Origin of the sequence: Kibdelosporangium aridum, assembly GCF_900176515.1 — a bacterium.
Taxonomy (GTDB): domain Bacteria; phylum Actinomycetota; class Actinomycetes; order Mycobacteriales; family Pseudonocardiaceae; genus Kibdelosporangium; species Kibdelosporangium aridum.
The window spans coordinates 1,491,907-1,549,577 of the sequence record NZ_FWXV01000001.1 but is presented as its reverse complement, the minus strand read 5'-3'; the positions used below and the strand labels follow the sequence as shown (position 1 = coordinate 1,549,577).

At 66.4% G+C, this 57,671-nt stretch carries 46 protein-coding genes (2 of these 46 only partly in view); 10 read left to right on the top strand and 36 right to left on the bottom strand.

Annotated features, from left to right (window positions below):
• Window positions 1-555 carry the 5' portion of a CGNR zinc finger domain-containing protein gene (locus B9C43_RS06460; RefSeq protein WP_084425068.1) on the bottom strand. Its footprint begins 21 nt before the window's first position, so only the first 555 of its 576 coding nucleotides appear in the window; the start codon lies at window positions 553-555; its stop codon lies off the left edge, out of view.
• A gap of 121 nt (window positions 556-676) precedes the next feature.
• Here B9C43_RS06460 and B9C43_RS06455 point away from each other — a divergent pair, with 121 nt between their 5' ends.
• Window positions 677-2,107 carry an MFS transporter gene (locus B9C43_RS06455; RefSeq protein ID WP_084425067.1) on the top strand — a complete coding sequence of 477 codons (1,431 nt, stop codon included), beginning with the start codon at window positions 677-679 and terminating at the stop codon, window positions 2,105-2,107.
• 108 nt (window positions 2,108-2,215) lie between these two features.
• Here the strand turns inward: B9C43_RS06455 and B9C43_RS06450 are convergent, their stop codons facing one another.
• The 8 genes from B9C43_RS06450 to B9C43_RS55440 form a co-directional block, all read right to left on the bottom strand.
• On the bottom strand, window positions 2,216-3,478 hold the full coding sequence (locus B9C43_RS06450) for an aspartate kinase (RefSeq protein ID WP_084425066.1): 1,263 nt from the start codon (window positions 3,476-3,478) through the stop codon (window positions 2,216-2,218).
• A gap of 30 nt (window positions 3,479-3,508) precedes the next feature.
• On the bottom strand, window positions 3,509-4,465 hold the full coding sequence (locus tag B9C43_RS06445; RefSeq protein WP_084425065.1) for an acyl-CoA dehydrogenase family protein: 957 nt from the start codon (window positions 4,463-4,465) through the stop codon (window positions 3,509-3,511).
• A complete protein-coding gene (locus tag B9C43_RS06440) occupies window positions 4,462-5,598 on the bottom strand; it encodes an acyl-CoA dehydrogenase family protein (RefSeq protein WP_084425064.1) in 1,137 nt (378 codons plus the stop codon). Before B9C43_RS06440 ends, B9C43_RS06445 begins: the two co-directional genes overlap by 4 nt.
• A complete protein-coding gene (locus tag B9C43_RS06435) occupies window positions 5,595-6,392 on the bottom strand; it encodes a thioesterase domain-containing protein (RefSeq protein WP_084425063.1) in 798 nt (265 codons plus the stop codon). The genes B9C43_RS06440 and B9C43_RS06435 overlap by 4 nt, the downstream gene beginning before the upstream one ends.
• Window positions 6,392-9,706: a non-ribosomal peptide synthetase gene (locus tag B9C43_RS06430; RefSeq protein ID WP_084425062.1), complete on the bottom strand. Its 3,315-nt coding sequence runs from the start codon at window positions 9,704-9,706 to the stop codon at window positions 6,392-6,394. Before B9C43_RS06430 ends, B9C43_RS06435 begins: the two co-directional genes overlap by 1 nt.
• The gene (locus B9C43_RS06425) at window positions 9,703-9,879 is read right to left on the bottom strand and encodes an MbtH family protein (RefSeq protein ID WP_033388201.1); all 177 of its coding nucleotides are present in this window, start codon (window positions 9,877-9,879) and stop codon (window positions 9,703-9,705) included. The genes B9C43_RS06430 and B9C43_RS06425 overlap by 4 nt, the downstream gene beginning before the upstream one ends.
• A gap of 5 nt (window positions 9,880-9,884) precedes the next feature.
• Window positions 9,885-12,968 carry a non-ribosomal peptide synthetase gene (locus tag B9C43_RS06420; protein WP_084425061.1) on the bottom strand — a complete coding sequence of 1,028 codons (3,084 nt, stop codon included), beginning with the start codon at window positions 12,966-12,968 and terminating at the stop codon, window positions 9,885-9,887.
• Between the two features lie 172 nt (window positions 12,969-13,140).
• On the bottom strand, window positions 13,141-13,347 hold the full coding sequence (locus tag B9C43_RS55440) for a hypothetical protein (protein ID WP_143446154.1): 207 nt from the start codon (window positions 13,345-13,347) through the stop codon (window positions 13,141-13,143).
• 195 nt (window positions 13,348-13,542) lie between these two features.
• Between B9C43_RS55440 and B9C43_RS06410 the strand changes: the two genes are divergently transcribed.
• The 3 genes from B9C43_RS06410 to B9C43_RS06400 are packed head-to-tail and all read left to right on the top strand — an operon-like array spanning window position 13,543 to window position 16,547.
• Window positions 13,543-14,823, top strand: a complete 1,281-nt coding sequence (locus B9C43_RS06410; protein ID WP_084425059.1) for an argininosuccinate synthase domain-containing protein — start codon at window positions 13,543-13,545, stop codon at window positions 14,821-14,823.
• 18 nt (window positions 14,824-14,841) lie between these two features.
• Entirely contained in the window at window positions 14,842-15,825 is a 984-nt protein-coding gene (locus B9C43_RS06405; RefSeq protein ID WP_084425058.1) for an aldo/keto reductase, read from the top strand.
• Entirely contained in the window at window positions 15,822-16,547 is a 726-nt protein-coding gene (locus B9C43_RS06400; protein ID WP_084425057.1) for a sulfotransferase-like domain-containing protein, read from the top strand. Before B9C43_RS06405 ends, B9C43_RS06400 begins: the two co-directional genes overlap by 4 nt.
• Here B9C43_RS06400 and B9C43_RS56630 read toward each other — a convergent pair.
• Window positions 16,544-16,708, bottom strand: coding sequence for a hypothetical protein (locus tag B9C43_RS56630; RefSeq protein ID WP_160096373.1), 165 nt, complete (start codon window positions 16,706-16,708; stop codon window positions 16,544-16,546). The genes B9C43_RS06400 and B9C43_RS56630 overlap by 4 nt on opposite strands.
• 438 nt (window positions 16,709-17,146) lie before the next feature.
• Here B9C43_RS56630 and B9C43_RS06395 point away from each other — a divergent pair, with 438 nt between their 5' ends.
• Entirely contained in the window at window positions 17,147-17,875 is a 729-nt protein-coding gene (locus tag B9C43_RS06395; RefSeq protein WP_235038455.1) for a carbonic anhydrase family protein, read from the top strand.
• A gap of 46 nt (window positions 17,876-17,921) precedes the next feature.
• On the opposite strand, the gene B9C43_RS06390 is transcribed toward B9C43_RS06395, so the two are convergent.
• Window positions 17,922-19,700, bottom strand: coding sequence for a rhamnogalacturonan lyase (locus B9C43_RS06390; RefSeq protein ID WP_084425055.1), 1,779 nt, complete (start codon window positions 19,698-19,700; stop codon window positions 17,922-17,924).
• 249 nt (window positions 19,701-19,949) lie between these two features.
• Here B9C43_RS06390 and B9C43_RS06385 point away from each other — a divergent pair, with 249 nt between their 5' ends.
• On the top strand, window positions 19,950-20,879 hold the full coding sequence (locus tag B9C43_RS06385) for a pectate lyase family protein (RefSeq protein ID WP_235038454.1): 930 nt from the start codon (window positions 19,950-19,952) through the stop codon (window positions 20,877-20,879).
• 48 nt (window positions 20,880-20,927) lie between these two features.
• Here the strand turns inward: B9C43_RS06385 and B9C43_RS06380 are convergent, their stop codons facing one another.
• The gene (locus B9C43_RS06380; RefSeq protein WP_084425053.1) at window positions 20,928-22,067 is read right to left on the bottom strand and encodes a hypothetical protein; all 1,140 of its coding nucleotides are present in this window, start codon (window positions 22,065-22,067) and stop codon (window positions 20,928-20,930) included.
• Window positions 22,068-22,233: 166 nt separating this feature from the next.
• The gene (locus tag B9C43_RS06375) at window positions 22,234-22,887 is read right to left on the bottom strand and encodes a lytic polysaccharide monooxygenase auxiliary activity family 9 protein (protein WP_051896702.1); all 654 of its coding nucleotides are present in this window, start codon (window positions 22,885-22,887) and stop codon (window positions 22,234-22,236) included.
• A gap of 243 nt (window positions 22,888-23,130) precedes the next feature.
• Between B9C43_RS06375 and B9C43_RS06370 the strand changes: the two genes are divergently transcribed.
• Window positions 23,131-24,858, top strand: a complete 1,728-nt coding sequence (locus B9C43_RS06370) for an IlvD/Edd family dehydratase (protein ID WP_084425052.1) — start codon at window positions 23,131-23,133, stop codon at window positions 24,856-24,858.
• 2 nt (window positions 24,859-24,860) lie between these two features.
• Here B9C43_RS06370 and B9C43_RS06365 read toward each other — a convergent pair whose 3' ends face one another.
• Together B9C43_RS06365 and B9C43_RS06360 are read right to left on the bottom strand one after the other, a co-directional pair.
• Entirely contained in the window at window positions 24,861-28,553 is a 3,693-nt protein-coding gene (locus B9C43_RS06365) for a glycoside hydrolase family 2 TIM barrel-domain containing protein (protein ID WP_084425051.1), read from the bottom strand.
• A 123-nt stretch (window positions 28,554-28,676) separates the two neighbouring features.
• Window positions 28,677-29,825 carry a hypothetical protein gene (locus B9C43_RS06360; protein WP_200825436.1) on the bottom strand — a complete coding sequence of 383 codons (1,149 nt, stop codon included), beginning with the start codon at window positions 29,823-29,825 and terminating at the stop codon, window positions 28,677-28,679.
• Window positions 29,826-30,019: 194 nt separating this feature from the next.
• Here B9C43_RS06360 and B9C43_RS06355 point away from each other — a divergent pair, with 194 nt between their 5' ends.
• On the top strand, window positions 30,020-31,141 hold the full coding sequence (locus B9C43_RS06355; protein ID WP_084425622.1) for a 5-methyltetrahydropteroyltriglutamate--homocysteine S-methyltransferase: 1,122 nt from the start codon (window positions 30,020-30,022) through the stop codon (window positions 31,139-31,141).
• Here the strand turns inward: B9C43_RS06355 and B9C43_RS06350 are convergent.
• From B9C43_RS06350 to B9C43_RS06320, 7 genes are read right to left on the bottom strand one after another with little or no spacing between them, the layout of a single operon-like run.
• A complete protein-coding gene (locus B9C43_RS06350) occupies window positions 31,138-32,394 on the bottom strand; it encodes a pectate lyase family protein (protein ID WP_084425049.1) in 1,257 nt (418 codons plus the stop codon). The two genes, B9C43_RS06355 and B9C43_RS06350, sit on opposite strands and share 4 nt — an antisense overlap.
• Window positions 32,394-33,323 (bottom strand): DUF6807 domain-containing protein, encoded by a 930-nt coding sequence (locus B9C43_RS06345; RefSeq protein ID WP_143446153.1) that lies wholly within the window; start codon window positions 33,321-33,323, stop codon window positions 32,394-32,396. The genes B9C43_RS06350 and B9C43_RS06345 overlap by 1 nt, the downstream gene beginning before the upstream one ends.
• Entirely contained in the window at window positions 33,311-34,426 is a 1,116-nt protein-coding gene (locus B9C43_RS06340; RefSeq protein WP_084425048.1) for a Gfo/Idh/MocA family protein, read from the bottom strand. Before B9C43_RS06340 ends, B9C43_RS06345 begins: the two co-directional genes overlap by 13 nt.
• Window positions 34,423-34,962, bottom strand: coding sequence for a YesL family protein (locus tag B9C43_RS06335; protein WP_084425047.1), 540 nt, complete (start codon window positions 34,960-34,962; stop codon window positions 34,423-34,425). The genes B9C43_RS06340 and B9C43_RS06335 overlap by 4 nt, the downstream gene beginning before the upstream one ends.
• A 5-nt stretch (window positions 34,963-34,967) precedes the next feature.
• On the bottom strand, window positions 34,968-35,798 hold the full coding sequence (locus B9C43_RS06330; protein ID WP_033388177.1) for a carbohydrate ABC transporter permease: 831 nt from the start codon (window positions 35,796-35,798) through the stop codon (window positions 34,968-34,970).
• Window positions 35,795-36,748, bottom strand: coding sequence for a carbohydrate ABC transporter permease (locus tag B9C43_RS06325; protein WP_235038527.1), 954 nt, complete (start codon window positions 36,746-36,748; stop codon window positions 35,795-35,797). The genes B9C43_RS06330 and B9C43_RS06325 overlap by 4 nt, the downstream gene beginning before the upstream one ends.
• A gap of 5 nt (window positions 36,749-36,753) precedes the next feature.
• Window positions 36,754-37,986 carry an ABC transporter substrate-binding protein gene (locus B9C43_RS06320; RefSeq protein WP_235038453.1) on the bottom strand — a complete coding sequence of 411 codons (1,233 nt, stop codon included), beginning with the start codon at window positions 37,984-37,986 and terminating at the stop codon, window positions 36,754-36,756.
• Between the two features lie 213 nt (window positions 37,987-38,199).
• Between B9C43_RS06320 and B9C43_RS06315 the strand changes: the two genes are divergently transcribed.
• Window positions 38,200-39,234: a LacI family DNA-binding transcriptional regulator gene (locus B9C43_RS06315; protein WP_084425044.1), complete on the top strand. Its 1,035-nt coding sequence runs from the start codon at window positions 38,200-38,202 to the stop codon at window positions 39,232-39,234.
• Here B9C43_RS06315 and B9C43_RS06310 read toward each other — a convergent pair.
• The gene (locus tag B9C43_RS06310; protein ID WP_084425043.1) at window positions 39,224-40,393 is read right to left on the bottom strand and encodes a Gfo/Idh/MocA family protein; all 1,170 of its coding nucleotides are present in this window, start codon (window positions 40,391-40,393) and stop codon (window positions 39,224-39,226) included. The two genes, B9C43_RS06315 and B9C43_RS06310, sit on opposite strands and share 11 nt — an antisense overlap.
• Window positions 40,394-40,591: 198 nt before the next feature.
• Here B9C43_RS06310 and B9C43_RS06305 point away from each other — a divergent pair, with 198 nt between their 5' ends.
• The gene (locus B9C43_RS06305; RefSeq protein WP_084425042.1) at window positions 40,592-41,572 is read left to right on the top strand and encodes a LacI family DNA-binding transcriptional regulator; all 981 of its coding nucleotides are present in this window, start codon (window positions 40,592-40,594) and stop codon (window positions 41,570-41,572) included.
• A gap of 1 nt (window position 41,573) precedes the next feature.
• On the opposite strand, the gene mmsB is transcribed toward B9C43_RS06305, so the two are convergent.
• The 13 genes from mmsB to B9C43_RS06240 all read right to left on the bottom strand — a co-directional run.
• The gene (gene mmsB / locus B9C43_RS06300) at window positions 41,574-42,791 is read right to left on the bottom strand and encodes a multiple monosaccharide ABC transporter permease (RefSeq protein WP_084425041.1); all 1,218 of its coding nucleotides are present in this window, start codon (window positions 42,789-42,791) and stop codon (window positions 41,574-41,576) included.
• Window positions 42,788-44,305: a multiple monosaccharide ABC transporter ATP-binding protein gene (gene mmsA, locus B9C43_RS06295; RefSeq protein ID WP_084425620.1), complete on the bottom strand. Its 1,518-nt coding sequence runs from the start codon at window positions 44,303-44,305 to the stop codon at window positions 42,788-42,790. Before mmsA ends, mmsB begins: the two co-directional genes overlap by 4 nt.
• Before the next feature lie 73 nt (window positions 44,306-44,378).
• Complete coding sequence (chvE, locus tag B9C43_RS06290; RefSeq protein ID WP_033392074.1) at window positions 44,379-45,479, bottom strand: multiple monosaccharide ABC transporter substrate-binding protein; 1,101 nt, start codon at window positions 45,477-45,479, stop codon at window positions 44,379-44,381.
• A 13-nt stretch (window positions 45,480-45,492) separates the two neighbouring features.
• The gene (araA, locus tag B9C43_RS06285; protein WP_084425040.1) at window positions 45,493-46,980 is read right to left on the bottom strand and encodes an L-arabinose isomerase; all 1,488 of its coding nucleotides are present in this window, start codon (window positions 46,978-46,980) and stop codon (window positions 45,493-45,495) included.
• On the bottom strand, window positions 46,977-47,663 hold the full coding sequence (locus B9C43_RS06280; RefSeq protein ID WP_033392076.1) for an L-ribulose-5-phosphate 4-epimerase: 687 nt from the start codon (window positions 47,661-47,663) through the stop codon (window positions 46,977-46,979). Before B9C43_RS06280 ends, araA begins: the two co-directional genes overlap by 4 nt.
• A gap of 6 nt (window positions 47,664-47,669) precedes the next feature.
• A complete protein-coding gene (gene araB / locus B9C43_RS06275) occupies window positions 47,670-49,322 on the bottom strand; it encodes a ribulokinase (protein WP_033392077.1) in 1,653 nt (550 codons plus the stop codon).
• 62 nt (window positions 49,323-49,384) lie between these two features.
• Window positions 49,385-50,350 carry a galactofuranose ABC transporter, permease protein YjfF gene (gene yjfF / locus B9C43_RS06270; protein ID WP_084425039.1) on the bottom strand — a complete coding sequence of 322 codons (966 nt, stop codon included), beginning with the start codon at window positions 50,348-50,350 and terminating at the stop codon, window positions 49,385-49,387.
• Window positions 50,347-51,387, bottom strand: coding sequence for an ABC transporter permease (locus B9C43_RS06265; RefSeq protein ID WP_033392078.1), 1,041 nt, complete (start codon window positions 51,385-51,387; stop codon window positions 50,347-50,349). The genes yjfF and B9C43_RS06265 overlap by 4 nt, the downstream gene beginning before the upstream one ends.
• Complete coding sequence (locus B9C43_RS06260; protein WP_143446151.1) at window positions 51,384-52,868, bottom strand: sugar ABC transporter ATP-binding protein; 1,485 nt, start codon at window positions 52,866-52,868, stop codon at window positions 51,384-51,386. Before B9C43_RS06260 ends, B9C43_RS06265 begins: the two co-directional genes overlap by 4 nt.
• Before the next feature lie 36 nt (window positions 52,869-52,904).
• The gene (locus B9C43_RS06255; protein WP_084425038.1) at window positions 52,905-53,909 is read right to left on the bottom strand and encodes an ABC transporter substrate-binding protein; all 1,005 of its coding nucleotides are present in this window, start codon (window positions 53,907-53,909) and stop codon (window positions 52,905-52,907) included.
• 72 nt (window positions 53,910-53,981) lie between these two features.
• On the bottom strand, window positions 53,982-54,983 hold the full coding sequence (locus tag B9C43_RS06250) for a LacI family DNA-binding transcriptional regulator (protein ID WP_033392083.1): 1,002 nt from the start codon (window positions 54,981-54,983) through the stop codon (window positions 53,982-53,984).
• Between the two features lie 157 nt (window positions 54,984-55,140).
• Complete coding sequence (locus B9C43_RS06245; protein ID WP_200825435.1) at window positions 55,141-56,781, bottom strand: ABC transporter permease subunit; 1,641 nt, start codon at window positions 56,779-56,781, stop codon at window positions 55,141-55,143.
• A 2-nt stretch (window positions 56,782-56,783) separates the two neighbouring features.
• A protein-coding gene (locus tag B9C43_RS06240; protein WP_235038452.1) for an ABC transporter substrate-binding protein crosses the window boundary here: on the bottom strand, window positions 56,784-57,671 show its 3' portion. It continues 513 nt past the right edge of the window; only the last 888 of its 1,401 coding nucleotides appear in the window; the start codon falls outside the window, past its right edge; the stop codon is at window positions 56,784-56,786.

The window sequence follows — 57,671 nt, the reverse complement described above, 5'->3', positions numbered from 1 at the left end:
CTGCCTCGCCCGGTAGCGGCGGGCCTTGGTGACGCTGCCGCAGGCCCGCATGCTGCACCAACGGGCCGTGCGGCTGCGTGACTCGTCGTAGAACAGCCAGCGGCACTCCGAGTTGGCGCAGGACTTCAGCCGCGTCCACGTCCCAGTGAGCACGGCCTGGTGCACGGCAGCGGCCAGCGCCGCGATAGCACCTCCGGCGCCGTCGTCGTCTGCCCGGAGGAATCCGACCAGGCTGCCGTGCGCCACGTCGAGACAGACCGAGGCAGCGTGCGGCGCCGACAGACGGTTGAACGCGTCAACAACCTCGCGCGGAGCCTGCTCGCCCGTGGCGTTGGCGGCGGCCAGTGCCCGCAGGGTGTCACGCAGGTCATGCAGAGCCGTGAGGTCGTCGTCGGTGATCGGCCGGTCGCCGTTCAGCACGCCCGACTTCGCCAGCCACGCGGTCGCTGAGCCCTCGTTCCCCAGCTCGTCACGGCCGTTGTAGATGTCGTCGGTGTTGACGAACTTGCGGACCAATTCCAGCGTGTCGGGTGCCTGGTTGGCGGGGTCGTGCACCGTCCTGCTCCTTCCTCGCGCCCCGAGTCACTGCCGTCTTCGAGTTGGTGGTGACGACTTAGGGCGCGTACCGTAACCAACATTACGCTTTTGGTAGTGACGACGAAGGGGGCACTCTTCGATGACTAGGGAAAGCGGCACCATCGACGGCACGCAGGCAGCCCCGGCCGCGTTGCCCACCACCCGCGCGCTGGGGCTGTTGGTGATCTGCGCCGCGCAGTTCCTGGTGGCGCTGGACCTGTCCATCGTCAACGTCGCCGTACCGGCCATGACCAGGGAGCTGGGCTTCGACCCCGGCTCGGCGGGCTGGGTGCTGTCGGCGTACGCGCTGGCCTTCGCGGCGATGCTCCTGCTGGGCGGGCGCATCGCGGATCTCTACGGACGCAAGCGGGTGTTCGTCACCAGCTTGCTGGTGCTGGGCGCGGCGTCGTTGCTGGCTGGTGCCGCGTGGAGCCCGACCGTCCTGATCGCCGGCCGCGTCCTGCAGGGATTGGCCGCCGGATTCATCGCGCCGTCAGCCCTTGGCCTGCTGACCGCCAGCATTCCCGAAGGGCCGCAACGCGAGCGGGCACTGGGAATCTCCGGCGCGGTCCTGTCCACCGGGTTCGTCAGCGGCATGATCGGCGGCGGCCTGCTCACCGAGTTCCTGACCTGGCGCTGGACGATCTTCATCAACGTGCCCGTCGTGATCGTGGCGGCGGCGCTGGCCGTGCGCTGGCTTCCCGAGAGTCGTGTCCGGGAGCGCAGCAAACTGGACGTCCGAGGCGGCCTGCTGTCGGCCGGCGCGATGATGTTGATCGTCTACGCCCTCGAGGAGGCCGGGCCAGGGACGTCCTGGGTGTCAACGACATTGCTGCTGGCAGTCGGCGTCGGCCTCGTGCTGCTGTTCGTGCTGTGTGAACGTCGCAGCTCCTCACCGCTGCTGCCACTGTCGCTGTTCCGAATCGGAGCCGTGGGCAGGGCGAACCTCGTCGGTATGGCGATGGGCGCCGCCCACGGCGGGATGCTCATCATCCTGACCCTGTACCTGCAGCAGGTCCTGGGCTACGGGGCGCTGGCGACCGGTCTGGCGTTCGCTCTCTCGGGCACCGTCGCCATCCTGACCGGCACGTTCACCGGCAGGTTCATGCAGCGTTGGCCCCTGGACCGGGTGATGCTGTTCGGCATCGCCGTCACCGCGCTCGGCTATGCGGGCCTGATCGCATTGCCCGAGCACGGAGGTCTGTGGCTCGTGCTCGTGGCCACCTCGATCGACTCGTTCGGGCACATCATCGTCGTGGTGGCCTCCAGCGTCGCCGCCAACAACGGCGTGCCCGCCGACCACAAGGCAGTCGCGGGCGCCGTGCTGAACACCTCTCAGCAGTTGGGCATCGCCCTTGGAGTGGCGGTGCTGACCTCCGTGGCCTTCGCCGTCACCGCCGCCCAAGGAGGAGCCGCCGCCCCAGGAGCGATGGTCGACGGCTGGCGGTGGGCCCTGGCACTGGGCACGCTCGTGATCCTCTCGGCGGCCCCCTTGGCCATAGCGATGCGCAAGAAGCTGCGGACCTCGTGAGGTGACCGCTCGGGGCCCGCAGGAGTCGTGAGGTGACCAACCGGGGCAACGGCGACCAGCACGAGGCCTTCCGCGCAGAGCGACCTACCACCCGGCGCCTGGAGTCCGTTACTCCGACGCCCGGGTGGTAGCCAAGGGCTGACTTGGTGCTTTGCGCGTCAAAAACGTGTGGTGAAGGTGCATGACCGCGTTGAGCACGTCAGGCTCAGCACACGTGACCGAAATCCGCCGGGCGTGGACGGTCATGTCCCGCACCGCGACGCTGTTCTTCTTGAGCGTGTCCAGGACCAGGGGTCGCACCCGCGGGTGATGGGCACGAAATCCCCGGCCTACCAACGACACTGTCCCCACCGGCCCAGACCAGTGGCTTCCGGTGAACGCGCTGGCCGCGCGCAGCTCGGCGAGCACCTCGTCGACCTGGTCGCGGTGGTCCGCGTGTGCGATCAACCGCAGCGAACAAGGCTCGGCAGGAGTGTCTCCGGTCGGGTAGTCGAGCACGTCCACCGAAAGCGTCGGATCAGCCAGGGCCGCGGCGATCGTGGTCAGTGCGTCCGGGTCGACATCGTCGAGCCGGCAACGCAGTTGACCGGTCTGATGGGCGACGCCGACAGCGGTGAACCGCTCGCTCTCGAACGGCGCGTCCAAGTGCGCGCTGGTCACCCAGGTGCCACACGTGTCGGACGCGCTGGACCGGACGTGGACGGGTACGCGATGGGCGCTGGCGTACTCCACGCTGGGATGGGCGAGCACCTCGGCGCCGCTGACGGCCAGCTCGGCCATGTCCCCATAGGACAGATAGTCCATCTTCCTTGCTTCGTCGACATGCCGCGGGTCGGCGGTGAACACACCCTCGACGTCGGTGTATATCTCGCACACCTCGGCCTGCAATGCCGCAGCGAGTGCGACAGCCGTGGTGTCCGAGCCGCCCCGGCACAAAGTGGTGAGCTCTCCGCTGTTCGCGGCGATGCCCTGGAAACCAGTCACCACGGGAACGACACCCGCCTCGACGCATTCGCGGACTGCCACCGGGTCGACGTTGACGATACGGGCGCAACCATGCATTCCGTCTGTGGTGATGCCGCCGTCGCGGCCGTTGAACGATCGGGCGGGCACGCCCAGTTCGTTCAGTGCCAAGGCAAGTGCGGCCGCGGAGGCTTGTTCACCGGTGCTGAGCAGCAGGTCCAGTTCCCGTGCGTTCGGCGTGTCGGTGAGATCGCGGGCCAGGCTGAGAATGGAGTCGGTGGTGCCGCCCATCGCGGACACCACGGCCACCACGGACCTGTGCTCAGCGGCTATCCGCCGGGCCGCGCGACTGATCTTGCCCGCGTCACCTAACGAGGTTCCGCCGTACTTCTGTACCACCAGATTCATCGGTCAATCCCCTGCGTCGTCCGGGAACCGTCATCGCCTCTCCCAACTCTCGCGGCGCAGTTGGGCCGGTGTGCCGAGGCGCACCGATTCGACTGCCGCCCTTCGGTAGTACAACTGGGCGTCGTTGTCGGACTGCATGCCCACCGCGCCGTTGACCTGCATGGTCTGCGTCGTGGCGGTACGAGCCAGATCCGACGCCGCTGCGAGGTTGGCTGCCGCGCGTGCGGTCGCGTCGTGGTCGTGCACCAGCAAGCGCGTCGCCTCGATGTGCATCGACAGTTCGCTGAGCCGGAAGGCCACGCCTTGGAACTTGCCGATGGGCTGGCCGAACTGGCGGCGTGTCTTGGCGTAGTCGACGGCGTGATCGAGCGCGGCCTGCGTAAGACCGACGAGATACGCTGCCTGGCGCACACGTGCGTTGGCCAGTGCTGTCTCCCATCCAGTGAAGGCATCAGCCCACGCGGTCACGGGCGTTCCCGCGAAGTCCACTTCGTACTCCTCGCCTCGGCCCGTTTCCTCGTGCCGCCGCGTGGTGATGGACTCATGATCGGCACGCACGAGTGCCAGTCGCATCCCGGACGCATCGACGCCGCCCACGACGAAGTAGTCCACCTCCGCCGCGAACCCGACGAACGTGCGCCGCGCGGTGATCGAATCGTCCTGAGTGGACCACTGATCGGCCGCGACAGCCAATGCCACCGGCGCCTGGCCGAAATCGTGCTCCTGGAACAGTTCCCGCGCGGTCAGCGTGTCGAGCAGCGGGCCCTGGTAGACCACCGACCCCAGCAGCTCGGCCAGACGCACGGTGTCAGAGGTGTCCAGGGCACCGAGCCCCATCAGTCCCTGCCACACCATCTCGCGGATTTCGCGACGGTCCTCGTCGCTGGGTCCGTTTTCCGCGCGCGGCCGATCGGCCATCCGCCGTACCAGCGGCGCCAGTTCCTCGTCGAAGAACTCGGCGATCGGCGCGGTCTGCGTTCCGGTCATGACGGCAACCCCAATTTCGATGTGGCGACAAAGAAAAGCATGATCTCCGAAGAACCCTGGGCGAGGGTGAGCCCCGGAGCCTCCCGCACCGCGCTGTCGAACACGCCCTCGGCGATCGCCGACGGGTCGCGTGCGTCCAGCAGCGCCTGCGGCCCAAGCAGTTCAACCGCCGCCAGCGATACTTCCTTGGCCGTCTCCGAGGTGTACCACTTGGCGGTCGCCGACTGCACTTCGTCAGGCTTGCCCTCGTGCAGGTTCGCGATGCACCGCCACGCCAGCAGACGCGCCGCGCGCACGCGGGTTTCCAGCTGCGCCAACCGCTGCTCGCAGCCCTCGGGCGCGTGCTCCTGCAGCGCGGCGAGCGTGCGCTCGGCCTTGGCGGAGTGGTCCAATCCGGTGCGCTCCAACGGAAGCACGTTGTTGGCCACCTGCCACCCGTCGTCGACGTCACCGAGCACGTCCTCGGGCCCGACCCTGATCCCGTCGAGGGTCACGCAGTCGAACCGCTCCTCCGACATGTTCCACAGTGGTTCGATGACCACACCCATGCTCTGCAGCGGCACCAGGAACAGCGTGATCCCGAAGTAGTTCACCGGACCGGTCGACGTGCGGGCCGCGCACAGGCCGAAATCACTGTGCTGCGCCTTCATGTTGTAGATCTTCTTGCCGTACAGGCGCCAGCCGTCGCCGTCCGGCTCGGCGCGCGTGGTCAGCGATGCCAGGTCGGATCCGACACCCGGTTCGCTGAACAGCACGTTGGCCGTGGTCTCGCCGCGTGCGAGGCCTGGCAGGAACCGCTCCTTCTGCTCCGGGGTGCCGAACAGGTTGATCGCCGACCCGACGATGTCGATGCCCAGCTGGTGGACGTTATCGGGCACGCCGTGGCGGATCATCTCCTCGGTGAGGATGGCCTTCTCCACGATCGTGGCGCCCGAGCCGCCGTAACGCTCGGGCCAGTTGATCGCCAGCCAGCCGAGCTTGCCCAGCCGCCTGTGCACCTCGCACACGCCGGTCTCTTCGCCGTACGGCACCCGGCGGGACTGCGCCACTTCCTCGCGCACTTCGTCTTCGCACAGCAGCTTGCACACGTCCGCCCGGAAGCGTTCCTGCTCGGGCGTCGGAACCGGCATCATCGCACACTCACCTCGCTTAGCCTGTCGCGCAGCGCTTCCGCCAACGCCTCGATGTGTGGGGACTGGAACATCGTGTAGTGGTTGCCCGGCACCACATGGACGTCGTCGCACAGGGCGCGCCACCGGTCAAGGTATTCGGGCTCCGAGTCCTCCGTGCACAGCAACACCACCCGTGCGTCCACAGGCGACGGACGGTGCCCGAGGAACGCTCGGACATTCGCGGCGAACACCGGGAACCGCTTGGCCCACTCGGCCTCGCCCAACTCGGCACCCATCCCCGCCATGTCGGCGGCGAACCACGTACGCAGCTGGTCGTCGTCGGGATAGATTGGTTCGGCCGGGAACGCTGTGTCGATCACAAGCACCACCGCGACGTCGTCGTCCTGGCGCGCCATTTCCAGCGCGATCGCTCCCCCGCCGGACCAGCCACCGAGGTGCAGCGGCCCGTCAGGCTGGACCTCACGGACCGCTGCCAGGTAGGCGGCGGCGATGGCAGGCAGTCCCCGTGCCTGCACCGCGTCGCCTTGAAGACCCGGATCCTCCAACGCGTACACGGGTTGGTCGTCACCCAGCAGCCCGGCCAACCCGACGTAGGGAGCCACCGATCCACCGACCGCGTGCACGAGGAACAGCGGTGGCCGCGTTCCGGCCGGCCTCAGCGGCACGAGCGGGGAAACGGTCGCCTGTGTGTCCTGCGACCGCCCCGCGCCGAGCTCCTCACGCATGCGCCGTAACCGCAGTTGCAGCACCGCGCGTCGTTTTTCCTCCACAGTGGAGGGACGTGAACCGGACATCAGCTCTTCTCGTTCAGCAACCGATCGAGTTCCTCTTCGGACAGATCGGCGATCTCGGCTTCCAGCTTCGACACCTCGTCATCGCCCAGCAGTGCCCGCTGCGCCTCGTCGATCTGGCCCGCGTACTGGCTGAGCGTCGGGTAGCTGAACAACCGCCGCGGGTCGAGCGTGACCTGGAAGGCGTCACGCACCCGCGAGACCAACTGGGTCACCTGCAGTGAGTTGCCACCGAGCAGGAAGAAGTTGTCCTGCGCGCCGATGGTGCCCGGATCGAGGCTCAGCAAGCCCTGCCAGATCTCGGCCACCCGGCGTTGTGTCTCGGTGGTCAGCTCGACCTGCTGCACTTCGCCTTCCGGCCGCGGGTTGGGCAGCTTCGCGTGGTCGATCTTCCCGGTCGAGGTCAGCGGGAGCTGCTCAAGTGCCACGTAGTCGGTGGGCACCATGTGCAGCGGCAACCGTTCGGTCAGGTGTTCGCGCAGCGCGTCCTGGTCGAACTCACCGACCACATAGGCGGCCAGCCAAGCCGATGGCGTGCCCTGGTCCCGCACGGTCACGACGCTCTGTCGCACGCCAGCAAAGCTCTCGATGGCGTGTTCGATCTCGCCGAGCTCCACGCGCAGGCCGCGCAGCTTCACCTGGCGGTCGACCCGGCCAAGGAACTCCAGGTTGCCGTCGGCGTTCCAGCGCACCAGGTCGCCGGTGGCGTACATGCGCTCGCCCGGGTTGGTCGCGAACGGGTCGGGCAGGAACTTCTCGGCGGTCTGGTCCGGCCTGCCGAGATAGCCGATCGCAAGACCAGCGCCCGCCATGAAGAGCTCGCCCGGGACGCCGACCGGCACCGGCCGCAACGCGCTGTCCAGCACGTACGCCCGCTGATTGGCCATCGCCCGGCCGATCGGCGGCGGCCCGTCCAGCGGCTCCGCCGGACACAGGTAGTCCACGCACGTCACGGTGACCTCGGTGGGCCCGTAACCGTTGTGGAACTCGCGCCCTGGCTTGGACCACTTGTTGACCAGATCGGGGCCGAACGGCTCCATGCCGATGAAGCACACCCGTAGATCGTCCAATGTGGACGGATCGAGCAGGCCGAGCACGGCAGGTGGGATGTCGACCATCGTCACCCGCTCCTTGGCCAGCAACGCCTGCAGCTTCTCCGGCTCGAGCAGCTCCGCGCGAGGCGCGCCCACGATGGTCCCGCCCGCCGTCAGAGTCGAGAACACGTCCGACACGCTGACGTCGAAGGCTGGGTTGGAGAACTGCAGGATCCGGTCGTCCGGTGTCACCGAGAACATCTGCTGGAAGGTGGTGCAGAAGTTCACCACGGCCCGATGCGGGACGATTACGCCCTTGGGAGTTCCGGTCGAGCCGGACGTGTAGATGACGTACGCCGCGTCCTCCTGGTTCACGGCCACCGAAGGCGGCGAAACCTCCCGTCCGTCGAGCACGTCCGAGTCCAGCAGCATCCGCGGCACCTCGGCGGGCAGCCGGTCGGCCAGATCCGAAGTCGTCACGACCGCTGCCACGTCGGCGTCGCTCAGCTGGTAGGCCAGCCGGTCCGGCGGATACTGCGGGTCGAGCGGCAGCCACGCGCCGCCTGCCTTGAGCACGCCGAGTTCGGCGGCAGGCAGGTTGAATCCGCGCTCCACCAACACGCCGACCACGCGCCCTGGCACGACCTTGAAGTCGTCGACAAGGGCGTGCGCCAGCCTGCTGGACCGCTCGTCCAACTGCGCGTAGGTCAGGTCCTGCCCCGCGAACCTCATAGCGACCGCGTCGGGTGCTTTGGCCACGTGGGCCGTGAACAGTTCGTGCAGCAGGCGCCCGTCGGTCTGACCTGGCTGGGGGTTCCACTCGGTCAGCACCCGCACGTACTCGTTGTCGGGCATGATGTCCAGCGCGTCCATCCGGGCGTCCGGCCTGGACAGCGCGTCGGCCATGACCGTCTTGAAGTGCTCGACCAGTCGTTTGATCGTGCTGTGGTCGAACAGCTCGGAGGTGTATTCGATCCACACGCCCAAGCCGCCGTCGGGCAGGTCGTTGATCTGGAAGGTGATGTCGAACCGGGTCGTCTCCGGCTGCGGCGTGAGCATTTCGACGTCGACGCCGGACAGCCGCCAGCGGGCGATCATCTGCTCCGGCAGCAGCGTGAACAGGTGCGCGACCACCGGATTGCGACCTGGCACCCGCTCAGGGCTCAGCGCCTCGACCAGACGGCCGAACGGCACGTCCTGGTGGGCCATCGCCTCGATGATGTTGTTGTTGGTCGCCTGCACCAGGTCACGGAACACCGGATTGCCGTCCACGTCGCCGCGAACCACGACAGTGTTGGCGAAGAACCCCATCATCGGCTCGGTCTCCGAGCGTGTCCGTCCGGAGAGGACAGATCCGAGCGCGATGTCGGTCTGGCCGGTGTAGCGGTTCATCACGACCTGGTACCCGGCCATCGTCAAGGCGAGCAGGGAAACCCCCTCGGCCTTGGCCATGTCGCGGATGTCCCGTGCGAGGTCGTCCGGCAGGCGCTCCTGGTGGATGTGCCCGGCACCGGTGGGTGCGGAGGGACGCGGCCGGTCGCCGCGGATCTCCAGTGGTTCCATCCCGTCCAGTGTGGAGCGCCAGTACTCCACCTGCTTCTCCGGCTCCTCACTGAGCAGCCAAAGCCGTTGCCACGCCGCGTAGTCGGCGGGATGCAGGGTGATCGGTTCGAACTGCGCGTCCGGATCGCTGTACCGGGTCGCCAGCTCGTCGGCGAACTGGCGTGACGACCAGCCGTCGATGACGATGTGATGCCACACGATGGACAGCACGTGGTCCTCGGGACCGAGCCGCAGTAACCCGAACCGGTACGGCGGTCCGTTGCGCAGGTCGAACTCCTCGCGGACGTGCTGGTCGATCCAGTCCTGGATGGACTCCTCGGTGCCGTCGGTCACCGGCAGGTCCCACGTCTCGGGCGGCGGGTCGACGGCCTGGAACGGCACGCCGTGCTCATCGCCGAACCGGGTGCGCAGGCTCTCGTGCCGCGTGACGATCCCCCGGAACGCCTCGGACAGCCGCTCGATGTCGAGCGGTCCGCGCAGGCGCATCGCGAACGGCACGTTGTAGACCGGGGCGCCGCCGACCATCTGGTGCAGGAACCACAGGAACCGCTGCTGGTCGGCGATGGCCATCTTGCCCGTTCGCGGAACCTGGACGATCCGCTCCCGCTCGGCCCTTTCCGCCACGCGCTGGCGGACCTTCCTCTCCAGCAGTGCGCGCCGGATATCGGCTACATTGCCGTCGTTGGGTGTGGTGTTCATGGTCTGGGTCTCCTCCTTCACCGGCGCACGCTCAGCGGGCGCAGATCGGTCCACACCCCCGCGATGTGTGCCAGGCAATCGCTCTTGCTGCCGGAAACGCCGGCTTCACGCCAGCCGTTCGGAATCTCCCGGCCTTCCGGCCAGATCGAGTACTGCTCCTCGTGGTTGATCACCACGACGAACTGGGTTTCCATCGCGTTTACCTTTCCTGTGGTACCAAAGCGGGAATGTCGGCCAGTCCGGTGAGATAGCTGTCGAGTGTCGCGAGCGCGTCCGCCGCGGGCCGCGCAAGCGAGACCGCGTGGTTGTTGAACCGCTCGGTGTCGAACTGCCTGGAGCTGTCGGTGAACATCCGGTCGAATTCCGCAGGCGCTACGTCGCCGTTGCCGTTCGGCGGCGGCAACAGCAGTTGCAGCCCGGCAAGCCTCCGATCGAACTCGGCAGCGGCTTCGACGCGCTCGCGGAACTGCCCGTAGGCCACGTGGTCCAGCCCGCACCGATCGGCGAGTGTCTCGAACGCCTCGGCGAAGCGCAGAGTTCGCGGCCACAGCACGTGCACCGCGCCGTCGGGTACCTCGATGTCCCCGGTGGCGGCACCAGACACGAGCTGGCTGACCACATCAACCGGTGTCACGTCTGTCTTGGCGTCGGTCTGGAACACGCATCCAGTGCGAGCGCACGCGTACAACAGGTTGTGCGCGAGCGAACCTGGGTTGGCCACTCCCATCGACTGGTGTGGCCAGACTTCGCCGAGCCGGTACGCCACCGAGCCGATGCCTTGCTTGCGCGCGTTGGCCAGCAAGCATTCCGCGACGTACTTCGACCTGTTGTAGCCGTCCCCGGCGACCTGATCCGGCGCCGGCATCTGCTCCTCGGTGATGCGCCTGCCGGCCGGCTCGTCGGGCGGGAAGATGCTCAATGTGGACAGGGTGTGCACGCGGGCACCGCCCGCGGCGAGTTTGATGAGCTCTTGCACGCCAAGCACATTGGTCGGGCGGTGGTCCAGATAGCCGGACAGGAAGTTGACCGCGCCCGCGGCGTTGACGACGCCGGACACGCTCGACGCGATGGCGTCGAACTGCCACTGCGACATGCCGAGCAGCTCACTGCCCAGGTCACCGGGGACCACCTCGACCCGTCCGGTCTTCAGCATCGCGGGCAACAGCTGGCACGCGGACGTCAGCTGGTACTGCTCGAGAACCTCGGTCAGCCGCCGGACTCCGTCAGCCTGGTCGGCGCACCGCACGAGGCAGATCAGAGTCGCGTTGGAGTTGACCAGCAACTCGGCGAAGATATGCGCACCGACGAACCCGGTCGCGCCCGTGACCAGCAGTGTCTGCGGCGGCCGCCACTCGATGTCGTGCTTGAGGTAGGCCAGTTCGGCGCTGTCGTCGTCCACTCCCCTGGCCAACCGCTCCGCCTGGGCGCGCACGGTCGGCTCGACAAGCAGATCCCTGGGCCGCACCGTGGTGTCCAGCCTCGCGCTGACCGCGACGGTGAGCCGGTTGGCGATCAGCGAGTTGCCGCCGTAGTCGGCGAACGGTGTGACCACACAAACCTGGTCCAGTCCCAGCACTTCGCACCAGGCTGAACTAACCAGCTCTTCCATCGGGTTGGCAGGCGGCTCGATGTGCTCGGCGGGGCCGGTCTGCCGTGCCGTCTCGGCCGTGATGATCGCGGACAACGCCTTCCGGTCCACCTTGCCGTTGTGGTTCAGCGGCAGGGCATCGAGCACCACGATCTGCTGCGGGACTTGCTCGGCCGGCAGTTTCTCCGTCGCGTACTCACGAAGCTGCGCGGGGCTCGGCGGATTGTCAGCCAAACGCGGCGTGACGCATCCGACCAAAGTGGAGTCCGGTGCTTCACCGAGTACGACCGCGATCGCGCTGCCGACGAGCGGGTGGTCGGTCAGGGCCGACCCGACGTCGCCGAGCTCGACCCGGACTCCGCCGAGCTTGACCTGCTCGTCCATCCGGCCGGCGAAGTACAGCAGCCCGTCCTCACCGACCCGGGCCAGATCGCCTGTCCGGTATAACTTCGCGCCGGGGATCTCGGGAAACGGGTTGTCCACAAGCACGCCAGCCGTGCGCTCGGGGTCGTTGAGGTAGCCCGCGCCGACGCACTCGCCGCCGAGGTACACCTCGCCGGGCGTGTTGACGCCGACGGGTTCAAGGTCGTCGTCGAGCACGATCGCGGCGGTGTTGTCGATCGGACGGCCGATCGGAATCCGCTCCACGTCCGCGTCGGTGATCTCGTGGAACACCGACCCGATCGAACACTCGGTCGGCCCGAACGTGTTGGTGACCTTGATGCCGGGCAACAGCGCGCGCAGCCGGTGCACGACACCGGGGGTGGCCGGTTCGCCACCGATCAGCACGCGCCGCAGGCACGATGTCACCTCACGCAGGTCCTCACGCAACTCCAACAGCGCGACGAAGACCGCGAGCACGGACGGCACGAAGTCGGTGACCGTGACGCCGTAACGACCGATCGTCATCGCAGTCTGTTCGAGATCGAGGATCCCGTCGCGGTGCGGCAGCACCACCTGACCACCGGACACCAAGGGCCACAGCACCTGCCACATCGAGGAGTCGAAAGTGGACCTGCTGTTCTGCAGTGTCACGTGATCGGCCCCGTCGCCGAACCGGCGCGACATCGTGGTCAACCTGTTGACCAGGCCGCGGTGATGGTTGAGCGCGCACTTGGGCGTTCCGGTCGAGCCGGACGTGTAGAACCCGTAGATCAGGTCTTCGGGTCCGGGCTCCCGGCCCACGGGTGGCGGAATCGGCGCGGCTGGGTCGTGCCGCGACTGTGCGCAGTCGACGATCACGGTGGGAAGAGCCCATCGCAGCTCGGTGACGGTCTCCACAGTGGCTGGCGACGCCACGATGGCAGGCGGCGTCAGTTCGGCCATGATCGCGTTGAGCCGGTCGATCGGCCATGCCGGATCCAGTGGCACGAACGCCGAACCCGTCTTCATCACGCCGAAGAGCGAGGTCGGGAATTCGGGCCCGTCCGCGACCAGTACGGGTATCAATTGCCCCTTCGACACGCCGTTATCGATCAGCTGATTGGCGGTCGCATTGGCCGCGGCGTCGAGGTCCGCATAGCTTATCGTGGTGTCGCGGTAGCGGATGGCGGGCCGGTCCGGGGCGCGCCATCGTTGTTCGCAAAACAGATCTAGGACAGTGCTATGCCGGGGGAACGCGTGGTGCGGCCCCAGGGACGAGTGAATGTCGGTTAATGCATGTTCACTCTTGTTCGTCTGCTGATGGCGCGGCATCGTGCCCCCATAGTCTCGACTGGTAAAAATCCATCGCGTCAGGCAGATCAGTGACCAACAGGTCAATGAGTTTCAGGTTGCCATGACTTACCCTCGGCCCGCATGATGAAGGCGCCGAAGTGTCTACCGTATTTGACGGATGCGTATAGACAGTTGCGCATCGCGCGAATTGTCAGGCGCGGGTAAAAGTGGACGGACGGGCGCGGGTGATCATCATCGCCGCCGCACCAAGCAAGACCGCGGCGGCGATGATCCACAGCCGGCGCCACCCCGGCGCCGACGCCCCCTCCGATGCCTCGCTGACGACGATTCCGTTGGAACAGCAGGGTAGGACGGCTCGATACCCGGCCACCCGGACCCGCGGCTCCATCACACGCATGCACCCGTAACCCCATGTTTAGCGGTTACCCGAGCACCTGGCCACCATACACACGTCACCCGGATAGAGTAAAGTTCCCTTTAAGACCATTGTGGACCGTGATCTTGTGAGCATATTCGCACAGCCGCAGCTCAGGCCGGATAAATAAGGTCACATAACATCGATACACATCGAGTCATCGCGCCGATACGATAGTTGTGGCGTCGTCGCACAACCGACTTGTCATGCCGACTCACCACTGGACGGTTAGAGTCGGAGAAGGTCGACGTATTGAGCGCCAAATCGCGCCCGTCCACCAGCATAAGTGGGGAGCTCGTGGTGCAAGCCAAGAAAAACGAGGTTATCGGGGTATTTCAATCGGGTGGGCTTTCCGCCCTCGCCGTCGGAGTCTGGCTGCATGAACTGTCCACTCCGGCACGGCACTATATTGCCGACATAGGCCAATCGGATCGCACGAAGATGGACGCGGTCGCTTCTTCGCTGCGAGCGTTCGGGGATGAAGTCGCAGTCGTGGATTTGCGGTCGGCGATGGCTGCGACAGCGTCAGATTTGTTACGGTATCGCGCCCGCCACGACGGCGGTTACTGGAACACGACCGGCGCCGCGCGGTTCGTGCTCGTCAGCCAGCTCGCACCGCTGATGATGGCGGACGGATGCGACGCGTTCGCCCACGGCTGTGTCGGCGGCGGGAACGATCAGCGCCGTTTCGCGCGCTACGGCGCCCAGGTCGCGCCGGAGCTGTCGGTCATCGAGCCGTGGACGAATCCGCAGGCGCTGGAACGATTTCCCGATCGCGAGCGGATGCTGCAGGCCGTCACCGAGTACGGTCTGCATCTCGACCACGGCAGCGGCGCCGAGCGGTCCACCGACGCCAATCTCGCCGGCAGTTCCCATGAGTCGGCCGAACTGGAAGACCTGGAAACGCCGGTCACCCGGCTCGATCCGCGGTGGAGCAAGTGGCCTGAGCAGACCCCGGCCGACCCGCAGACCGTCCAAGTGACCTTCCGGGACGGACGGGTCGCCGACATCGACGGCAGTGGTCCCGACCCGGTCGAATGGATGGCCCAGGCCAACGAAATCGGCGCGCGGCACGGCATTTGGCTGCGTGACGTGGTCGAGCGGCGCATCATCGGCACGGTCTGCCGTGGCATCTACGAAGCGCCCGGCCTTGAGCTGCTCGACCGCGCGTGGAGCCGCATCCTGCAAGCCAGCCTCGACGCCACAGGGCGCGAACTCTACGACCGGCTGGCCGCCGTGTTGGGCGCTGCGATGTATGAGGCGCGCTGGCTTGATCCCGCAGCGCATGCCGCCCGGGACGCCATCGACCGGCTCGTCGGCGACATCGACGGCCGTGTGACCCTGTCCGTCCACAGAGGAATCGCTCAGGTCGAACGGATGCAGGTGACCAGCGGCGTCGTGCAGCAGACCCGGTTCGGCTCGGGCGGCAACCGCTGGAGCAAGGTGAAAGCCGTTTAGGCGAGGGAGGAGGAAACGATGCGTGAACGCCGATTCGGCCGGCTGGGCTGGATGGTCAGCGACGTCGGCTACGGCATGTGGGGCATAGCTGGCGGCGAAGGCGGATGGACCGGCGCCGACGACGAGACCGGCAACACCGCGCTCGACGAGGCCGTACGACTCGGGTGCACCTACTTCGACACCGCATGGATCTACGGCCGCGGGCACAGCGAGGAGATGCTCGGGCAGCTGCTCCGGCGGCACCCTGATCGCCGGCTGTACGTCGCGACCAAGCCACCGCCAAAAGACCGCAACTTCCCGTCCACTCGCGACTCGAAGCTGTCCGATGTGTACCCGCCGGATCATCTGTGGGAGTACTTGCAGCTGAGCCTCAAAGGGCTCGACGTGCCGTCCGTGGATCTGTTCCAGTTCCACGTCTGGGAAGACGCATGGGCGCACGACGCGGCTTGGCAGGACGTCATCGGCGAGATGAAGGAACGCGGTCTGATCAAGGGCGTCGGGATCAGCGTCAACCGCTGGGAACCCTGGAACGTACTGGAAACCCTGAACACCGGGCTGATCGACGCGGTGCAGGTGATCTACAACATCTTCGACCAGTCCCCCGAGGACGAGCTGTTCCCGGCGTGCCGTGAACTGGACATCGCGGTGATCGCCCGAGTGCCTTTCGACGAAGGCACTCTGACCGGCACCCTCACCCGTGACAGCCAGTGGGCCGAAGGCGACTGGCGCAACACCTACTTCGTGCCCGAGAACCTCATCCCGAGTGTGGAGCGGGCGGAGCGGCTGGCGCAGATCGTGCCCGAAGGCATGACCATGCCCGAACTCGCCCTGCGCTTCATCCTCCAGAACCCTGACGTGACAACGGTGATCCCGGGCATGCGCAACCTCAAGCACGTCCACAGCAACATCGCCACGAGCGACGCCGAACCACTGAGCGAGGAACTGATGGCGCAGTTGCGCGAACACCGCTGGGACCGTCAACCCACGTGGTGGTCGCAATGAGCGCCGCGCCGAAGCCCATCGTGCTGTGGGCAGTGCCTCGATCGCGGTCCACGGCGTTCCTGCGCATCATGATCGAACGCGGCGACCTCGAAGTAGCTCACGAGCCATTCTCGTACCTGCAAGTGGACGGCCACTACGAGTTCGCAGGCAGGCGCGTCTCATCGACGATCGAGCTCCTGGATGCGATGTTCGAGGTCAACGCCAACGAGCGCCGGGTGTTCGCCAAGGACACCTCCGACTACAAGTACACCCAGTTGCTCGAAGACGGCCGCCTGTTCAGCGACGTGGTCAACACGTTCATGATCCGTGAGCCGAAGGGCGCGATCTCCTCGCACTACGCGATGAACCCCGAGGCCACTGTAGACGAATACGGCTTCGAGTACCTGCACGCGATCTTCGAGGCGGTGCGCTCGGCGACCGGCGAAGTCCCGCTGGTGATCGACGGCGACGATCTCGTGGCCAACCCAGAAGCGACGGTCCGGGCGTACTGCGAGCGAGTCGGCCTGGAGTTCAAACCCGAGGCGATGCACTGGAATCCCGGCGAACAGAACAAGTGGCAGCGCACAACCCGTTGGCACGCGGAGGTGGCCGAGAGCAGCGGACTGGAAGCCAGGAAGCCCAAGCAGCGCGAGACTCCCGACACCAACGAGCATTTGCGCCGCATCGCCGAGCACCACCAGCCGTTCTACGACGCCCTCGCGCGCCACCGCATCACCACCTAAGCCGCACGGCCACATCCCGCACAGAGGCTCGCGGGTGCCGACTGCGCGCCCGCGAGCCGGGCAATCGCGGGGCTGGTGAAGTGAATGGCCGCGCGTGCTGCCGGTCCGGTGAGCCCGGTCGACGGCACGATGACGACAAGCCGCAGCGGCCACTCGCTCACACATCAGCGTGAGCTGAGCTCCCACAAACATTTCCTCCCGTGTGGTTCGCGAGAGCTGCGCTGAGGACATCGAGCACTGCCGATGGGAGGCTGGGCTGGTCGGCCGCCACGCCGCGTTTGTCATTGGCGCGTTCGATCAGTCGAGAGAAGTCGCGACATATTCATCCGACCTCAAGACTTCGGAAGCCTGCTGATCTTCCTGCGGTACGACGGCTCTCAGTCCATGCCTAAGCGCGAGGCAGCTCGCTTCCAGTCCGAGGCAAGTGAATGCCGCACACCGGTGGAGCGCTCGTGGCTCGCAGTCCTGGGCACGCCCCCACCCCCGACGGCGTCACCACACCGTCGGCTCCGGCCGTATACCGCCTCGGCGTTATGTCCGAATACCTACTTTCGTCGGTTGTATACAGTATGGAGTCTACTGAATGATCAGCTGGCATGGTGAGCAGACGAACTGTCATCGTCCTCGGGCCGCTGTCCGTGGCCACGGCTATGTTGAGTGCGCCTGTCGCGCAGTCCCGGTTGGCTCAGCAGAGCCCGATCGATGTCACTCGCGAGTCCATTCGTGTCGAGCCGGGCCTTCCCAGACTTCGCATCTTCTACGGCCGCTCCGATGTCGAGATCGAGTACATCCGCAAGGACTCCGCGAGTCCGACTGGCTGCACGACGCGGCACCACGAGGAGACCGAAGAGGGCACCGTCGCCCGAGGCTCCGGGTATGTGACGCTCGCCGGAACCCGCTACGACTTGGTGCAGTTCCATTTCCACACACCGTCGGAGCACACGTTCGAAGGCAGGCACGCCCCGCTTGAGATGCATCTCGTGCACAGCAGCGCCACCGGGAAGTTGCTGGTCATCGGTGTTCCGCTGGTCCCTGGTCCGCCTTCGGCCGTCGACAAGGTGCTCGCCAAGTTCGCGCCCGAATGCGGCGAACCCGTTCACGTCCCGGCGATCGACCTCAACGCCCTGCTGCCAGCCGATCGGACAACCGCGCGGTACAACGGATCGTTGACCACCGCACCCTTCGCCGAAGGCGTGCAATGGTTCCTCGCCAAGGAAAAGACCGTCACGAAGGCCACCATCAACCGCTTCCGATCACTCTTCCCCCACGGCAACGCACGGCCGACTCAACCGCTGAACGGGCGTCGCGTTCAGATCGAACGCTGGTAGCAGCAAGTCATGGCTGGGCCACGAGCCCAGCCATGACCACGACTTCCTACAGGGCGAAGCTTGGGTGTGGTGGTTGGTTGTAGGCAGTGTTCTGCCACGCCACGGCGATCCGGTATTGCCTGTCCTGCATCAGCGAGGGCCGGGAGATGCTTGTTGGATCGGTGGTCGAGTAGATCCGCAGTGCGCGGTTGTCGGACGTCGGCCAGATGACTTCTTCCCGCCAGTCGCCGAGGATGTCCGCGGACAAGGCTGGCGTGGCCTTGCTGCCGTTGTTCGAGTGCACGCCGGATGCGGTGAGCAGGCGGGTGTCACCGGATGTGCCGTACTTGTCGATGTGGGTGCCGTCGAGCAGTTCGCGTTGAGCGTCGCCGTCCCACCAGACCACGAAGTTCGTCGAGGAGGGTTTACGGCCGACGTTCTGGCCGGCCGTGTTCAGCAGACCGCTGACGGCCGACGACCACGACTCGGCGCCAGGGCTGCCCGCGTATACGTCCGCCGAGACGCCTCGGCCGTTGTCACAGTTGCATGAGGCGTTCTGCCAGATGATCTGGCCGGTTCGGGCGTCCGCCATCCACGCGGCGGGTGACGACTTGTTCTCCGACACCTTGAACACTTCGAGCCCCGTGCGGCTTGGGATCAGGTCGCCGACGTGCATGGCGTCGCCGTGGCCGTGGCGGGTGTTCCACAGTGGAGCGCCGTTGTCGTCGATCGCCATGGCACCGAAGATGATTTCGTCGCGGCCGTCGCGATCCGCATCGGCCACCGACAGGTTGTGGTTTCCCTGCCCCGCGTATTGCGATCCGGCCGAGTTGGAGTCGAAGACCCAGCGCTTCGCCAGTGTCCCGTCGCGGAAATCCCACGCCGCGATCACTGTCCGGGTGTAGTAACCGCGGCTCATGATCAGGCTTGGCCGTGATCCGTCGAGGTACGCCGTGGCCGCGAGGAACCGGTCGACCCGGTTGCCGTAGTTGTCGCCCCACGAGGCGACGTTCCCGCGCGGCGGGTCGTAGTTCACTGTGGACATCGCGGCGCCGGTCTGGCCGTTGAACATCGTCAGGAATTCCGGGCCGGCCAGGATGTAGCCGCTGGAGTTGCGGTGGTCGGCGTTGGCATTGCCGATCACCTGGCCGGTACCGGATCGGGTGCCGTCCGCGGTCTTCATCGCGACCTCGGCACGACCGTCGCCGTCGTAGTCGAAGACTTGGAACTGCGTGTAGTGCGCACCGGCGCGGATGTTGCGGCCGAGATCGATGCGCCACATCCGAGGGCCGTTGAGCTTGTACGCGTCGATGTACACGTTGCCGGTGTAGCCCGACTGCGAGTTGTCCTTGGCGTTGCTGGGATCCCACTTGAGGACGATCTCGTACTGGCCGTCACCGTCGAGATCGCCTGCGCTGGCGTCGTTCGCGGAGTACGTGTAGGTCTCCCCCGACGGTGTCGTACCGCCAGGTGGGATCTGCAGTGGCACATCGCGGGTGCTCGCCGCGACGTCGGCGTTGAACGTCAACGACTCCGAGCCGACCGACTCGACGCCGTTGACGTCAGCGCGGACGGTGTAGCGGGCGTTCGCCGGGGCACCGGGGTCGTGATAGCTGGTCGGGCCGCTGACTGTGGCCAGCTTCGCGCCATCCCGGTACACGTTGAACTTCACGTCCGCCGGATCGTCGGCCAGCAGCCGCCAGCTGACTCGGTTTCCGTCATGGGAGTGGACACTGATGACGCCACGGTCGAGCATGTCGACCGGTGGGGCCAACGCATGTGCAGGCCCCGAAGGGATGACCGCGAGCAGCGTCGCAGCGCTGACCGCGGCGAGCAGGGATGTCATGGCAATCACCTTTGACTATCGACGATCGAAACGATTCAATCGATGCCGTTCCGATGCTAGCCCGTCCGCATAGCACGGCCAACTCCTTGCCACAAAGGCATCTTGAAAGCCCTTACATGTCTCGTTAGGACTCGGACGACTGTTGACAGCGCGAGTGCGCCTGCTACCGTCAGATGTCGGAAAGCGCTTTCCGTCTCCCCCTGCACCAGGGCAGGTTCACTGCCTGACGGAAGGAACACCATGTCAACGATGACATTGCGAGCAGCCGTCGTCACGACGCTGCTGGCGGCTGGGTCAGTGCTTGCCACGCCCGCCGCGTCGGCCGCACCGTTCGATCTCGTCGGCTGGGCAACACAAGGCGGCGGGACCACAGGCGGCGGCAACGCTTCGCCGGTCACGGTGAGCAGTTCGTCCGCCTTGATCTCCGCCATGCAGTCGTCGAGCCCGGCGGTGATCCGGGTGTCCGGGTCGATCGCGATCTCGGGCATGCAGAAGGTCGCCGCCAACAAGACGATCATCGGTGTCGGCTCCGGCGCCGCCATCACCGGCGGTGGGCTGAACATCAGCAACGTGTCGAACGTGATCGTGCGGAACATCAACTTCCGCGGGTGGGGCGACGACGCGATCAACGTCCAGTACTCGACCAGGGTGTGGATCGACCACAACTCGTTCTCCAACGGCAACGACGGTGCCGTGGACGTGAAACGCGCGTCGGACTACGTCACGGTCTCGTGGAACAAGTTCATCGATCACGACAAGACAATGTTGTTGGGACACAGCGACGACAACGGCGGCGAGGACCGCGGCAAGCTGCGGGTGACCTACCACCACAACTGGTTCGCGGGCACCAACCAGCGCCACCCACGGGTCCGGTTCGGCAACCCGGTGCACGTCTACAACAACTACTACGCGGGCGTCACCTCCTACGGCGTCGCCTCCACAATGGAGGCCGGTGTCCTCGTTGAAGGCAACTACTTCGAGAACACCGAGGACCCGTTCCACCGCGGTGAGGGCAGCTCACCCGCGGGCAACCTGGTCGCCCGCAACAACCACTTCGTCAACTCCGGCAGCGGCGACGCCGGTGGCAGCGTCAAGAGCATTCCCTACTCGGTCACGCTCGACTCGGCGGCATCCGTCAAGTCCATTGTGTCCAGCGGGGCCGGTACCGGCCGGATCTGACCGGCCATTTCGGCTCGTGGGTGCGTGCACCCACGAGCCGTCAACGGCTCAGCCCAGCTGGCAGGTCGCGAACCGCTCAAGGCCTTCCGGCTTGGCCGCGACGCGGCCGATCGCGGTCTCGATCCGGTTGAGCGCGGCAGTTCGCTTGTCGGCCAACGGGCCGAGGATCGCGTTCTGCACGAAGTTCGGCCCACCCTGGCCAACGGTGTTCGCCAGCCTGGTGTTCGCCTCGGCGATCTGCTTGTCCAAATTCGCCAGCTCCCGCTCGACCTCGGCTTGCGCGGCCGCCGGAACCGCGGGCACAACCGGGTCAGGGCACACGATGTTCTGTCCGGCAGACTGGCCGCCACCGGATCCCGCCGCGGGCGTCGTCGGTTCCGACGAGGACGGCGGCTGCTCGCCCGCCGGAGCCTCCCCCAGTTCACAGGTCGCGAACTGCTCAAGGCCTTGCGGCCTGGCCCCCACCCGGCCGATCGCGATCGCGATCCGGTCCAACGCGGCGGTTCGCTTGCTGGCCAACGGCCCCAGAATGGCGTTCTGCACGAAGTTCGGCCCACCCTGGCCGACCGAATTCGCCAACCGGGTGTTCGCCTCGGAAATCTGCTTGTCCAAATTCGCCAGCTCGCGCTCCACCTCAGCCTGGGCCTGAGCCGGAACAGCGGGCAGGACGGGCTCGGGACACACGATGTTCTGCGCGGCAGGCTGACCAGTCGACGGCGAAGACGTCGAAGTGGACGGTGCAGACGTCACCGCCGGTGCCTGTCCCAAACCGCACGTGGCGAACTGCTCAAGCCCTTGCGGCCTGGCCCCCACCCGGCCGATCGCGATCGCGATCCGGTCGAGCGCCGCGGTTCGCTTGCTGGCCAACGGCCCCAGAATGGCGTTCTGCACGAAGTTCGGCCCACCCTGGCCCGCCGAGTTCGCCAGCCGGGTGTTCGCTTCGGACAGCTGTTTGTCCAGGTTGGCCAGTTCCCTGTTCACTTCGGCCTGGGCCTGAGCGGGCACGGCACCGATCGCGTTCACCGGGTTCGGGCACGCGATGTTCTGCGCGGTGGCGTTCGCGTCCGACGAACTCCCACCGGACGCGAATGCCGCGACGGCCAACGCGGCCATGGCACCCGCACTCAGCGCCCCGATCCACACGATGCGTCGTTTGGCGCGCTGCGGCCGGGCATGGGCTTGTGACATATCGATACCTCACTGCTGTCAAGTGTTTCGGCAGCGTCAGGTACGGCACGCCAGGTCGCCCCGGCGCCACGGTTGGCCGCCTGACAAGGGGGCCAGCCGGACCAGGAGCTGGCCCCCAACTCGACATACGAGCAGGTATCGCCGGGGGTTCACGTTAACATCGAACTTATCCGGTGAAATTCACGTCGCTGCAGAAGTAGTACGACTGATCCATGTGGCTGGCCTGCCAGATCGTGTAGACGATGTGCCGCCCCGACCTGCTGCCCGCGTTCACCGACACCTGGTACTGACCGGCAGGCGCGTATCTCCCGGTCTGCGCGACCAGTTCGAGGTTGTTCCAGCCCAACGGCTGAGTCGCCGGGTTGAAACCTTGCCTGGTGACGTACACCAGGAGGTAGTCCGCGCCGTGCCTGGCCTGATCGGTCACCGTCAGCGTGAACCTGTTGCTCTTGTTGGCCATCTGCCACGCACCGACGGTGTCGAGCGCGTTGTACCGGCCACCTTCGGCACGCCCGCCGCTGCACAGCTGCCCGTTCGGGATGTTGCCCTGGTGGTTGCCCTTGAGGTTCTCGCGGTACAGGCCGTTCCAGTTCCACATCGCGTTCGTGTCGGCCTGCCAGGCCTGCCAGCACATCGGGTCGCGCTGCGCCATCGTGGGGTTCTGGAAGTCGCTGCCCCAACGGTCCCAGCAACCGTAGTTGCGGGACGGCGGGTCGGTGGCCGAGCCGTGTGCGCTCGCCACCCCGGCCAGCACGCTGGCGAACAGGATGCCGACCGTGGCCAGCACGGTGAGCACACGTCTGCCTAACTGGTTGTGCACGTTGTCCTCCTCCTTGAGGGTGCACTTGCAGGGAAAGACTGGGAGCGCTCCCAGATGTCTACTGTAGCCAGCCTGGCACGGACTGTGAACCCCCGATCGATCCCGCGACCGGCCTGTTGTGCCGAGCGGACCGGTGAAAAGGCTTGCAGTCATGGGCGATGACGGCCGAAGCTCAGCACCGGTCGAAGCGGCCGGGAAAGCACTACATTCGAGATACGGATTCCCTCGCGGTCCTTTGTAGACATGGAGGCTCTTGTGCCCGAACTTCGAAGCTCGTCCTGGTATGCCGGCGACGACCGGAACGCGTACATCCACCGTGCCTGGATGCGCCGCGGCGTGCCCGCCGATAGTTTCGACGGACGGCCGCACATCGCGATCGCCAATACGGCTTCGGAGCTCACGCCGTGCAACGTGCACCTGGACCAGGTCGCGGAATCGGTGAAACGGGGCGTGTGGGAGGCAGGCGGCGTCCCGCTCAACCTCCCGGTCATGTCGCTGGGTGAGACCCAGGTCAAACCGACTGCCATGCTCTGGCGCAACCTCGCGGCGATGGCGGCCGAGGAGATGCTGCGCGCCAACCCCATCGACGGTGTGGTGCTGCTCGGCGGGTGTGACAAGACCATTCCCGCGCTGCTGATGGCGGCCGCTTCCGTGGACATCCCTTCGGTCGTCGTTTCCGGTGGTCCCATGCTGACCGGCACCTTCCGCGGCACCCCGCTCGGCTGCGGGACCGGTGTGTGGAAGCTGAGCGAGGAAGTCCGCGCGGGGACGCTCTCGCAGGCCGCGTTCATGCGCTCGGAGTCGTCGATGATCCGCAGCGCCGGGCACTGCAACACGATGGGCACAGCCTCGACCATGTCGTGCCTCGCCGAGGTTCTCGGGATGTCGTTGCCGGGGCTTGCCGGAGTTCCCGCACCCGACGCCCGCCTGCTCTCCGGGGCGCACGAGACCGGCCGGCTGGTGGTCGAAATGGTGCACGACGACCGCAGGCCGAGCACGATCATGACAAGGGAGTCGTTCCTCAACGCCATTGTCGCGCTGGCGGCGATCGGCGGTTCCACCAACGCCGTCGTCCACTTGCTCGCCATCGCCGGGCGCCTTGGTGTCGAACTGACGCTTGACGACTTCGACCTCGTCGGCGCTGACGTACCGCTGCTGGTCGACCTGCAACCCGCTGGGCGCGGCCTGATGGAGGACTTCCACCGGGCCGGTGGCCTGCTCGCCGCCCTGCGCGAAGTGCGGGACCTGCTCTCATCACAAGCCATCACCGTGACCGGTGCGCCCCTCGTCGACTACCTGCAGGACGCGGACATCTGGGATCCGGAAGTGATCCGGTCACGGACCGATCCGCTCAAGGAATCAGCCGGAATCGCCGTACTCCGCGGCAATCTGGCGCCACGCGGCGCGGTGATCAAGCCAGCGGCCGCCTCACCGGAACTGCTCCAGCATCGCGGCCGGGCGGTGGTGTTCGACAGCATCGAGGACTTCCGGGCCCGTATCGACGATCCGGAACTGGACGTCGACGCGAGCAGTGTGCTGGTGCTGCGTGGATGCGGGCCGAAGGGCTACCCGGGCATGCCCGAGGTCGCCAACATGCCGCTGCCCAAGAAGCTGCTGGAGTCCGGAGTCCGGGACATGGTCCGCATCTGCGACGGCCGGATGAGCGGAACCGCCTACGGCACAGTCGTTCTGCACGTCTCCCCCGAGGCAGCCGCCGGTGGACCGCTGGCACTGGTCCACACCGGCGACTACATCACTCTCGACGTGCCCAACCGCACCCTGACTCTCGATGTCCCTGACAGCGAACTAGCACAACGCCAGCCGAGTGAGGAGACGGTGGAAGGCTTTGCCGGGCCGGAGCGAGGCTGGCAACGCCTCTACGTCGACCACGTGCAGCAGGCGGATGTGGGCGCGGACCTCGACTTCCTCGTAGGTTCGAGTGGAGCCGAGGTCACGCGCGAATCACACTGATCTCATCCGCCGTCGGGCAGTCCGGCCCGAACCTCGTGCAAGGTCAAGGGACGCAGGGACAACGTGTACTCGTACGTCTGGTCCGGCTGGACCTGACTGCGTTCCCGCACGGGGTTCGGGGTGTCGCCGACGCCGGTCACGGCATGGCTCGCGTGCAACGTGGACCAGCCCTTGTTGCGCTGCAACTGGAACGGGTACGCCGCACGGTCCAGGTCGTCGTACGGAGTCACGCTGACGTCCTTGGCTCCGCCGACCAGGAGCCCACCACTGCGGCCGTCGGACAGCATGGCCCAGCGGGAGTCAGTGTGGTTGCCGTGGTCCTGCGGACGGTAGTACTCGACGTACTGCTCGTCCACGGTGCTGGACTGCACGCCGATCGGCGTCCCGTCCTTGCGGTCGACGTAACTCTCTGTCTTCCGCCCGTACCAGGTGAACTTGTTGTACGTGTCCGGCACGCCCAACGAAACACCGATGCGGGGCAGGTACGGCAATGTACGCATAGACCCTTGCGGGGTGACCCGATGTCCGAGCTCCAGCACGCCGGTCGACGTGATGGTGTAGGTCATGGTCTGGTCAAACCAAGCGCTAGTGACGTCCGGAGCGGCAACCCGGCTGTCCACGATGACACGGACCGCTGCCTTGTCACGCTCGACCCGGACGCCGGTAACCGTGGTCTGCAGGCGGTCGAGGCCGGCCTTGCGCCAGTCCTCTCCCTCCGCGCGGCCCCACGCGAAGGTCTCATTGCTGATCGGCGCCCGCCACGCGTCGAGCTTCGGTCCGCTGGACAGCAGTTCCTTGCCGCCGTAACGGATCGACGTCAATGCGCCGGTCTTCTTGTCCACCTTGTACAACGCTCCCCCGGCCAGCACCGTGACCGACGTGGTGTCCTCGACAGGAAGGACGAACCGCCAGTCGAAGGGCGCCTTGTCGAGGCCAGGAACTCGGGTGCCGCCCAGGAAGAACTGGTCGTGCGCCAGGACATGACCGGTCTTGGTCACGGCTTCGACCGTCAGGAACCGTTCCCGATCGGTTGCCTTGGCCAGCAGCGGGATCCGGCCTGTCGACGCGGCGGCCACCCGCAACGGCTGCTCACTAGCGGCCACCACACGGGATCCCTCGTTCACCCGCCACTTCAACCGCAGGTCGTCGGTGCCGGTGAACTGACGTTCGTTCGTCACTGACAACACGCCGTCGGCGTACGCGAACCGCAAAGGCTGGTGTGCCCAGGCCATCTGCAACGCTTCCGGCTGCACGAACCGGTCCGCGCCGATCAAGCCGTCCACACCGGACAAGCTTGAACCGTAGGACAGGTGCGTCCCCTTCTCCTCGACCTTGTCGAAGTCCAGTGCGAGAACCGCACCACCGACTGGTGTCGAAGCGTTCAGCTCCACCGCGGTGAGGGAACGGTCGTAGATCCGGACATCGTCGACCACGCCACGGCCCATCCACCCGATGTTCGACGGGTCGTTCCAGGACGTCTCGAAGTCACGGCCGACGTTGACCTCGGCGGACGAGGAGTCGATCGGCCCGCTGAAGGGCTTGCTGGCGACCTCGGCCCCGTCGATGTACAACCGCAACGCGGTGCCGTCATACGTACCGGAGACCCGATGCCAGTTGCCGTAGAAGTCCGCGGGCACGGGCGCCTGCACGGCCTGCCACGTTCCACTGTGGATGAAGAACTCCAAGGTCTTCTCGGTCTTCATCTTCAGCGCGTACTGGTGGTCGCCCTTGCCCACGATCCGGAAGTCACCGGTCCACTTACCCGGCTTCACCCACGCGTCCAGCGTCACCGCCTTGCCGGTGATGTCCAGCTTGCGGTCCCGGTAGACCTCCACGAAGTCGTCCAGCCCGGACAACGCCAGTGCCTTGCCGCGGTGACCGTCGACGAGGTCCGGTTTGCCGGACAGGTGCGCGGAGATGCTGTTGCCCGAGGAGTCCGGCACGATCCTGATCTTCTGCCGGATGTTCTGCTCGGCCCAGTCCCAGATGAACCCGCCCTGGGTCTGCGGGTTGGCCCGGATGATGTCCCAGAACTCACGGAAGTTGCCGAGGCTGTTGCCCATCGCGTGCGCGTACTCGCCGAAGATCAGCGGCTTGGTGGTGTTCTTGGCCTGCTCGGCGAACTTCTCCGGGGACGGATACCGCGGACCCCACACATCGGCGAACGGCGCGTCCCCGTCGGGGTTGTTCGACTGGTGGTAGATCGGCCGGGTTGGCTCGTTCGCGTCCAGCCACTCGGCCATGGCGTAGTGGTGCGCGCCGAGACCGGCCTCGTTTCCGGTGTCCCATAAGAAGATGCTCGGATGGTTCTTGTCCCGTTCGACCATCCCGATGAGACGGTCGAGGAAAGCGTCCCGCCATTCCGGCTGGTTGGCCTGGCACCAGTTGTTGCAGTTCTCGTGGTTGTGCGTCTCGATGTCGACTTCGTCGTCGATCCAGATGCCGTGCTTGTCGGCCAGCTCGTAGAAGTACGGATCGGACGGGTAGTGCGAGGTCCGCACAGCGTTGACGTTGAGCTGCTCCATCAACGCCACGTCCCGCTCCTGCGCGGCCCTGGGCACGTGCCTGCCGTGATCAGCGTCGGTCTCGGCCCGGTTGACGCCCTTGAACAGCACCCGCTTGCCGTTGACGAGCAACTGCCTGTCACGGATCTCGATTTCCCGGAAGCCGGTGGTCTCACTGGTGATGTGCGTGCCGTCAGGGCCGGTCAACGTCAGCACGACGGTGTACAGGTTCGGTGTCTCGTCGGTCCATTTCGCGGGATTGCGGACAGGCAGCGTCAGCGTTCCCCGTTGCTCGATGTGCTGGCTGGTGGCGCCGACTTCCCTGCCGTTGGCGTCCCGCAGGCTGAGCGCGACCTGGTTTCCAGGTTTTCCCTTGAGTTCCACCGCAGCCGTGAGTGTGGCGTCCGCGTAGGACGCGTCCAGGTCGGTCCGCAGCGTGACGTCCTGGATGTGCGTCGCGGGCGTCGAGTACAGGTGCACCGAACGGAAGATGCCGGAGAAACGCCACTGGTCAACGTCTTCGAGGTACGCACCGGCGCTCCACCGGTGCACCTGAACCGCGATCCGGTTACGGCCGGGCTTGAGTGCCGGTGAGATGTCGAATTCGGCCGGGGTGTAGCCGCCTTGGTCGTACCCGACGTACTTGCCGTTGACCCACACGAAATACGCCGAGGTCACGCCCTCGAACCTGAGGAAAGTCGTGCGTTGCGCCCAGTTGGCGGGAAGGTCGAAGTCACGGGCGTAGGCGGCGGTCGGGTTGACGTCGCGCGGCACCCGCGGCGGGTCGTCGGGCTGGATCTCGGTCGCGATGTTGCGGAAGATCGGGTGGTCCAAGCCGTCGGTCTGCAGGGTGTGCGGCACCGACACCTCGCGCCAGCGTGATGTGTCGTAGCCGTCGCCGTAGAACCCCGCAGGGACTTGAGACGGGTTGTCCGCCATGGCGATCCGCCACTTGCCATCCAGTGACAACGTGTAGGGACTGCGTTCGTCCTTGCGGGCTGCCGCCGCGGCATCGGCATACGGGCGGAGAAAGGCGTGCGCGGGCTCCTGGCCTTCGGCGACCTTCCGGGGATCTTCCAGATATGTGTGCACGTCGGCAGGTGGATCCGCGGCCGCACTGCCGGATCCAGTCGCCACAAGAGATCCGGCGACCACCGAGAAAACCAAAGCGAGAACGCGCGTTCGCAGCACCGCGTAAACCTCCACGTTCCGACAGGATCGAACAAGATACAACGCGATGCCGCGAACGCCGTCAAGCCTCCGGACGTCGGTATCCACTGTGGACAGGGCCGTCCGGAAAGCGCTTCCCAGCTCTCATGGGCACACGTTCATGGAGCTGTTGTTCAACGTGATGGCGCGGAATGTGGTGTTGGTGCCGCACGGGCTCTCCCGGACAGCGGAGTTGGTCACCGTCAGGTTCTGAATGGTGATGTCGGAGTTGTTGGGGAACTCCGAGCGCGCGGCCAGCCGGACCTCGCCACCACCGGACACCGTGCCGCTCTGGGCCGCGATGGTCACGTTGTAGCAGTTCTCGATCAGAATGGAGTTGTTGCCCGTGTTGGCCACGTCGATCCGGTCGATGGCCAGGCCACCACTCTCCGACACGCAGAAGATGCCACGCCCGCCGCCCCGGGCACGCACGGTCCCCACCCGGATGTTGGTGGGATAGCCGCTGCCGATCCGGCCGTTGCGGTTGGCGACGCGGAACGCCGCGTAACCGGTGCCGGCTCCGGCGTTCTCGGCGTCCACAGTGCCCACTGTGGCGTTGATGGTGTCGTTGAACAGCAGACCGGAGTGCCCGACGCTGCGAGCCGTCACCGTGCCGATGGTGATTCCGTCGACGCCATATGTCTCAACCGCATGGCTGCCCGCGCCGGAGACGAACACGTTGTCGATCCGGATGTTCCGGCTGCGAACGCTGGTGTCACCCCGGTTGTCGATCCGGACACCCAAACCACCGGACAGCCGCATGTCGATCTGACCGAGGATGACGTTCTGGACGTTGCGCATGAAGATGCCGTACAGCGGACTGCCTGCGACGTTGAGGTAGCGGACTTCGATGTCGCGAGTACCTCGCGAGTAGATCGGGGCCTGGTCGCCGGAGCCGGAACCGGTCACGGTGATCGTCCCGCAGACATCCAGCCCGGTGTAACTCGGCAACGAGATCCGCGACCCGGCGCTCATCGAGCCGGATCCACGAACCAGAACCCATTGTTTCGCAGTACGCCCAGCAGCGAGGCTGTTGACCGCTGCCTGAACGGCGGCCCGCATGTCGGTACCTGTGTACACGGTCTGGCTGCCGTTGCGGGCTGTCCACGTGCTGCCGCTGAGCACGGCCTCGGCATTGAACGACCGGTCACCACAGGCCAGCACCCGGGGCTCGCTGTCCGCGGCAGCGGACTGCGCACCACCGGCCACCACGGCCACGACCAGCGCAAGGACACCCAGCTTGGAAAAGGACATGATTGATCTCCCTTGCTGGAGAAGGGAATGCAGGGAAAGCCCGGAAAGCGCTTTCCGGACGTTGTCACGATATTCAAGACGGTTCACGCTTGTCAACGCCGCCAAGGCGGGCAAGAACGACCCCGGGCGGCAAGCACGACGGTCCGCGGAAAATCTGGCAGGCTTGCAGTCCGATGGCACGAGCAGCGAGGAGGATCACCGTGCGCACTACGCCACCGTTCCGCGCCGATCACGTCGGCAGTCTGCTGCGGCCGCCCGCGTTGCTGGCCGCTCGATCAGACCACGCGAACGGCAAGATCTCGCTGGAACAGTTGCGTGAGATCGAGGACGACGCGATCCGTGACGTGGTCCGGATGCAGCGTGCGGCCGGGCTCCAGTCGGCGACCGACGGGGAGTTCCGCCGCACGTCGTGGCACATGGACTTCATCTACCGGCTCGGCGGGATCAGCAAGGCCGACGAGAAGATCAAGGTGCAGTTCCACAACGCCGAGGGCGACCTGGAGTTCACGTCAGCCGCGTTGCACGTCGACGGCCCGGTGCGGCTGCCGGAGACGATCTTCGCCGAGGACTTCACCTTTCTGCAGTCGGTCGTCGAGGAAGGCGTCACCCCGAAGCTGACGATCCCGTCGCCGAGCATGGTGCACTACCGCGGCGGGCGCGCCGCCCTCGATCCCGCCGTCTACCCTGACGAGGAACAGTTCTGGACGGATCTGTCGGCGGCCTACGCCGAGCAGGTCGCTGGGGTCGCCGCGTTGGGCTGTACCTACTTGCAGTTCGACGACACCAGCTTCGCGTATCTCAACGATCCCGAACAGCGCGCGATGCTCGAGGCGCGCGGTGACGACGCCGAACACCAACATCTGCGCTACATCAAACAAGTCAATGCCGCGCTGGCCAACAAGCCGAAAGGCCTGACCGTCACCACGCACATGTGCCGGGGCAACTTCCGCTCATCCTGGGCCGCGGCCGGCGGATACGACTTCGTCGCCGAGGCGTTGTTCTCCGAGTTGGCCGTGGACGGGTTCTTCTTGGAATACGACGACGCCCGGTCGGGCGGCTTCGCACCACTGCGGTTCGTGCCGCCAGGCAAGATGGTCGTCCTCGGCCTTGTCACCACCAAGCGCGGCGAGCTGGAGAACAAGGACGACCTCAAGCGACGGATCGACGAAGCGGCGCAGTACGTCCCACTCGATCAGTTGTGCCTGTCCCCGCAGTGCGGCTTCTCGTCCACTGTGGAGGGCAACGTCCTCACCCACGAGGAGCAGGCCGCGAAGCTCGCGTTGATCGTCGAAACCGCCGCCGAGGTCTGGGGTTAGTTACGCCCCACGCCAGCCTTCCGGCGGACCTCACGGGGAACAGTCTCCGTGGGGTCCATCCGGGCGACCAAGGTGGGCGTCCAGCCCACGTCGGTGCCCAGATCGGGGTCGAAGGCCGCGTTGTGTGCCGCTACGACGTCCACCGGGCGGCCGTTCACCAGCGTCCCGGTGGCGTGCAACGCGGTCCCCTTCCACCACTTCGCGAACGTGCTCGCGCTGACGTCACGACCTGTCTGGAAGTAGTTGTTCTCCGCGTAGATCCTCGATTCGACGCCGACACCCCACGAGTACTCGTAACTCGCGGCCTTCGGGATGACGTACAGGTTGTTGTACACGTGCACCTGTCCATAACGGACGCGAGGGGCACGCGAGCCGAGGTTCTCGAAGAAGTTGTGGTGCAGGGTGACGCGGAGCTTGCCCACGTCATAGGTGGGCCGGTCGGTGTTGCCGATCAACAGTGACTTGTCGTGGTCGTGGAAGTGGTTGTACGACAGCGTGACCAGGTCAGCGCCGTTGACGACGTCCAACAGGCCGTCGTGCACTTCGAACTTGCGGCCGAAGTAAGTCGGCTGCGAGGTGTTCCCACCGTCGCTGAACTCGCATCGATCGACCCAGACGTGGGTGGCCCCGGCGAGCACCAAGTTGTCGTACTCGGAGTTCCAGTTGCCCGTTTCGCCGTCAAGCGGATCCCATTGCGGGAAGCAGTCATACGCGTCCTCGAACCGCAGGTTGCGGATGATCACGTTGTCCGTGCCTCCGATCCGCAGTGTCAGCCCGAGCAGGGTCGCGTCGTCGCCAAGGCCCACGATGGTCGTGTTGGACCCGACTGGAACGATCACCCGGCGGGCCTGGTTGGCCTGTGACCGGGCCCTGGCTTCCTCCAGTGGTCCGGACGGCTCGACGCGGCCCCAGGTCGCCGGGTCGTACTGCTTCAGATACGCCGGCAGGCTGTAGCCGGGATCGGCATAGTCCGAGCACCGCAGCGGGCGATCGGCATCGTCCACGTTGCCTTCGACCGTGCCCCGGACGTAGACGATCTTGGGTGTGGTGCCCGTCAGGGCCGCGACAAGCTCCGAACGACTGTCCACGAAGTACACGTGCTCACGGGTCGCCGTCGAGCCTCCGGTTGTCCCAGCCGCCCAGCCGTCACGGGGGCCGATCACCTCCCGGCCGAGGTGTTCGAAGTCCGCGCTCGCGGGTGCGGCGGAGACCAGTCCTATCGAGACCACGATCGGTAACAGCTTTGCCAGCATTACGCGTTCTCCTTGTCCCAGCGAGGAGTGATGCGTTGACGGATGTAGTCCTCGATCCGCACGGGATCCCAGCGGCCGTCAGCGATGATCGCGTGATGCGTCAGGCCGAGTTGGCCGTCCGGTTCGAGCAGAAGTGGTTCATGGAACGTGACCGCGAAGCTGACCACCGGGAACGGGGCCGTCCGGACGTACCACGGCGTGGGATACCGGACGTTGGCCGGGCAGTCCACGAAGACCACAGTGGAGTAGCGGAGGCTCACGTCGTGCTGGCCGGTGAAGGACAACCATGGCGCGCGGCTGCCCATCGCGTCCTCGTCGCGTACGCCCGTCGCAGTCAACGCCGTACCACCGATGAATGACCGCGGACCACGCCAGAAAAGTCCGCCGTAGCCCGCGGTCGGCCTACCTTCGGTGACCGGGCTGCCCCAGCGCAACTCTCGTCCACTGGTGTTGTGCAGCCGGGTGCGCCACGTCAGCAACCACGATCCATCGACCTGGTCCACTTCGGACACTTCGATGGACCGGTCCTCGGTCAGCCAGCACTCCCCTGCCCGGGTCTGCCATTCCAGCCTGTGCCGCATCTCCGCCAGCCCGTCGTCACACTGGACGCGGTGCCACCGCACATGCCGGATCGACCCGTTGTTGTCCAACGGCGTGTACCCGTGCCCACGCACGAACGTCCGGCCACCCCAGAAGTTCTCACCGGACAGGTTGGCCGCGGTGAACTGCAGGCCGTTGTGCCACGTGTGGTCGTGCGGCCGGATCGCGCTGACCACGTCGCCGGCGATGGTCCGAAGTGGATGCAGGTAGGGCTTCGGCGAGTCGGTCTGCGGAACGCCCGGTTCGACCACGTACTCGGCGAGTTCGACGTCACCGGCGGCCACCCGCACGTACCCGTTGTCCTCGATCAGCCGCATCAGGTCGCCCATGGCACGCCCAGTTCCGAGAAGAGCGCCATGCTCTCCGCTGCCGACTCGACGAACTTGTCCGCGCGATCGATCACGTACCGGCGTTCCATTCCCGCGTCGACTGTGTACACCCAGTCGGCGGAGACCCGCCTTGGCCCGGAGTGATCCCGGACCGCCTGCACGAACGCGGTGAACGCACGGGTCTGGCTCAACGGCGCGACCAACGGCGTCCTGTCCTTGACGTGCATCACCAGATTGCGCAACAGGTCGATCGGGGTACCGGCGGGCACACGTTCACCGTTGATCTCCAGGATGTTGGACCGATACCACCACCGCGCCTTGCCGCGCGTTCCGTGCAGTACCACGTACGGCTCGAATTCCTGCTCAGTGCAGAGCGTCGCCGCGGCGACGACCTCCAGCCCGTTCGGGAACCGGAGCCGAGCACATGACGTGTCGTCCGCCTCGATCTGCCGAGCCTGGTAGAGCTCGGTCTCGATGTGCTGCGGCAACGCGTCCGCCTTGCCCGTCACCAGCAGTGCGGTGGCGACGGCGTGCGCGAACGGGTTCGTCAACACGCCGTCCACGACGAACTCGCCGTTCAGCCGTCGGCGACCCGCCCACGAATTGCGCTGGTAGTAACCGTCACGGCGGATCCAGGCCCCGGCCGTTCCCACGCCGGTGACCATCCCGATGGTTTTGGTCTCGACAGCCGCCCGCAGCGCGTGCAACGCCATCGACCCGAAGCTCTGGAAGCCGGTCTGCACCTGCACCCGACGTCGCTGCGCCGCGGTCGCGAGCCGCTCGAAGGCGTCGAGACTGAGCACGGGCGGCTTTTCCACGAGGACGTGACACCCGGCTGACACCGCGGTGAGCGCGACAGGCAGGTGCGTGTGCGGGGGCGTCGCCACCACCACGATGTCCGGTGTTGTGCGGTCGATCAGATCCCGCAGGTCACGGCTGACCAGCGCGTCCGACGGCAGCACACTCGCCGTGTCCGGAACAGTCTGCTTCACGTCGCAGGCGCCTGCCAGCACGATCTCGTTGGCGTCGTGCATGGCACGGGCTCGGCGCAGGTGGACTTCCGCGTAACCGGTCATCCCGGCCACGACCACACGAGGCCTCATCTCGCCGTCCCGACCGCGGCCAATGTGACCGGTCCGGCCACCAGCAACAACATCAGCGGCTGCATCCAGACCAGCACACCGGCGGTGACGATCGCGCCGGCCAGCAACGCCGAGCCCCGGATGTCCAGACTGAGCCGCGCGGCGGCCCGCAAGGCGGGGATCCATTTCTGGTGCACCGCCACTACCGAACACGTCCGCAACGCCACGACCAGCAAGGCCACCAGCATGACCGGGAACAGCACAGCGAAGAACTGCCCACCGGGCACCCCGGCCTCAACCAGTGCCAAGTCGACGCTCAGCAGCAGGATCGCCACGACAACGGCTGCGCTGAAGGGAACCCCGCCACGCAGCCGCCGGACGAACTCGTCGCGGAAGGTCGCGAACATCGGTGGTGACTCGCCGTCGCGCCACCTGCTCACCACCCGGCATCCGGCAGCGAAGGCCGGACCGACGGTGACCACAGGAATCGAGGCGGCACAGACCAGCAGGCCGAGTTGCAGGCAGTCGGAGAACTCGGTCAACCGCTCACGCCACATCACCCTCACCCCTTCAGTCCGCTGGTGCTGACGCCTTCCACCAGCAGGCGCTGGAAGGCGAGGAAGAACGCCACGATCGGGACCAGCGCCAGCGCCGACATGGCGAACATGGCACCGAAGTTGGACTCACTGCTGGTGTCGACGAACAACCGCAGTCCCAAGGGGACAGTGAACTTGTCGGCGTCGTTGAGGTACACCATCTGCGTGAAGAAGTCGTTCCACGTCCAGATGAACGTGAAGATCGACGTCGTCACCAGCGCGGGCTTGGCCAGCGGCAGCACCACGTGCCAGAACGTCTTGTACACCCCGCAGCCGTCGATGGTCGCTGCCTCGTCCAGCTCACGCGGGATGCCGCGCATGAACTGTACGATCAGGAAGACGAAGAACGCCTCGGTGGCCAGCAGCTTCGGCAGCACCAGCGGCACGAACGTGTTCACAAGCCCGGCCTGCTGGAAGATCACGTACTGCGGGATCAGCGTGACGTGGTGCGGCAGCATCAAGGTCGCGATCATGAACGCGAACAGCGCACCGGAGAACCGGAACCGCAGGCGCGCGAACGCGTACGCGGCAAGCGTGCACGAGAACACGTTGGCGACAACAGAAGCGATCGCGACGATGAACGAGTTGAGGAAGAACGTGCCGAACCCGATCCCGGCCGCGCCTTCCCATCCCTGCCGGTAACCGTCGAGCACCACGCGGCTGGGGAACAGGTTCAGGCTGGACAGCACCTCGGACGGCGGTTTCACCGACGCGAAGGCCAGCCAGATCATCGGGTACAGCACGACCCCGACAGCCGCCAGCCAGAGCACGTGCCACAGCACGGTTTTGGCCCTCATGCCTTGTCTCCGTAAAAGACCCAGAGCCGCGCGCTGCGGAAGATCACGGCCGTCACGATCCCGATCACCACGAGCAGCACCCATGCCATCGCGGAGGCGTAACCCATCTCGAAGTCCTCGAACCCGGCCTGGTACAGGTACAAGGTGTAGACCAGTGCCGAGTCGGCTGGCCCGCCCCGGCCACCGCCGATCACGAACGCCGGGGTGAACACCTGGAACGCGTGGATGGCCTCGAGCACCAGGTTGAAGAAGATCACCGGCGAGAGCATCGGCAGCGTGATGTGCCAGAACTTGCGGACCGGGTTCGCACCGTCCACTTCGGCCGCTTCGTAGAGCTCACGCGGGATCTGCTTGAGTCCGGCCAGGAAGATCACCATCGGCGCGCCGAACTGCCACACCGCCAGCAGGATCACCGACCAGATCGTGTACGAGGGGTCGTCGATCCAGCTCGGGGTTTCCCAGCCGATGCCGTCGAGCAGTTCGTTGACCGTGCCGCCCTCGGTGAACATCGCCCGCCACACCAACGCCGCCGCGACACTGGCACCCAGCAACGAAGGCGCGTAGAAAGCCGCGCGGTAGAAGCCGTTCGATCCGGCCCGGGTGTTGAGCGCCATCGCGATCAGCAGGGACACGATCATCTTCAGTGGCACCGCGACCAGCACGTACAACAAGGTCACCTTGACCGACTGCAGGTAGCGGTCGTCTTCGGTGAACATGTGCACGAAGTTGTCGAACCCGACCCAGCGCGGCTCGGTGAACAGGTCGTACTCGGTGAACGACAGGTACAGGGAGACGACCATCGGGCCGACGGTCAGCCCGATCGCGCCGAGAATCCACGGCGTCAGGAAGACATAGGCCTCACGCTGATGGTCCCCACGCCGCCGCCCGGCCCCACGGGTTTTCCGTGGGGCCGGCGCCGCTGTGGCAGGGTACGGCGGCGTCTTGTTCAGAACCGTCACTGCAGGTCCTTCTGCGCTTCGGAGAAGAACCGGCTCACCGCTGCGTCGACGCTGAGCCGTCCGAACGCGACCTCCTCGTAGGTGCGCTGCAACAGCTTCTGGATGGCACCGGCACCCTTGGGCGGCACGGCGGGCGCGGGGCCGAGCTTGGCTTCGAGCGAGGCCTCGTAGTCGAAGATCGTCTTGTTGGTGCCGGTGGCCTGGCCGGCCAGCTGGGCACGGATCTTCAGGTTGGGCGGCAGACCGCGGTCGGTGCCGAGGATCTTGCCCGCTTCCGGGTCGTTGATCAGGAAGTTCACCAGTTTCGCCGACGCGTCCTGCGCCTTGCCGCGGGCCGAGACGGACAGGAACATCGACGGGCGGCGGTACTGGCCGATGTTGGCCTGGTCGTCGCTGGGGTACGGCGCGACCTTGAGGTCCGTGCCGTACGCCTTCTGGTAGCTGGGATACACACTGTCGTAGGCGAATTCGGCGGCGGTGAGCTTCTTGCCGAACGGCGCCTGCTCAGGAGAGGTGTTGTAGGACGCGGTCACCTCCGCGTCCGATGCCGCCTTGCTGGTGCGGAACCGGCTGGCCAGCTCCCAGTACTCGCGCAGGTCCTGTTCGCCGAACCCGAGCTTGCCGTCCGGTGTGAACATCCCCTTGCCGCGCTGCCGCAGCCAGATCTCCAGCGCGCTGTCGATCATGCCGAAGTCGGTGACGCCCCGAGTCTGGAACCCCTTGCTGGCACTGACCTTCTCGGCGGCGACCCGGAACTGCTCCCAGGTCATCGGCGCGGTCATGTCCACGCCGGCCGCCTGGTAGGCCGCCGGGTCGTAGACCAGCGAGGACGTGTTCTGCGCCCACGGCACCGCGAACCGTTTGCCGCCGATCACGCCGGTGTTGGCCAGTTCGGGGTTCACGTCGGCCAACGAGACCTGTTTGCCCGCGCCCTCGTTGAGGTCGAGCAGCACCTTGCGCTCGCCGTACTCCGACAGGTAGCGGGTGTCCATGGTCATCACGTCCGGCGGGTTGCCGCCCGCGGTCTGGGTCGCGACCTTCTCCCAGTAGGCGGCGTACGCCGAGAACGTGGTCTGTACCTTGATCGTGGGATTGCGCTGCTGGAAGAGCTCGACCGCCTGCTTGGTGATCGTCGCCCTGCTGTCACTTCCCCACCAGGCGAACGAGATCGTCACGTCACCGCCGTCGCCGCCGGACTGTGTGCCACATGCGGCCAGCGAGATCGCCACGGCGGCGATCGTGGTCCCTCGCCTGAGTCTCCCAGCGCCCATCCCACCACTCCCAGGTTTGCAGGTTTTCTGAAAAACCCGTGTGGAACCGGAACGGTAGAGCCGCACTGTCACGACTGTCAACCAATGATTAGCCTGCGATATGAAGGTTTGACGACTGAGCGTAGTCGCGGGACGATGTCAGAGTTTTCTGCAAACGACAGGAGTGGTGTCATGCGCGGAGAGTTCGCCCGGCCAGCCACCCTGGCCGACGTCGCCAACCGTGCCGGCGTTTCGGCGGCCACGGTCTCCCGCGTGCTCAACCGCAGCACCTTGGTCGCACGCGGCACGCGCGAACGCGTCGAAAAGGCCATCCACGAACTGCAGTACGTGGTCAACGGGCACGCCAGAGCCTTGGCGGCAGCCGCGTCCGAGGTGATCGGCGTGGTCGTCGGCGACATGTCGGACCCGTTCTTCGCGCACATCGTCGCGGGCGTGCAGGACCAGACGTTCCTGGCGGGCCAGCTCGCCCTGGTGTGCAGCACCGGCAGCGATCCGATGCGCGAGATCGGGCAACTCGAGCACCTGCGGCGGTTGCGAGCCGACGGCGTGATCCTGGTCGGCGGCTCGGTCCGGGACGCTGGCCATCAACGCGAACTGACCCGCCTGCTCGGCGGCTTCCACAACCGCGGCGCCCGGATCGTCCTGTGTGGACGACCTCCGATCCCGGACCTGCCAGGGGCTTGCGCGATCACGTTCGACAACACAGGCGGGACCCTGCGGCTCATGGAACACCTGAAGGCACTCGGCCACACGCGGATCGGGTACGTCACCGGGCCACCACTGCGATCGACCAGCACCGAACGCCTGCACGGCTATCAGATCGCCGCGCCTGGCCACGATCCCTCGCTGATCGAGCAAGGCACCTTCACCCGCGAGTCCGGCTGGGCCGCGAGCCGCAAACTCCTGCTTCGCAACGACATCACCGCGATCGTCGCGGCCAACGACCTGATGGCGGCGGGCGCGCTCGCGGCCGTGCGGTCCGCCGGGCTGTCGGTTCCGGAGTCCATTTCGGTCGCCGGGTTCGACGACATCGAGTTCTGCCAGGACACGCATCCGCCGCTGACGACCGTACGGCTGCCGTTGCGGGAAGCCGGTGCGATGGCCGGCCGGATCGCTTGTGGACTGGACGCCGCGCCGCCGTCGGGCGTGATCCGGCTCGGCGCGGACCTGGTCGTGCGGGCCACGACAAGCCGGGTCAAGGCGTGACGGGGACGCGATGAACACGACGCCACCATCGGCCCGGCCCTGCCCACGGCACGCCGATCTCGGAGAACAACGCGAGGCGCTCGGCCGCGACCGCGACTTCCTCGCCGATCCCGCGGACCACCGGATGCCGTCCCGGGCCGTCGCCGACCGTCCGGATCCAGCCGTCCGGGATCGGCGCTGGTTCCGGTGCGTCCCGTACCGCCTGGACAACGGATGCGAACGCTCGGGTCGCGCTGAGTGGCGCGAGCAACGGCGTACTCGGGTCCTCGCGGTGGGCGAGCAGGTTGCGCAGCAAGTCTGTCGGCGGGGCAACGGGAACATGCTCGTCGTTGATCTCCAGCCGATGCGTCTTGTACCAGAACTTCGCCCGCCCCTCGGTGCCGTGCACGACCACGTACGGCTCGTGGTCCTGTTCCGCGCAAAGGGAAGCGGCCACCACGATCTCCGGCCCGGCGGAAAACCGCAGGCGCAGGCAGGCCGTGTCGTCGGCTTCCAGATCGCGCGTGCCGAACAGTTCGAGGGTGATGTCCGAGGGGGCACGTTCCGCCATGCCTGCCACGAGCAATGCGGTGGCCACGGCGTGCGAGAAGGGGTTGGTCAGCGCACCGTCCACCACGGCCTGACCGTCGAGCCAACGACGGCCCGCCCATGGATTTCGGGCGTAGTACGCGTCCGTCCGCACCCACGCTCCGGCCGCACCGACACCGACCACCTCACCGAGTTCGCCACTCGCGATCGCCTGAGCCAGCAACGGCAAAGCTGCGGATCCGAAGCTCTGGAACCCCGTCTGACAGATCCGGCCAGACTCGGCGATCAGTGCCGTCAACTCGTCGTACCCGTCGAGATCGAGCACCGGGGGCGTCTCGACCAGCAGGTCACCGCCCGCCCGCAACACGGCGGCGGCGATGGTGCGGTGCGCGTGCGGTGGAGTGACCACCGCGACGACATCCGGTCTGGCCGCTCGCATCATCGTGTCCACGTCCGAATGCACCCGGGCGCCCGGCGGCAGCAAAGCGAGGGCGTGGGCGGACGGCTCCTGGATGTCGCACGCGCCGACGAACTCCGCACTTCCTTCCTCGTGCAGGTCACGCGCCCGCTGCAGGTAGGTGAACGCGTATCCGGACGTGCCGACGACGGCGAGGCGTGCGGTACCCGGCATTGGGTCTCCGATCCTGCAATAGCCGTGAATTTTCTGCAAAGCACGCTAGGGGCGCTCTGGGAGCGCTGTCAAGAACGAACTCGCAGGTCGGAGGGGTTTTCGTGACAGCGGCGACCGGCGAGCCGAATTGACAGGAAGGCAGCCGATTTACATCATGTTGTGCAACAACGCGGTGTAAGTCATCGCAGAGGGAGGCCCGTGACCGTCACCATCCATGACGTCGCCAACCTGGCGAAGGTCTCCATCTCCACCGTTTCCCGTGCCTTCACCACACCCGACCTGGTCAAGCCCGAGACGCGCAACCGGATCCTGGCCGCGGCCGGTGAACTGGGCTACCAACCGACTGGCGGGCCCCGCAAACCGACGAACCGCACCGGCCACATCGGAATCATCGTGTCCGATCTGGACAATCCGTTCTTCACCGGCGTGCTCAACGGCGTGCAGGCACGAGCCCGCCAGGACGACGTTGCGGTGCTGTTCGCCAACAGCGACCAGGACCCTGTCGTCGAGGAGAACCTGGCCCGCAACATGGCCAAGCAGGTCGACGGCCTGGTCCTGTGCAGCCCGAGCATGAGCGACGACCAGATCCGGGACCTGGCCAGACAGACTTTCGTGGTGCTGCTCAACCGTGAGATCGAGGCCATTCCATCGGTGGTGATGGACAGTCCGGGCGGTATGCACCAGGCGATCCAGCACCTGGCTGCCCTCGGCCACAAGCGATGCGCGTTCCTTGGCGGGCCCCGCAACTCATGGGCCAACGCGGCGAGGCTGAGTGGCCTGCGGCCAGCGGCGGAGCAGCACGACATCGAGGTGGTCGAGTTCGGCCCGTTCCCGCCGAGGTTCGAAGGCGGGCTGCAAGGCGCGGACCTCGCCCTCGCGGCGGGTGTCACGGCGATCATCACGTACAACGACCTGGTCGCGTTCGGCGTGCTGGCCAGGCTGAACGCGCGTGGCGTGCCGGTACCGGATGAGATCAGCCTGGTCGGCTTCGACGACCTGGTGTTCGCGGCGATCTCGGCCCCGCCGCTGACCACGGTCGCGATGCCCGCGGAAGCGGCAGGGCGCACGGCGGTGAACGTACTGCTGGCGCTGCTCGACGATGACCACCGCGTGCAGATCAACCAGTCGCTCGACACGTACCTGATCGTGCGTGCCACCACCGCACCGCCTCGCTCCTGATTTAACTCGCCCGGCGTTTGGTCCAGATGTCGTACGCGACGGCAGCCAGCAGGACAAGCCCCTTCACCAGCATCACGATCTCGCTTGGCTGCCCGAGCAAGGACATCCCGTTGTTGATCACAGCCATGATCAGGCCACCGGTGATGGCCCCGACGACCTTGCCGACACCACCCTGAACCGCCGCACCTCCGATGAAAGCGGCCGCGATCGCGTCGAGCTCGAACGCTTCACCCGCGGTCGGGCCCGCCTGGTTGAGCCGTCCGGCGAAGATGATCCCGGCGAGGGCGGCAAGCACGCCCATGTTGACGAAGATCCAGAAGGTGATCGGCTTGACCTTCACGCCAGACAGCTCGGCGGCCTGCCGGTTGCCGCCGATGGCGTAGATGTGCCTGCCGAACACGGACCTGTTGGCCACCACCGAGTACCCGACGACCAGCACGGTCAGCAGCACGAGCACCCACGGGATGTTCTTGAACCGCGCGAGCTGCACGATGACAGCAAGCACGACGAGCGAAGCGGCCCCTGCCTTCAGCAGGAACATCGGGAACGGATCGACCTGCTGCAGATAGCCGAGCCTCGCTTTGCGCTGCCGCCACTGGATAACGCAGATCGCCGCGACTCCGGTCACGCCCAGCAGCAAGCTGACCAGGTCGGCGCCACCGAGGGGACCGAGTCCGATGTTGCCGAGGTAGCCGTCGGTGAACCCGTTGGCCAGCGTACGGATCTCGTCGGGGAACGGCCCGATGCCCTGGTTTCCCAGAACCCACAGGGTGATCGCCCGGAACACGAGCATGCCCGCGAGCGTGACGATGAACGCGGGGATACCGAAGTAGGCGATCCAGTAGCCCTGCCACGCCCCGATCAGTGCGCCCGCCACCAAGGTGAGTGCCAACGCGGGCAACCACGGCATGCCCATCTCGACGGTGAACACCGCGCACAGCGCACCGCAGACCGCCACCACTGAGCCGACCGAGAGGTCGATGTGCCCGGCGATGATGATCAGCATCATCCCGACCGCCAGGATCAGGATGTACGAGTTCTGCACGATGATGTTCGAGATGTTCTGCGGCTCAAGCAGAACACCGCCGGTCAGGATCGTGAACAGGACGACGATCAGCGCGAAGGCGACGTAGATGCCGCTCTCACGCGGGTTGATGGAGATGCGCCGCAGCGGTTTGCCGGTCTCGGTCACCTGCTTGGGGGCTTCGGTGAGAGTCATGCTGCTTCCTTGGTCATGAACTGCATCAGCTTTTCCTGCGTCGCTTCGGCGCGCTCGACCTCACCGGTGATCCGGCCGCGGGACAGCGCGTAGATCCGGTCGCACAGGCCGAGCAGTTCGGGCAGTTCCGACGAGATGACGAGGACGGCCTTGCCCTCGTCGGCCAGCTGGTTGATGATCGAGTAGATCTCGTACTTCGCCCCGACGTCGATCCCCCGGGTGGGCTCGTCGAGGATCAGCACGTCCGGGTTGGTCAGAATCCACTTGGACAGCACGACCTTCTGCTGGTTGCCACCGCTGAGCTTGCCGGTCACCGCCCGCACACCGGGGGCCTTGATGTTCATCCTCAGCCGGAAGTCCTCGGCGGCCCGGTGTTCCTGGTGTTCCTGCACCCATCCCCGCCGGGAAAGGCTGCCAAGCCCGGCGGCGGAGATGTTCCGCTTGATGTCCTCGATCAGGTTGAGCCCGTACCGTTTGCGGTCCTCGGTGACGTACGCGATACCGTGCGCGATGGCGTCCTGGACGGACTTCACGTGGATCTGCTTGCCGTCCTTGATGATCCGTCCGGAGATGTCCTTGCCGTAGGAACGCCCGAACACGCTCATCGCCAGCTCGGTCCGGCCCGCGCCCATCAACCCGGCAAGTCCGACGATCTCCCCTCGCCGCAACGTCAACGACGCGTGATCGACCACAACCCGGCCCGTGTGCACCGGGCTGTGCACGGTCCAGTCCTCGATCCGCAGCACCTCGTCCCCGACCGACGGACTGTGCGGCGGGAAGCGTTGCGAGAGATCCCGCCCGACCATCCCGGAGATGATCCGGTCCTCGGTCACCTCAGAGGTCTGCAACGTCTCGATCGTCCGGCCGTCACGCAGGATCGTGATCGTGTCAGCGATCGCCATCACCTCGTTGAGCTTGTGCGAGATGATCACGCACGTCACGCCGTCCTCACGCAGCCCGCGCAACAGATCAAGCAGGTGCGCGGAGTCGTTGTCGTTCAACGCGGCCGTCGGCTCGTCCAGGATGAGCAGCTTGACCTCTTTGGACAGTGCTTTGGCGATCTCGACCAGCTGCTGCTTGCCCACACCGAGCTCGGACACCGGCGTCACCGGGTTCTCGTCCAGTCCCACACGGCGCAGCAGTTCACCGGCCGCGTGGTTGGTCCGGTTCCAGTCGATCAGCCCGCCGCGGGACATCTCGTTGCCCAGGAAGATGTTCTCCGCGATGGACAGCTGCGGGCAGAGCGCGAGCTCCTGGTGGATGATCACGATCCCGCGCCGCTCGCTGTCCCTGATCGACGAGAACTCGCACCAGTCGTCCTCGAACTTGATCTCGCCCTGGTAGGACCCGTGCGGGTGGACCCCGGACAGGACCTTCATCAGAGTCGACTTGCCCGCGCCGTTCTCCCCGCAGATGGCGTGGATCTCGCCGCGCTCCACCTCGAGGTTCACGTCCTGCAGCGCGGCAACACCAGGAAAGGTCTTGGTGATGCCGCGCATCGTCAGGATGGTCATGCGCACTCCCAGCCGTGCTGATCTGCGTCGCATGACCGCTTCACTGTGTTGAACGATTCGCTCGCAAGCTCGCTCATTTGAGCTGATCCGCCTTGTAGTACCCGGAGTCGACAAGTTCCTTCTGGTAGTTGGTCTTGTCCACGGTGACCGGCTGCAAGAGCTGGCTCGGCACGACCTTGTTGCCGTTGTCGTAGTCCTTGGTGTTGTTCACCTCGGGCTTGCTGCCCTTCAGCACGGCGTCGGCCATCCCGACCGTCACCTTGGCCAGCTCACGCGTGTCCTTGAACACCGTCGAGTACTGCTCACCCGCGATGATCGACTTGACCGAAGCGAGTTCGGCGTCCTGCCCGGTGACCACCGGGTACGGCTGCGCGGCCGTGCCATAGCCGTTGCTCTTCAACGCCGACAGGATGCCGATCGACAAACCGTCATAAGGCGACAGCACGCCATGAACCACCGCTCCGCCGCGGTAGGTCTTGGTCAGCAGGTCCTCCATCCGGCGCTGCGCGGTCGCGGGGTCCCACCTCAGAATCGCCACGGTCGAGAAGTCGGTCTGTCCACTGGCGACCTTCAGCACACCCTTGTCGATGTGCGGCTTCAGCACGGACATCGCGCCGTTGAAGAAGAACGTCGCGTTGTTGTCGTCCGGCGACCCGGCGAACAGCTCGATGTTGAACGGACCGGTCGCGCCCGTGTCGACCTTCAGCCCCTTCAGCAACGACGTGGCCTGCTCGACGCCGACCTTGAAGTTGTCGAAGGTGGCGTAGTAGTCCACGTTGGGGCTGTTGCGGATCAGCCGGTCATAGGCGATCACCGGGATCTTCTTGTCCGCGGCCTGCTGCAGCTGCGTGGTGATCGCCGTGCCGTCGATCGACGCGATCACCAGCAGCTTGGCGCCCTTGGTGATCTGGTTCTCGATCTGGTTGACCTGGGTCGGGATGTCGTTCTCGGCGTACTGCAGGTCGACCTGGTAGCCGAGCTTCTCCAGCTGCGCCTTGATGTTGTCGCCGTCGTGGATCCAGCGTTCCGACGACTTGGTCGGCATGGTCACGCCGACCAGCCCGCCCGCACTCGCACCCGGGGCCGCGGTCTGGTCGACCGTCTTCGTGCTCGATCCGCAAGCGGCCAACGCCGTGCTGAGCACCACAATTCCTGCTAATGCGGCGATCCGCATGTCGTTCTCCTTCCTAGAAGCCCTGTGCGAGCCGGTAGTACGCCTGGTTCCACCGGATCCGATCCCCGAAATCCGCGGTAGTGGTGTTCTCGTCGATCACCAGCAGTTCGGTGTGCAGCATGTGTGCGAAGTCCCGCAGCACCTCGGTACCGACTGCCTGGGTGAGCACGGTGTGGTGCGGTCCGCCCGCGGTCAGCCAGGACTCCGCGGACGTCGGCAACGACGGCGACGGCTTCCACACCGCTCTGGCAACGGGCAACTGCCGCAACGGTTCGTCCGGTGCGACGACCTCGACTTCGTTGGCCACAAAGCGGAATCGGTCACCCAGGTCCGCGAGGCCGATCACCACGGCCGGTCCCCCGGCGGCGTCGAACACCAGCCGGACCGGGTCCTCCCGGCCACCGATCCCGAGTGGGTGGATCTCGCAGGACGGCCGGTGCCCGGCGATGCTCGGGCAGACCTCGAGCATGTGCGCGCCGAGGATCTTCGGCTCGCCCGGGCCGAAGTGGTACGTGTAGTCCTCCATGAAGGACGTACCACGTCCGGTGCTGTGCCCCATCGCCTTGACCGCGGCCAGCAGAGCGGAGGTCTTCCAGTCTCCTTCACCGCCGAAGCCGTATCCATCGGCCATCAGCCGCTGCACCGCCAGCCCGGGCAGCTGCCGCAGCCCGCCGAGGTCCTCGAAGTTGGTGGTGAACGCGCCGAACCCGCCTTCGGTCAGGAACTTCCGCAGTGCCACCTCGATCTTGGCCGCGTACCGCAACGACTCCGGCCGCTCCCGCAAGCTCGAGGAGACCTCGTAGTCGTCGTAGTACTCAGCCACCAACTCATCTGCGGCCCTGTCAGTCACGGCATCGACTTCAGCCACCAAGTCGTTGACGCCGTAGGTGTTGACCGAAACACCGAACCTCAGCTCGGCCTCGACCTTGTCGCCTTCGGTCACGGCGACATCGCGCATGTTGTCGCCGAACCGCACCAGCCGCAGGGAACGCAGATGCGCCAGGCCGGTCGCGGCACGCACCCACCCGTCGATCCGGCTGACCACAGCGGGATCGCTGGCGTGACCGGCGACGGTCTTGCGCGCCACCCCAAGGCGGGTCTGGATGTACCCGAACTCGCGGTCGCCGTGCGCGGCCTGGTTGAGGTTCATGAAGTCCATGTCGATGGTCTGCCACGGCAGCGCCTCGTTGAGCTGCGTGTGCAGGTGCAGCAACGGCTTGCGCAGTGCGTCCAGCCCAGTGATCCACATCTTGGCTGGCGAGAACGTGTGCATCCACGCGATCACCCCGACGCACCGGGGATCGTTGTTGGCCGCCAGCATGACCTGCCGGATGGCCGTGGAGTCTGTCAGCACCGGCTTGCCGATGATCTCGGCGCTGACCTTGCCGGTGGTGGCCAGCATCTGCTGGATCCGCGCCGACTGCTCGGCAACCTGGTCAAGGGTCTGCGGGCCGTACAACCCCTGGCTGCCGGTGAGAAACCAGACCTGCGGGGACTTCATCGGGCCTCCTGCTGGCCGTAGACGTTGCGGTACCGCTCGTGCAGGCGGTCGATGTCCTCCTGCTTCAACGGCATCGGGTTACCGAGCTGGTGTGCGATATGGACAGTGCGGGCCACGTCCTCGACCATCACGGCCGCCTTGACCGCCGACCGGGCGTCCTTGCCGACCGTGAACGGACCGTGGTTGCGCATCAGTACCGCAGGAGACCGGCTGCCACGCAAGGTTTCCACGATGCCACGGCCGATCGAGTCGTCCCCGATCATCGCGAACGGCCCGACCGGGATCTCGCCGCCGAACTCGTCGGCGATCATGGTGAGCACGCACGGAATCGGCTCGCCCCGAGCCGCCCACGCCGTCGCGTAGGTGGAGTGGGTGTGCACGACTCCCCCGACTTCGGGCATGTGCCGGTAGACGTAGGCGTGCGCGGCCGTGTCCGATGACGGCGCCAGACTGCCGTGCACCAGCTCCCCGTACAGGTCCGTCACGACCATTTTCTCGGCGCCGAGCTCGTCGTACGAGACACCTGACGGCTTGATCACCATCAGGTCCTCGCCGGGAACACGCGCGGACACGTTGCCTGCTGTCCAGATCACCAGCTCGTTGCGGGTGAGTTCGCCGTGCAGGTCGGCGACCGTGTGGCAGATTTGCTCGACGGTGTCGAGAACCGCTGTGGAGAGCACCATCCAGCCTTATCCTTTCTGGACCCTGCGGCGTTCGCGCATGCGGTGCATGACGCCGTTCCCCTGGCCGAAGTAGTCGTGCAACGCCCGGTACTCCTCGAAAATCTCCTGGTACGCCTCGACATTGGCCTCGATCGGCAGGTACGCGTCCTTGCGCACCGAGCCCATCGCCTCGGCGGCGGCGCGGATGTCCGGATACGCACCCGCGGCCACGGCAGCGTGGATCGCGGAGCCCAGCGCGGGTCCCTGTGCCGAACCGATCACCGACAGGGGCAGGTTGACCACGTCGGCGTACATCTGCATCAGGAACTCGTTCTTGATCAGTCCGCCCGCGGCGATCAACTCCCGGACCGGGACACCCGCGTCGATGAACGTATCGATGATCACGCGCGTGCCGAACGCGGTCGCCTCCAGCAGCGCCCGGTAGGTGTCCTCCGGTTTCGTCGCAAGGGTCTGGCCCACCACGACACCGGAGAGCTCGTGGTCGACGAGCACAGACCTGTTGCCGCTGTGCCAGTCGAGGGCCACCAGCCCGTGCTCGCCGATCCCCTGCGCCGCAGCCAGTTCGGTGAGGTACTCGTGCACCGAGACACCCTTGGCCTCGGCAGCCGCGTGGTACTCCGGCGGAACGGATGTCCGGACGAACCATGCGAAGATGTCGCCGACACCGCTCTGCCCGGCCTCGTACCCCCACAGGCCAGGCACGATGCCGCCGTCGACCACACCACACATTCCCGGCACTTCGGCCAAGTGGTTGCCGTTCATCACGTGACACGTGGACGTGCCCATGATCGCGACCATTTGGCCAGGCTCCACGGCCCGCGCGGCCGGTGCGGTGACGTGAGCGTCCACATTGCCCACTGCGACGGCGATGCCTTCCGGCAATCCCGTCCATCCCGCTGCCTGGGCAGACAACTGTCCGGCCTTGTCGCCCAGCTGGCCAAGCGGGTGCTCGAGCTTGTCGGCCACGAACCGCTCGAACCCGGGGTTGAGCTCACGCAGGAAGTCCTGGCTGGGGTACTCGCCGTCCTGGTATATGCCCTTGTACCCGGCAGTGCAGGCGTTGCGGACGTAGTTCCCGGTGAGCTGCCAGACGATCCAGTCGGCGAGCTCGACGAAGTGCCGCATGGCGTCGTAGACGTGCGGGGCCTCTTCGAGGATCTGCAGGGCCTTGGCGAACTCCCACTCCGAGGAGATCAGGCCGCCGTAGCGAGGCAGCCATTTCTCGCCACGGATCCGTCCCAGTTCGTTGATCCGGTCCGCCTGCGGCTGCGCGGCGTGGTGCTTCCAGAGCTTGACGTACGCGTGCGGCTCGTCGGCGAACTCGGGGAAGGCGCACAGCGGGATCCCCTGCTCTGTGGTCGGCACCATCGTGCACGCGGTGAAGTCCGTGGCGATGCCGATCACCTTGGCCGGGTCGAGTCCCGTCAGCGCCTCCTTGACCGCCGTGGACATCGACTCGATGTAGTCCGCCGGGACCTGCAGGGCCCAGTCCGGCGGCAGCCTGCGGCCGGACCCAGGTAACTCGTGGTCGACTACGCCGTGCCGGTAGTCCGCGACGGCAGTGCCCAGTTCGGCTCCGTCCCGCACGCGCACCACGACCGCTCGCGCGGACAGCGTGCCGAAGTCCACACCGACCACCAAAGCGTCATCCGGTGGCACGTGCCCTCCTTGAAGTTAGCGTTAACACACTTGGCCTGCCGAAACCACGACCGTGGCTTCCCTTATCGAGTGCGGCGGCTGACCAGCCGCTGCAACACGATGAACACGAATAACAACGCGCCGATAACGATCTTCGTCCACCACGAGCTGAGGGTGCCGTCGAAGGTGATCAGCGTCTGAATGATGCCCAGCACCAGCACACCGAGCACGGTGCCGAGCACGTAACCGGAGCCGCCGGTGAGGATGGTCCCGCCGATCACCACCGCGGCGATCGCGTCCAACTCCATACCGACGGCGTGCAAAGCGTTGCCGGACAACGTGTAGAACGCCAGCAGCACTCCGCCGAGGGACGAACACAGGCCGCTGATCGCGTAGACGGCGATCTTCGTCCGGGGTACCGGCAGGCCCATCAGCATCGCGGACTGCTCGCTGCCACCGATCGCGTACACCGTCCGGCCCAGACGCGTGAAGTGCAGGACGTAGACCGCTACGGCCAACACCACCAGCGCGATCACGACGCTGACCGACACATGCATACCGCCGGGCAGCTGGACCGGTGTCTGGGCCATGGCGGTGAAGAAACCGTCGGTGATCGAGATCGACTCGACGCTGATCGTGTAGCACAGCCCACGGGCGAGGAACATCCCCGCCAGCGTCACGATGAACGGCTGCAGCTCGAAGTAGTGGATGACCGCGCCCATGCCGAGCCCGAGCGTGCCACCGATCACCAGCACGAGCAGGATGACCAGCAACGCGGGCACACCCGCGGCCACAAGCTTCGCCGATACCAATGTGGACAGTGCGACCACCGCGCCGACGGACAGGTCGATGCCGCCGGTGAGGATCACGAACGTCATCCCGATCGCGACCACGAGCAGGAACGCGTTGTCGATCAGGATGTTCAGCACGACCTGCGCGTCGCCGAACGCCTCGTACTGCGTCGCGCCGAAGACGTACGCGACGACCAACAAGGCGAACGTGGCCAGGATCGGAAGGTGGCGCTGTCGTGACGCTGTCAGCGTGGTCATGCCGACACCTCCACCTTCTCGTCCTGCTGTACCGGAGATGCCGATTTCGGTTTACGCCTGCGGGTGATCACCTTGCGGCGGAACGCGGGCGACTGCACCAGGCACACCGCCATCACGACCACGGCCTTGAACAGCAACGTGGTCTCCGGCGGGATACCGAGCGTGTACACCGTCGTGGACAACGTCTGGATCAGCAACGCGCCGATCACCGTGCCGGTGAAGGAGAACCGGCCGCCGGTCAACGCGGTCCCGCCGATCACCACGGCCAGGATCGCGTCCAGTTCGATCCACAGCCCGGCGTTGTTGCCGTCCGCACTCGACACGTTCGAGCTGATCATCAACCCGGCGATGCCCGCGAACAGGCCACAGACGACGTACGCCAGCCAGATCAGCCGCCGCGACCGCACCCCGGCGAGCCTGCTGGCCTCCGGGTTTCCGCCGACCGCCTCCAGCAGCATGCCGAGCGCGGAGCGGCGGACCAGCAGCGACGACAGCAAGAACACCGCGACCGCGATCAGGATCGAGACCGGCAACGTCAGCACGAACCCGCCGCCGATGGCTTGGTACGGCTGCGAATTGATGGTGATGATCTGCCCGTCGGTGATCAACTGGGCCAGCCCGCGGCCGGCCACCATCAGGATCAGCGTGGCGACGATCGGCTGGATGTTCAGCACGGCCACCAGAACGCCGTTCGCGGCACCCAGAGCCAGGCTGAGACCCAGCGCGATGCCGACGGCACCGGCAATGCCGCCGATGCTGTTCTGATCGCCCAACTGACTGATCTGCAGGCACGCGATCGCCGCGCTGATCGCGACCACGGACCCGACCGACAGGTCGATCCCGCCGGTCGCGATGACGAGCGTCATCCCGAGTGCCACCAGGATCAGCGGTGCGCCGAACCGCAGGATGTCGATCAGGCTGCCGTAAAGGTGGCCCTCCCGCAGCTCGATCGAGAAGAACGACGGCGAGAACAGGAAGTTGCCCAGCAGCAACAGAACCAGCGCCACGACCGGCCAGAACAGGCGATGCTTGGTCATTCTCCGGCTCCGTCCGCGATCGTCGCCATGATCTGCTCGGGCGTGAGCGAATCGTTGTGCAGTTGCGCGACGACGTGCCTGTCCCGCAACACCACCACCCGGTCACTCAGCCGCAGGACCTCTTCCAGCTCCGCGGAGATGAACACCACCGCCATGCCCTCGCCGGCCAGTTGCGTGACCAGCTTCTGGATCTCGGTCTTGGCGCCGATGTCGATCCCGCGGGTGGGCTCGTCGAGGATCAGCAGCCGCGGATTGGTGATCAGCCAGCGGGCCAGCAGCACCTTCTGCTGGTTGCCGCCGGACAGGTCCCGTACCTTGGCCTCCGGGTTGGCCGGGCGGATGTCGAGAGCCTTGATACTGCGCTCGGCGATCTCGTCCTGGCGCTTGCGGGACAACGGTTTGGTCCAGCCCCGCGACGCCTGCACGGCCAGTGCGATGTTCTCGCGGACGGTCAGATCCTCCACCAGGCCTTCGGTCTTGCGGTTCTCCGAGCAGAAGGCGATCCCGCGGGCGATGGCCGTCCGCGGTGAGCGCAACTTGACCGGCTTGTCATCGATGTGCACCGTGCCGTTGTCGGCGTGGTCGGCGCCGTACAGCAGCCGGGCCAGCTCGGTGCGTCCCGATCCGAGCAGCCCAGCCAGCCCGACCACCTCGCCTCGCTGGATCTCCAACGAGAACGGCTCGATGCCGCCCTTGCGGCCCAAGTCACCGGCCCGCAGCAGCTCCTGCTGGCCGGCCCGCTCGGGCCGCACCTGTTCCAACTCGTCCAGCGTCGCGAGTTCCTTGCCGATCATCTTGGTGACCAGCCCGACCGGGGTGATCTGGGTGGTCAGGTACTCGCCGACGAGTTTTCCGTTCCGCAGCACGGTCATCCGGTCGGAGATGGCGAAGACCTGGTCGATGAAGTGCGAGACGAACAGGATCGCCATCCCCTCGGCGCGCAGGGTGCGCATCACCGCGAGCAGCCGGTCGACCTCGTGGGAGTCCAAACTGGACGTCGGCTCGTCGAGTACGAGCACCCGCGCGTCGACGTCCAGCGCCCTGGCGATCGCGACCAGTTGCTGCACCGCGATCGACTGGGTGGACAGCGGCGCCGTGACATCCAGTTCCAGGTCGAGCCGGGCAAGCAGTTCCTCGGCGCGGCGCCGCATCTTCGACCACAGGATCCGGCCGAACCTGCGTGGTTCGCGGCCGAGCAGGATGTTCTCGGCGATCGAGAGGTTCGGGCAGAGATTGACCTCTTGGTACACCGTGCTCACGCCGGCCCGCTGCGCCGCGGCGGGGCCGGTGAACGAGACCTGTTCGCCACCGAACTCGATCTCGCCACCGTCGACCCCGTACACCCCGGTCAGCACCTTGATCAGGGTCGATTTGCCCGCGCCGTTCTCGCCCATCAACGCGTGCACTTCGCCGGGGAACAGCCGGAAGTCCACGCCGTCGAGGGCGATCACGCCTGGGAACCGCTTGTGGATTCCCGTCATCCGCAGAATCATGAGTACTGCCAGTCGGTATTGGCGTCAGTATTGGCGCTGTGGGAGAACTTCTTTGGCCTTGGCCTGGTCGAACTCGGTCTCCTCGGTCTCGATGCGCTGCGGCACCTGCTCACCGGCGGCGACCTTCTTCACCAGGTCCATCAGTTGCGGTCCGAGCAGCGGGTTGCACTCCACGATGTAGTTGATCTTGCCGTCGGCCAGTGCCTGCATGCCGTCCTTGACCGCGTCGATGGACACGATCTTGATGTCGGTGCCCGGCTTCTTGCCCGCGCCCTGGATGGCTTCGATCGCACCGAGTGCCATGTCGTCGTTGTGGGCGTAGAGCACGTCGATCTTGCTCTGCGACTTCAGGAAGGCCTCCATCACCTCTTTGCCCTTGGCACGGGTGAACTCGCCGGTCTGCGAGGCGACGACCTTGAGCTTCGGGTTGGCCGCGATCACCTCGGCGAAGCCCTGCTTGCGGTCGTTGGCAGGCGCGGAGCCGGTGGTGCCCTGCAGTTCCACGATGTTCACGTCACCGGTGGCCGAGGCGAACTCCTTGGTCACCCACTCGCCGGCCTTGCGGCCTTCCTTGACGAAGTCCGAGCCGAGGAACGACTTGTACAGCGACTTGTCCGGCGAGTCGATCGCCCGGTCGGTCAGGATGACCGGGATGTTGGCGGTCTTGGCCTCCTTGAGCACGGTGTCCCAGCCCGACTCGACCACCGGCGAGAACGCGATGACCTTGACCTTCTGCTGGATGAACGACCGGATCGCCCTGATCTGGTTCTCCTGCTTCTGCTGCGCGTCGGAGAACTTCAGGTCGATGCCCGCGGCCTTGGCCGCGTCCTGCACCGACTTGGTGTTCGCGGTGCGCCAGCCGCTTTCCGCACCCACCTGGGAGAAGCCCAGCGTGATCTGGCCGCCGCCACTGCCAGTACTGCCACCACTGGCTGGCTGGTTGCCGCCGCCGTCACCACCACCGCACGCGGTGAGTAACGCGAGGCTGACGATCCCGGCCGCGGCTGCGGCCACCTTCTTGAACTTCATGGCGGCTCCCAACAACTTTGTTAGCGCTAACATCTACAAGTGAGGCCCTGAGCGGCGAAGCCCGTGAGGGTGCTACCGGGGTCCGGTGCTCTCCCTGACGATCAACTCCGCGGGTACCAGGTCGCGTGCGTCCGGCTGGTGACCGGCGATCCGCGTGGCGAGCTGCCGGAAGGTCCGTCTGCCCACCTCGATGAAGTCCTGCCGGACGGTGGTCAGCGGCGGACTGAAGTACGCGGCCTCCGGCACGTCGTCGAACCCGGCGACGTGCACGTCCTTGGGGACGTTGATGCCCGCTTCGGCGAACGCGCGCAGCAGGCCGAGCGCCATCTGGTCGTTGGCCACAAAGACCGCACCAACACCCTTCTGGCCGGCAAGGGTTCGACCGGCTTCGTACCCGGAGCGCGAACTCCAGTCGCCACGCACCACCCGCGGCACTTTGGCGCCGCGCCGTTCCAAGGTCTCCCGCCAGGCCAGCTCGCGGTCGCGTGCCTCAAGCCAGTCGGCCGGGCCTGCCACGTGCCACACCGTCTTGTGCCCCAACGCGAGCAAGTGCTCGGTCGCACGACGGGCACCGTCGTACTGGTCGACCGCGATCACCGGGATCGGGGCGTGCTCGCCACCACCGACGGCGACCAGCGGCACATCGCTGGGCATGTGCGCCAAGGCCTTGCCGGTCGCCACGTGCGGTGCGATCACCACAATGCCCTCGACCGCCTGCCTGCGCAGGGTTTCGATGGCGTCGGCGATGGACGTCCGGTTGGGGGCACTGACACTGGTGATCGTGACCGAGTACCCAGCCTCACGGGCGGCGTTCTCGATGCCGTACAGCGTGCTCGCCGGGCCGTAGAGGGTGGAGTCCAGCGCGACCACACCGAGGTTGCCGGTCTTGCCGGTGACCAGGGCACGAGCGGCCGAGTTGGGCCGGTAGTCCAGCTTCTCCACGGCGGCCATCACGCGGGCTCGCGTCTCGGCACGGACCGGGCCGGTCCCGTTGATCACCCGGGACACCGTCATGTGGGACACGCCCGCGAGCTCGGCCACGTCGGTCAGGCTCGCATGCCGTGTGCCTGTCATGACCACCTCCCGTTCGCTTCGCTGCGGCGTGACGAGAGGTCAGTGTTAGCGATAACATCCACTGGGTCAAGAAGCGCGGGCGTAACGGTCAAGTCACGAGCGCGCAATCGGCCACCCAGGTCGTGTGATCACCATTGGATGACGATACCGCCTCGCGCTAGCGGATCCGGGCCGCGACACCGGCAGCGGTCGCTCCGAGGGTTGCCAGTGCCGCTACCGGGAACAGCACGACCCAGGGAGCGCGCTCCACGTACGGCATGCCCTCGGCGAGCAACATCCCCCACTCCGGGCTGGGCGGTTGGGCGCCGAGCCCGAGAAACCCCAGCGAGGCCACAGCCAGCGCGACACCGGGAAGCCGGACAACGGCACCGCGCGTCACCGCTGGAACAACCGCAGGCAACACGTGCCTCATGAGCAACCACGTCCCGGTGGCGCCGACGGCGCGGGACGCCTCCAAGTGCGGCGACGCCCGCTGTTCGAGCGCAAGCGACCGCGCGTGCGCAGCCAGCGGCGCCCACAACACGGCCGCGACCGCTACCGCAGCACCGAGCACCCCTGGACCAATGACGGTGGCGACGATCAGAGCCGCGATCGTGGGCGGCAACGCATTCGCCACGTCGACGACGGCAGTACCTCGGAAGATCAAGCCCCAGGCCAGTCCGATGGCCAGCGCCGCGGCCGTCACCAGCAAGGCCAGGACCGCGGTGCTCAACGCACCGTGCCCGACACGAGCAAGCAAGTCACGTCCCAGCGCGTCCGTTCCGAAGGGGTGCTCAAGCGATGGAGGTCGCAGGCGGGCGGTGAGGTCGACCGCCATCGGATCACGTAACAGGCCTGCGACGGCGACACCGACGATCATCAAGGCCAACGCCGGAAGCAGCCGTGACCGTGGCCGAGTCGAAGTCGGCGACGCCATCATGCTCCCGGCCGCGAACGCGGGACCGAGCAGCAGACGTTGCCCCCACGTTCCCAGCACACCCGCCACCGTGCCGATGAGCAGAATGACCAGAACGCACCCTTGCACGACAGGCATATCCTGCGCCAGAGCCCCTGACACGGCCATCCGGCCGATGCCCGGCAACGCGAACACGACCTCGACTGCCACTGCCCCGCCGATCAACCCGGCCACGATCAGCGCGAGCTGTCCGCTGACCACGGACGCGGCACGCCGGAGAACAGCCGTCATCACGAGCCGGCGCGGATATCCCGCAGCCTGCCACGTGGCGATCCACGGCTCCGTGCTCGCAGCCCGGACAGCGTCGTGGCCGACCGTGCCGAGAACAGCGCCCGCAGGCACACCGAGTGCGATCGACGGCAGCACGGCATGCATCACGCCGTCCCAGCCCGACGTGGGCAACAGCCCCAATTTCACGGCGAAGACCACCAGCAGCACCATCGCGATGAGGAATTCGGGCAGAGCGGCGAGCATCGCCGCCGTCCGTGACAAACCCCGGACAGCCAGCGGTAGCGCGACCAGCATGGCCACCAATGCGGCGAATCCGGCGAGACTCATCGAGACCTGCAAGGCACGCAGCAGTTCCGGACCGACGGGCGCGCCAGACACCCACGACCGCCCGAAGTCCGCACGCACCAAGCCTTCGATCCAGCGTTGGAGCAGCCCGAACGGCCCCGCGTCGAGGCCGAGCTCGGTGCGTACGGCGGCCAGCGCCGCCTGGTCCGGTTCGCGATCCGTGAGCCTGGCCCGCAGCACCGCCAGCGCGGGATCACGGCCGGCGAGAATGGGCAACAAGCCGACCGTCACCGTTGCGGCGAGCAGGATCGCGAACCGGCGCAGCACGATCACGATCGTCGAGTCGCCTTGGTGATGAGGTGTCGTTCGAACGAGTCGCTGGCCACCTCCGTGACACCTGAAGCCACACCGATCCGAGCGCGTTCGTGCACCAGCGGGACGAGCGCGTCGGTCGCGAGAACAGCGGCCTCCACCTTGAGCGGGTCCTCGCCCTGTCCGACGGCCGCGTCGACCGCGGGATCGCAGAGCCGTGCGAGGTTGTAGCTGCCGCCGCACGTCATGTCCGTCGCCAGGTAGGTGAACGGATCGCCGGTGTCGAGCAGATAGGAGCGGGTGGAGACGACGGCGTCGAACTTGCCCGCGAGCAGGTCCGGTTCCAGCAGGCTGTATTCGCGCACCACCTGCTCGACAACAAACCCCTTGGCCCGCAGCGCTTCCGCGATCACACTCGCGACCTCGGGCAGTTCCGCGCGGTCGCCGTACGTGGCAAGGACGATCTTCTGCCCTGACGGTGTCGCAGGGGCAGTCGGGTGGTTGATGGTCCGTTGCCCCGCCCACGGACTGGCCGGGCCGTAGATGCCCCGGGCAACATCCGCGCGGCCCTCGTACACACCTTGCGCGAGCGCGCCCGGGTCGACCGTGCTCCGGGCAGCGGCCCGAAGGCCAGCGTCCGCGAACGGCGGCTTCGACGTGTTGAGGTGCAACGAGACCGTCCTGGGCAACGGCACTTCGAGCAGTTGGCGCGCGTCAAGGCTCGCCGCCGCCGCGACTGGCAGCGCGTGCACGACGTCGGCCTCACCGGCCCTCAGCGCGGCAGCACGGGCAGTGCCGTCCGGCACGAACCTGACGTCCACACCGGACGCTTGTGGCGCGCCCGCCCAGTGCTGGGCGAAGGCGTCCAGCACTGCACTGTCCTTGCCTTGCAGGGACTTCAACGC

Bases quoted from the DNA above. Each gene is read 5' to 3' on its own strand.
- B9C43_RS06455 (WP_084425067.1), top strand. From the start codon at position 677: ATGACTAGGGAAAGCGGCACCATCGACGGCACGCAGGCAGCCCCGGCC.
- B9C43_RS06450 (WP_084425066.1), bottom strand. From the start codon at position 3,478: ATGAATCTGGTGGTACAGAAGTACGGCGGAACCTCGTTAGGTGACGCG.
- B9C43_RS06445 (WP_084425065.1), bottom strand. From the start codon at position 4,465: ATGACCGGAACGCAGACCGCGCCGATCGCCGAGTTCTTCGACGAGGAA.
- B9C43_RS06440 (WP_084425064.1), bottom strand. From the start codon at position 5,598: ATGATGCCGGTTCCGACGCCCGAGCAGGAACGCTTCCGGGCGGACGTG.
- B9C43_RS06435 (WP_084425063.1), bottom strand. From the start codon at position 6,392: ATGTCCGGTTCACGTCCCTCCACTGTGGAGGAAAAACGACGCGCGGTG.
- B9C43_RS06425 (WP_033388201.1), bottom strand. From the start codon at position 9,879: ATGGAAACCCAGTTCGTCGTGGTGATCAACCACGAGGAGCAGTACTCG.
- B9C43_RS06420 (WP_084425061.1), bottom strand. From the start codon at position 12,968: ATGCCGCGCCATCAGCAGACGAACAAGAGTGAACATGCATTAACCGAC.
- B9C43_RS55440 (WP_143446154.1), bottom strand. From the start codon at position 13,347: ATGCGTGTGATGGAGCCGCGGGTCCGGGTGGCCGGGTATCGAGCCGTC.
- B9C43_RS06405 (WP_084425058.1), top strand. From the start codon at position 14,842: ATGCGTGAACGCCGATTCGGCCGGCTGGGCTGGATGGTCAGCGACGTC.
- B9C43_RS06400 (WP_084425057.1), top strand. From the start codon at position 15,822: ATGAGCGCCGCGCCGAAGCCCATCGTGCTGTGGGCAGTGCCTCGATCG.
- B9C43_RS06390 (WP_084425055.1), bottom strand. From the start codon at position 19,700: ATGACATCCCTGCTCGCCGCGGTCAGCGCTGCGACGCTGCTCGCGGTC.
- B9C43_RS06385 (WP_235038454.1), top strand. From the start codon at position 19,950: ATGACATTGCGAGCAGCCGTCGTCACGACGCTGCTGGCGGCTGGGTCA.
- B9C43_RS06380 (WP_084425053.1), bottom strand. From the start codon at position 22,067: ATGTCACAAGCCCATGCCCGGCCGCAGCGCGCCAAACGACGCATCGTG.
- B9C43_RS06370 (WP_084425052.1), top strand. From the start codon at position 23,131: ATGGAGGCTCTTGTGCCCGAACTTCGAAGCTCGTCCTGGTATGCCGGC.
- B9C43_RS06360 (WP_200825436.1), bottom strand. From the start codon at position 29,825: ATGTCCTTTTCCAAGCTGGGTGTCCTTGCGCTGGTCGTGGCCGTGGTG.
- B9C43_RS06350 (WP_084425049.1), bottom strand. From the start codon at position 32,394: ATGCTGGCAAAGCTGTTACCGATCGTGGTCTCGATAGGACTGGTCTCC.
- B9C43_RS06345 (WP_143446153.1), bottom strand. From the start codon at position 33,323: ATGGGCGACCTGATGCGGCTGATCGAGGACAACGGGTACGTGCGGGTG.
- B9C43_RS06340 (WP_084425048.1), bottom strand. From the start codon at position 34,426: ATGAGGCCTCGTGTGGTCGTGGCCGGGATGACCGGTTACGCGGAAGTC.
- B9C43_RS06335 (WP_084425047.1), bottom strand. From the start codon at position 34,962: ATGTGGCGTGAGCGGTTGACCGAGTTCTCCGACTGCCTGCAACTCGGC.
- B9C43_RS06330 (WP_033388177.1), bottom strand. From the start codon at position 35,798: ATGAGGGCCAAAACCGTGCTGTGGCACGTGCTCTGGCTGGCGGCTGTC.
- B9C43_RS06315 (WP_084425044.1), top strand. From the start codon at position 38,200: ATGCGCGGAGAGTTCGCCCGGCCAGCCACCCTGGCCGACGTCGCCAAC.
- B9C43_RS06310 (WP_084425043.1), bottom strand. From the start codon at position 40,393: ATGCCGGGTACCGCACGCCTCGCCGTCGTCGGCACGTCCGGATACGCG.
- mmsB (WP_084425041.1), bottom strand. From the start codon at position 42,791: ATGACTCTCACCGAAGCCCCCAAGCAGGTGACCGAGACCGGCAAACCG.
- mmsA (WP_084425620.1), bottom strand. From the start codon at position 44,305: ATGACCATCCTGACGATGCGCGGCATCACCAAGACCTTTCCTGGTGTT.
- chvE (WP_033392074.1), bottom strand. From the start codon at position 45,479: ATGCGGATCGCCGCATTAGCAGGAATTGTGGTGCTCAGCACGGCGTTG.
- araA (WP_084425040.1), bottom strand. From the start codon at position 46,980: ATGAAGTCCCCGCAGGTCTGGTTTCTCACCGGCAGCCAGGGGTTGTAC.
- B9C43_RS06280 (WP_033392076.1), bottom strand. From the start codon at position 47,663: ATGGTGCTCTCCACAGCGGTTCTCGACACCGTCGAGCAAATCTGCCAC.
- yjfF (WP_084425039.1), bottom strand. From the start codon at position 50,350: ATGACCACGCTGACAGCGTCACGACAGCGCCACCTTCCGATCCTGGCC.
- B9C43_RS06265 (WP_033392078.1), bottom strand. From the start codon at position 51,387: ATGACCAAGCATCGCCTGTTCTGGCCGGTCGTGGCGCTGGTTCTGTTG.
- B9C43_RS06260 (WP_143446151.1), bottom strand. From the start codon at position 52,868: ATGACGGGAATCCACAAGCGGTTCCCAGGCGTGATCGCCCTCGACGGC.
- B9C43_RS06255 (WP_084425038.1), bottom strand. From the start codon at position 53,909: ATGAAGTTCAAGAAGGTGGCCGCAGCCGCGGCCGGGATCGTCAGCCTC.
- B9C43_RS06250 (WP_033392083.1), bottom strand. From the start codon at position 54,983: ATGACAGGCACACGGCATGCGAGCCTGACCGACGTGGCCGAGCTCGCG.